The sequence below is a fragment of the Pedobacter steynii genome (assembly GCF_900103665.1).
Classification (GTDB): Bacteria; Bacteroidota; Bacteroidia; order Sphingobacteriales; family Sphingobacteriaceae; genus Pedobacter; species Pedobacter steynii.
The window spans coordinates 173,014-230,684 of the sequence record NZ_FNGY01000010.1 but is presented as its reverse complement, the minus strand read 5'-3'; the positions used below and the strand labels follow the sequence as shown (position 1 = coordinate 230,684).

General features: G+C 41.3%; 46 protein-coding genes and 1 pseudogene (2 of these 47 only partly in view). 11 read left to right on the top strand and 36 right to left on the bottom strand.

All coding sequences use genetic code 11. The features are described 5' to 3' along the window. The 4 genes from nrfD to BLQ87_RS25290 all read right to left on the bottom strand — a co-directional run. Positions 1–317 carry the beginning of an NrfD/PsrC family molybdoenzyme membrane anchor subunit gene (gene nrfD, locus BLQ87_RS25305; RefSeq protein WP_074611704.1) on the bottom strand. It extends 1,156 nt beyond the left edge of the window, so 317 of the gene's 1,473 nt are visible here — the first part of the coding sequence; its start codon is at positions 315–317; its stop codon lies off the left edge, out of view. Positions 318–340: 23 nt separating this feature from the next. After that, the gene (locus tag BLQ87_RS25300; RefSeq protein ID WP_074611703.1) at positions 341–3,418 is read right to left on the bottom strand and encodes a TAT-variant-translocated molybdopterin oxidoreductase; all 3,078 of its coding nucleotides are present in this window, start codon (positions 3,416–3,418) and stop codon (positions 341–343) included. Positions 3,419–3,466: 48 nt separating this feature from the next. After that, positions 3,467–4,762, bottom strand: a complete 1,296-nt coding sequence (locus BLQ87_RS25295) for a c-type cytochrome (protein ID WP_074611702.1) — start codon at positions 4,760–4,762, stop codon at positions 3,467–3,469. A gap of 252 nt (positions 4,763–5,014) precedes the next feature. Continuing rightward, positions 5,015–5,995, bottom strand: coding sequence for a deoxyhypusine synthase family protein (locus BLQ87_RS25290; protein WP_069379415.1), 981 nt, complete (start codon positions 5,993–5,995; stop codon positions 5,015–5,017). A gap of 201 nt (positions 5,996–6,196) precedes the next feature. Between BLQ87_RS25290 and BLQ87_RS25285 the strand changes: the two genes are divergently transcribed. After that, positions 6,197–7,330, top strand: coding sequence for a BamA/TamA family outer membrane protein (locus tag BLQ87_RS25285; protein WP_074611701.1), 1,134 nt, complete (start codon positions 6,197–6,199; stop codon positions 7,328–7,330). Here the strand turns inward: BLQ87_RS25285 and BLQ87_RS25280 are convergent. Further along, a complete protein-coding gene (locus BLQ87_RS25280; protein WP_074611700.1) occupies positions 7,327–8,109 on the bottom strand; it encodes an O-methyltransferase in 783 nt (260 codons plus the stop codon). The two genes, BLQ87_RS25285 and BLQ87_RS25280, sit on opposite strands and share 4 nt — an antisense overlap. A 44-nt stretch (positions 8,110–8,153) precedes the next feature. On the opposite strand from BLQ87_RS25280, the gene BLQ87_RS25275 reads away from it, so the two are divergent. Continuing rightward, the gene (locus BLQ87_RS25275) at positions 8,154–9,023 is read left to right on the top strand and encodes a transglutaminase-like domain-containing protein (protein WP_074611699.1); all 870 of its coding nucleotides are present in this window, start codon (positions 8,154–8,156) and stop codon (positions 9,021–9,023) included. On the opposite strand, the gene BLQ87_RS25270 is transcribed toward BLQ87_RS25275, so the two are convergent. From BLQ87_RS25270 to BLQ87_RS25255, 4 genes are all read right to left on the bottom strand, one after another. Continuing rightward, positions 9,020–9,937 (bottom strand): alpha/beta hydrolase, encoded by a 918-nt coding sequence (locus BLQ87_RS25270; protein WP_074611698.1) that lies wholly within the window; start codon positions 9,935–9,937, stop codon positions 9,020–9,022. The two genes, BLQ87_RS25275 and BLQ87_RS25270, sit on opposite strands and share 4 nt — an antisense overlap. A 2-nt stretch (positions 9,938–9,939) precedes the next feature. After that, a protein-coding gene (prfB, locus tag BLQ87_RS25265) for a peptide chain release factor 2 (protein ID WP_143010542.1) occupies positions 9,940–11,017 on the bottom strand; the annotation gives its coding sequence in 2 pieces (ribosomal slippage) (positions 9,940–10,956 and positions 10,958–11,017; 1,077 coding nt in all). 73 nt (positions 11,018–11,090) lie between these two features. After that, positions 11,091–11,603 carry a hypothetical protein gene (locus tag BLQ87_RS25260; RefSeq protein WP_074611697.1) on the bottom strand — a complete coding sequence of 171 codons (513 nt, stop codon included), beginning with the start codon at positions 11,601–11,603 and terminating at the stop codon, positions 11,091–11,093. Positions 11,604–11,684: 81 nt separating this feature from the next. Continuing rightward, positions 11,685–12,989 (bottom strand): amidohydrolase, encoded by a 1,305-nt coding sequence (locus BLQ87_RS25255; protein WP_074611696.1) that lies wholly within the window; start codon positions 12,987–12,989, stop codon positions 11,685–11,687. A gap of 120 nt (positions 12,990–13,109) precedes the next feature. Here BLQ87_RS25255 and pgi point away from each other — a divergent pair, with 120 nt between their 5' ends. Together pgi and BLQ87_RS25245 are read left to right on the top strand one after the other, a co-directional pair. Next, positions 13,110–14,756 (top strand): glucose-6-phosphate isomerase, encoded by a 1,647-nt coding sequence (gene pgi / locus BLQ87_RS25250; RefSeq protein WP_074611778.1) that lies wholly within the window; start codon positions 13,110–13,112, stop codon positions 14,754–14,756. Positions 14,757–14,843: 87 nt separating this feature from the next. After that, complete coding sequence (locus tag BLQ87_RS25245; protein ID WP_074611695.1) at positions 14,844–15,374, top strand: DUF4251 domain-containing protein; 531 nt, start codon at positions 14,844–14,846, stop codon at positions 15,372–15,374. 57 nt (positions 15,375–15,431) lie between these two features. Here BLQ87_RS25245 and BLQ87_RS25240 read toward each other — a convergent pair whose 3' ends face one another. The 11 genes from BLQ87_RS25240 to BLQ87_RS25190 all read right to left on the bottom strand — a co-directional run bounded on the left by BLQ87_RS25240 (position 15,432) and on the right by BLQ87_RS25190 (position 28,467). Next, a complete protein-coding gene (locus tag BLQ87_RS25240) occupies positions 15,432–16,535 on the bottom strand; it encodes a glutaminyl-peptide cyclotransferase (protein WP_074611694.1) in 1,104 nt (367 codons plus the stop codon). Further along, the gene (locus tag BLQ87_RS25235; RefSeq protein ID WP_074611693.1) at positions 16,516–16,878 is read right to left on the bottom strand and encodes a YraN family protein; all 363 of its coding nucleotides are present in this window, start codon (positions 16,876–16,878) and stop codon (positions 16,516–16,518) included. Before BLQ87_RS25235 ends, BLQ87_RS25240 begins: the two co-directional genes overlap by 20 nt. Next, entirely contained in the window at positions 16,879–18,876 is a 1,998-nt protein-coding gene (dnaG, locus tag BLQ87_RS25230; RefSeq protein ID WP_074611692.1) for a DNA primase, read from the bottom strand. A 73-nt stretch (positions 18,877–18,949) separates the two neighbouring features. Next, on the bottom strand, positions 18,950–19,615 hold the full coding sequence (locus BLQ87_RS25225; RefSeq protein WP_074611691.1) for an SGNH/GDSL hydrolase family protein: 666 nt from the start codon (positions 19,613–19,615) through the stop codon (positions 18,950–18,952). A gap of 5 nt (positions 19,616–19,620) precedes the next feature. Continuing rightward, a complete protein-coding gene (locus BLQ87_RS25220; protein ID WP_074611690.1) occupies positions 19,621–21,165 on the bottom strand; it encodes a serine hydrolase in 1,545 nt (514 codons plus the stop codon). A gap of 10 nt (positions 21,166–21,175) precedes the next feature. Then, the gene (locus BLQ87_RS25215; protein WP_074611777.1) at positions 21,176–22,120 is read right to left on the bottom strand and encodes a hypothetical protein; all 945 of its coding nucleotides are present in this window, start codon (positions 22,118–22,120) and stop codon (positions 21,176–21,178) included. Positions 22,121–22,130: 10 nt separating this feature from the next. Next, positions 22,131–23,318 (bottom strand): M20 metallopeptidase family protein, encoded by a 1,188-nt coding sequence (locus tag BLQ87_RS25210; protein ID WP_074611689.1) that lies wholly within the window; start codon positions 23,316–23,318, stop codon positions 22,131–22,133. Next, positions 23,308–23,754 carry an SPOR domain-containing protein gene (locus BLQ87_RS25205; protein WP_245723925.1) on the bottom strand — a complete coding sequence of 149 codons (447 nt, stop codon included), beginning with the start codon at positions 23,752–23,754 and terminating at the stop codon, positions 23,308–23,310. Before BLQ87_RS25205 ends, BLQ87_RS25210 begins: the two co-directional genes overlap by 11 nt. Positions 23,755–23,824: 70 nt before the next feature. Next, positions 23,825–27,139 (bottom strand): preprotein translocase subunit SecA, encoded by a 3,315-nt coding sequence (gene secA / locus BLQ87_RS25200; protein WP_074611687.1) that lies wholly within the window; start codon positions 27,137–27,139, stop codon positions 23,825–23,827. Between the two features lie 187 nt (positions 27,140–27,326). After that, the gene (locus BLQ87_RS25195) at positions 27,327–27,980 is read right to left on the bottom strand and encodes a hypothetical protein (RefSeq protein ID WP_074611686.1); all 654 of its coding nucleotides are present in this window, start codon (positions 27,978–27,980) and stop codon (positions 27,327–27,329) included. After that, a complete protein-coding gene (locus BLQ87_RS25190) occupies positions 27,967–28,467 on the bottom strand; it encodes an RNA polymerase sigma factor (RefSeq protein WP_074611685.1) in 501 nt (166 codons plus the stop codon). Before BLQ87_RS25190 ends, BLQ87_RS25195 begins: the two co-directional genes overlap by 14 nt. Positions 28,468–28,780: 313 nt before the next feature. Between BLQ87_RS25190 and purD the strand changes: the two genes are divergently transcribed. After that, complete coding sequence (gene purD / locus BLQ87_RS25185) at positions 28,781–30,052, top strand: phosphoribosylamine--glycine ligase (protein WP_074611684.1); 1,272 nt, start codon at positions 28,781–28,783, stop codon at positions 30,050–30,052. Between the two features lie 59 nt (positions 30,053–30,111). Here purD and BLQ87_RS25180 read toward each other — a convergent pair whose 3' ends face one another. The 11 genes and pseudogenes from BLQ87_RS25180 to BLQ87_RS25120 form a co-directional block, all read right to left on the bottom strand. Next, positions 30,112–30,363: an RHS repeat domain-containing protein gene (locus BLQ87_RS25180; RefSeq protein WP_074611683.1), complete on the bottom strand. Its 252-nt coding sequence runs from the start codon at positions 30,361–30,363 to the stop codon at positions 30,112–30,114. A gap of 18 nt (positions 30,364–30,381) precedes the next feature. Then, a complete protein-coding gene (locus BLQ87_RS25175; protein WP_074611682.1) occupies positions 30,382–30,873 on the bottom strand; it encodes a hypothetical protein in 492 nt (163 codons plus the stop codon). Positions 30,874–30,876: 3 nt separating this feature from the next. After that, positions 30,877–31,713, bottom strand: a complete 837-nt coding sequence (locus BLQ87_RS33255) for an RHS repeat-associated core domain-containing protein (RefSeq protein WP_216857862.1) — start codon at positions 31,711–31,713, stop codon at positions 30,877–30,879. A gap of 282 nt (positions 31,714–31,995) precedes the next feature. Continuing rightward, a complete protein-coding gene (locus tag BLQ87_RS25165; RefSeq protein ID WP_074611681.1) occupies positions 31,996–32,250 on the bottom strand; it encodes a hypothetical protein in 255 nt (84 codons plus the stop codon). 647 nt (positions 32,251–32,897) lie between these two features. Further along, positions 32,898–33,035, bottom strand: a pseudogene (locus tag BLQ87_RS34280) (RHS repeat-associated core domain-containing protein); the annotation flags it as partial. A gap of 485 nt (positions 33,036–33,520) precedes the next feature. Beyond that, positions 33,521–37,108: a DUF6443 domain-containing protein gene (locus BLQ87_RS25150; protein WP_074611679.1), complete on the bottom strand. Its 3,588-nt coding sequence runs from the start codon at positions 37,106–37,108 to the stop codon at positions 33,521–33,523. Positions 37,109–37,182: 74 nt separating this feature from the next. Beyond that, positions 37,183–41,367, bottom strand: coding sequence for a DUF5977 domain-containing protein (locus tag BLQ87_RS25145; RefSeq protein ID WP_143010541.1), 4,185 nt, complete (start codon positions 41,365–41,367; stop codon positions 37,183–37,185). Between the two features lie 659 nt (positions 41,368–42,026). Next, positions 42,027–43,037 carry a hypothetical protein gene (locus tag BLQ87_RS25135; protein ID WP_074611676.1) on the bottom strand — a complete coding sequence of 337 codons (1,011 nt, stop codon included), beginning with the start codon at positions 43,035–43,037 and terminating at the stop codon, positions 42,027–42,029. Positions 43,038–43,152: 115 nt separating this feature from the next. Further along, the gene (locus tag BLQ87_RS25130; RefSeq protein ID WP_074611675.1) at positions 43,153–43,974 is read right to left on the bottom strand and encodes a DUF6266 family protein; all 822 of its coding nucleotides are present in this window, start codon (positions 43,972–43,974) and stop codon (positions 43,153–43,155) included. A gap of 463 nt (positions 43,975–44,437) precedes the next feature. After that, a complete protein-coding gene (locus BLQ87_RS25125) occupies positions 44,438–45,586 on the bottom strand; it encodes a TlpA disulfide reductase family protein (RefSeq protein ID WP_074611674.1) in 1,149 nt (382 codons plus the stop codon). Positions 45,587–45,798: 212 nt separating this feature from the next. Beyond that, a complete protein-coding gene (locus BLQ87_RS25120; protein ID WP_074611673.1) occupies positions 45,799–46,980 on the bottom strand; it encodes a formimidoylglutamase in 1,182 nt (393 codons plus the stop codon). A gap of 35 nt (positions 46,981–47,015) precedes the next feature. On the opposite strand from BLQ87_RS25120, the gene BLQ87_RS25115 reads away from it, so the two are divergent. The 4 genes from BLQ87_RS25115 to BLQ87_RS25100 all read left to right on the top strand — a co-directional run bounded on the left by BLQ87_RS25115 (position 47,016) and on the right by BLQ87_RS25100 (position 52,564). Next, the gene (locus tag BLQ87_RS25115; RefSeq protein ID WP_317048294.1) at positions 47,016–48,032 is read left to right on the top strand and encodes an NAD-dependent epimerase/dehydratase family protein; all 1,017 of its coding nucleotides are present in this window, start codon (positions 47,016–47,018) and stop codon (positions 48,030–48,032) included. 4 nt (positions 48,033–48,036) lie between these two features. Beyond that, on the top strand, positions 48,037–49,335 hold the full coding sequence (locus tag BLQ87_RS25110) for an HAD-IB family phosphatase (RefSeq protein ID WP_074611672.1): 1,299 nt from the start codon (positions 48,037–48,039) through the stop codon (positions 49,333–49,335). Positions 49,336–49,345: 10 nt separating this feature from the next. Beyond that, positions 49,346–50,308 (top strand): tryptophan 2,3-dioxygenase family protein, encoded by a 963-nt coding sequence (locus BLQ87_RS25105; protein ID WP_074611671.1) that lies wholly within the window; start codon positions 49,346–49,348, stop codon positions 50,306–50,308. A gap of 147 nt (positions 50,309–50,455) precedes the next feature. Continuing rightward, positions 50,456–52,564: a PLL family lectin gene (locus BLQ87_RS25100; RefSeq protein WP_074611670.1), complete on the top strand. Its 2,109-nt coding sequence runs from the start codon at positions 50,456–50,458 to the stop codon at positions 52,562–52,564. A gap of 10 nt (positions 52,565–52,574) precedes the next feature. On the opposite strand, the gene BLQ87_RS25095 is transcribed toward BLQ87_RS25100, so the two are convergent. The 5 genes from BLQ87_RS25095 to BLQ87_RS25075 form a co-directional block, all read right to left on the bottom strand. Continuing rightward, positions 52,575–53,636, bottom strand: coding sequence for a sensor histidine kinase (locus BLQ87_RS25095; protein WP_074611669.1), 1,062 nt, complete (start codon positions 53,634–53,636; stop codon positions 52,575–52,577). A 7-nt stretch (positions 53,637–53,643) separates the two neighbouring features. Next, entirely contained in the window at positions 53,644–54,354 is a 711-nt protein-coding gene (locus BLQ87_RS25090) for a LytR/AlgR family response regulator transcription factor (protein WP_083362048.1), read from the bottom strand. 38 nt (positions 54,355–54,392) lie between these two features. Next, positions 54,393–55,211: an AraC family transcriptional regulator gene (locus tag BLQ87_RS25085; protein ID WP_074611667.1), complete on the bottom strand. Its 819-nt coding sequence runs from the start codon at positions 55,209–55,211 to the stop codon at positions 54,393–54,395. Between the two features lie 103 nt (positions 55,212–55,314). After that, positions 55,315–55,713, bottom strand: coding sequence for a hypothetical protein (locus tag BLQ87_RS25080; protein WP_143010540.1), 399 nt, complete (start codon positions 55,711–55,713; stop codon positions 55,315–55,317). Positions 55,714–55,715: 2 nt separating this feature from the next. Next, positions 55,716–56,264, bottom strand: a complete 549-nt coding sequence (locus tag BLQ87_RS25075; RefSeq protein ID WP_074611665.1) for a hypothetical protein — start codon at positions 56,262–56,264, stop codon at positions 55,716–55,718. 220 nt (positions 56,265–56,484) lie between these two features. Here BLQ87_RS25075 and BLQ87_RS25070 point away from each other — a divergent pair, with 220 nt between their 5' ends. Together BLQ87_RS25070 and BLQ87_RS25065 are read left to right on the top strand one after the other, a co-directional pair. Beyond that, on the top strand, positions 56,485–57,549 hold the full coding sequence (locus BLQ87_RS25070) for a branched-chain amino acid aminotransferase (RefSeq protein WP_074611664.1): 1,065 nt from the start codon (positions 56,485–56,487) through the stop codon (positions 57,547–57,549). 109 nt (positions 57,550–57,658) lie between these two features. Continuing rightward, positions 57,659–57,671, top strand: partial view of a hypothetical protein gene (locus BLQ87_RS25065; protein ID WP_074611663.1) — the start only. The gene runs 893 nt beyond the window's last position; 13 of the gene's 906 nt are visible here — the first part of the coding sequence; it begins with the start codon at positions 57,659–57,661; its stop codon lies off the right edge, out of view.

The window sequence follows — 57,671 nt, the reverse complement described above, 5'->3', positions numbered from 1 at the left end:
TGACGGAAGAGTAACAGTACCGCAGAGATTAGTGTTCCAGCGTGACCGATACCTACCCACCAAACGAATCCGGTGATGTCCCATGCCCATCCTACTGTTTTATTTAATCCCCAAGCACCGATACCAAACCAGAAGGTATACCCTACGGAAACCAACCAAAGTGTGGCGCCGCAAAGTGCTAGTATAAATCCTATCCACCATGCCTTATTAGGCTTATTCTCAACTGGCATTAAGATATCATTCGTAATTTTTGCATACGTGATATCATTGCCGGTGATTAATGGTTCTCTTAATATTGATTCCTTATGTCCTGACATAATTTATTTTCTTTAATATCAGCTTACGCTTGTACTGTTGTATCTGTGTTTCTAATTTTTGTCATATAACCTATACCCGGCTGTACGTTGATCTCTTCCAAAACATAGTAAATACGCTCACTACGTAATGCTTTAGATACTTCGGATTCAGGATCATTGGCGTCACCAAAAATGATGGCATTTGCAGAACATGCTTCCTGACAAGCCATTTTGATATCTCCGTCTTTTAATGGACGTTTCTCAATTTTAGCTTTTAGTTTTCCGCCCTGGATACGTTGGATACACATCGAACATTTCTCCATTACCCCTCTTGAACGGGTAGTTACATCAGGGTTAAGTACCAGCTGAGTAAATTCGTTGTTCAGGTAGTTGTCGAAACGTGAATCATTCCAGTAGTTAAACCAGTTGAAACGACGTACTTTATACGGACAGTTATTCGCGCAGTAACGGGTACCTACACAACGGTTATAAGCCATATGGTTCAAACCATCAGATGAGTGTACTGTTGCCAATACCGGACAAACTGTTTCGCAAGGAGCGTGATCACAATGCTGACAAAGCATCGGCTGGTGAACTACAGATACGTTATCAAGGTTGTCCAAATGAGCAATTTCTTTCTCTTTAGTCACCGCATTGATGCCATTTCCATGTGCGCCATGTGCTGCTTTCTCTCCATGAGCTTCGCCCTCTACATTAAAGCTGTAGTAACGGTCGATACGGATCCAGTGCATCTCTCTGCGCTTACGAACCTCTTCCTTACCTACAACAGGAATGTTATTCTCTACGTTACAGGCAACAATACAAGAACCGCAACCAGTACAAGCGTTCAAATCGATCGCCATAACCCAGTTGTTACCTGGTTTCTCATATTTATCCCACATATCGTAGGTTTTATGCTTAGCATGGTCATTACCTGAACCAGCTGCAGGATTCTTTTTGTATTCTGCAAACGTAGCTTCACGAATGATATTTCTACCCTCGAAAGAGTGGTGCGTTTGTGTTTGCGCCAATTCTTCTCTGCGACCAGTACCGGTTAACTGAACCGTTGTAGCATATTTAGAAGTACCATTGCTAAAGCTTACAAAAGGGAAAGCGTTTTGACCAACGTTATTTCCTGCCTTACCAACTTTCGTACGTCCATATCCTAAAGCGATCGAAGCAGTTCCCTGAGCTTGTCCCGGTTGAATCAACACAGGCAAGTCAACAGTATAACCGTTTGCTGCTTTCACAGATACGATATCGAATTCTTTATAACCTAATTTCTCAGCGAACTTAGGCGCGATAGCGATGTAATTGTCCCAGGTTACTTTCGAAACCGGATCAGGCAATTCCTGTAAAAATGCGTTGTTTGCATGTTTACCATCACGCATCGGTACACTTTCGTAAACCTGTAACTCGATGTCTTTTGCTAAAGATTTGCTGTTATTTAAAATAGTAGGAATCACTGCTGCTAATGACAAGCTGAAGTTATACGCTCCTGCTGCTTTCTCTGCAACTGTAAATACACCTGTTTGCAACACTTCTTTCCAGTTCTTTCCAAATAATGGAAGGATACTTTGTTCCCAGTTGTTGCGTACGTATTGATAGTAATCTTTAACCGCATTATCAGACCAGATCAATAAACTCTCTTCTGCCTGACGGGTATTGAATACCGGATTGATTGTTGGCTGTACAATAGAGTAAGATCCTTCGTAAGCGTTAGCATCACCCCATGACTCTAAATAGTTATGGTTAACGGCAATGACATCACATAAAGTGGAAGTCTCGTCCTTACGGTCAGAGAAAGACACTTTTAAAGCTACTTTCTGTAAAGCATCAGCGAATGCTTTCGCATTTGCCACATCATAACCAGGATTGGTATCTAAGAAGAATACTGCTGCAACTTCTCCCCTGCTCATTTCATTGATGAACTCTGCAAATTCTGCATCATTACCTGCGTAACGTTTGCAAGGATTGTCTAAGTCGATCGTTGTTCCGTAGCTACCGATTGCAGAGTTGATCGCATTTACCAGAATCTGAGTAGATACGTCATTTGAACCTGAAACCACTACTGATTTCCCTTTGTTTTGTAACAATTCTTTCGCTACTAACTTAATCGCTTTATCAGCTGTTACGTTATTAGGTAAAGCACCACCAGCTAAAGTATTTCCGGTAATGGTATTATATAAGGTAATTAATGCAGGTCCCTCTTCTGATAATTTCACAGGAACACGCGTATCTGCGTTAGTACCTGTTAAACTCATACCAGCTTCAAACTGGAAGTGACGTGACATTTTACCAGCCTTTAATGACTTGTGATTTCTGTTCGCAATATACTGGGCAGTAAATTCTTCACCGCTGATCCAGGTACCTAAAAAGTCTGCACCGAAACTTACGATCAGGTCAGCTTTATCGAATCTGTATTTTGGAACTACCGCTTTACCAAAGCTATTTTCATTTGCTTTGATGATACCAGTATAAGAAACTGCATCATATTGTACATGCTTCGTATTAGGATAAGCAGTAGCAAAGTCAGCAATTACATTTTTTGTAGAAGGACTGTTTACAGTAGAGGAAACCACGCGGATTTTCTTTCCTGAAGCCTGAGCCTTATTTAACTCTCCTTTTACAAACTCATCAATCTTAGCCCATGTTGCTTTCTCATCATCCTTTAATACAGGACCCTGTAATTTAGAAACATCATAAAGGTCTAAAACCGAAGCTTGTGCCTGTGAATCTGTACCGCAGTTGAATTCTCCTGCATTTGGATTGGCATCAATTTTAATAGGACGTCCCTCTCTGGTCTTCACCAAAATACTCTGACCATTGAAACTTGAAACATAGTAGTTAGGGATACCCGGAACTACCTCCTCAGGTTTAATGACATAAGGAATTGATTTATGAACCGGAGCTGATTGACAAGCTGCAAGCGTTACCGCCCCCAGGCCGAAGCCTAAAGCTTTTAAAAAGTCACGGCGCGGGGTTACCGTACTCAACCCTGCTTCATTTAAAACATCTTCTATTGGAAGGGGCTCAGCAAATTCGTTTTTGTTGTTTTCAACAAAATCGGGAGTGTTTTTATACTCCTCTAAGCCTTTCCAGTATTTTTTATTGCTTTCCATTTAAGCTATATTACTGTTTATCGAACGTTCTTTTATTAAACTCTACTATTAATAGTGGCACTTACCACACTCTAAACCACCCAATAATGCCGGTGTGATTTTCTCACCTTTCTTGATTTTCTCATGGGCTTCAATCACTTTCGTATAGAAAGCATTGTCTTTACCTGAAACCTCAGCGTCTTTATGGCAATTGATACACCATTTCATCGTTAGCGGAGAGAACTGATAGATTTCTTCCATCGTATCAACCGGACCATGACATGCGAAACATACCGGCTCGTTAGGTTTTAAACCTTTTTCTTTTCTGATCGCCTGCTCACCTACTACTACGTGTTGAGAGTGGTTGAAGTAAGCAAAGTCAGGAAGGTTGTGTACACGTACCCACTCTACTGGTTTTTCCTTGGTCTTGTCATAAGTCAAGGTTGCAGGATCATAACCAATGGCAGTATAGATCTTCTGAATCTCAGGAGAAATCTCACCGTTGTATTTTTCAGTTGCCTGTACCGATTTGTGACAGTTCATACAAACGTTCACAGATGGTATCGTTGAATTTTTAGATTTAAATGCTCCCGCATGGCAATACTGACAATCAATCTTGTTTGTACCAGCGTGCAACTCGTGAGAGAATTTAATCGGCTGTACCGGTTGGTAACCAGTGTGTACACCTGTATTCCACATGCCCATCCAGCCGAATGAACCTAAGCTCACTACTAAACATAGAATGAAGAAGAATACAAACTTCTTGTTTTTGAATAACCTGCGAACGCCTGTTGCCAGAGAAACGTTTTCTTCTTCTGCAAGAACAACACCTTGTCTCTGCAGAATCAAACGCTCTAACATTTTAATGGCACGTCCCAGTATAACTAATACCGCAATCGATATTAATATAATAGCAACGATACCGGCGATAGAGAAATCAGATACACCGGTTGATGCAGCTTCAGCACCGGCACCAGCTGCCGCTTCTTTCTTAGGTTCGCCTGCTTTCGCATATGCGATTACATTTTTAATTTGGTCGTCCGTCAGCTGTGGGAACGTAGTCATCTCCGACGGAGAAAACTTAGATGCTTCGATCGCCTGCTTATCACCGGCATCAACTAAAGCTTTCCAGTTCTTAACCCACTTGATGGTAAATGCTTCATCCAGCTCGTTAACTTTAGCAGTTAAAGCCGGACCTGTGCTGTTACGGTCTAATTGGTGACAAGAAGAACATTTATCTTTAAATATTTTTCTTCCCTCCACTACATCTTGCGCTTGTGTTGCAGAAACGATTAAAACAGATAGGGCCGTTAACATGACTGTTGACTTCCAAACTCTTCTAATGATCAATGAGATATCCCTCATAATGAGTATTTTATGCTATTTTTTAAAAAACTTGTAAACCGCATTTGATGTTCGAACTTAGGTTCTTCACCAAAACGTCCACAAAAGTAAAATTTATTAACTTACCAATGACAAATAAATGACAGTAAATACAATTTATAATCAATCTAAATAGTTCGTTTTTGGGGCTTTAAACGAGGAAAATCAGCAATTTTTAAAAAATTGCTGATTCCCGACAGCCAACTTCAAATTGGCAATATTTGTAAATTCAATTTACATTTTTAATATCCATGAAAAGATCAGTGGAGCAACGATTGTTGCATCTGATTCAACGATGAACTTAGGCGTGTTGATATCCAGTTTACCCCAGGTGATTTTTTCATTAGGCACAGCACCTGAATAAGAACCATAAGAAGTAGTAGAATCAGAGATCTGGCAGAAATAGCTCCAGAATGGAATATTCTCCATTTCCATATCCTGATAAAGCATCGGTACGACACAAATCGGGAAGTCACCGGCAATACCTCCACCAATCTGGAAGAATCCAATTCCTTTACCTGAACTGTTTTTAATGTACCAGTCTGCAAGATAACCCATATACTCAATTCCACCTTTCATCGTCGTTGCCGTCAATTCAGATTTCATCACATAAGAAGCGAAGATATTACCCATCGTAGAATCTTCCCATCCCGGTACTACAATCGGAAGATTTTTTTCTGCCGCTGCAAGCATCCATGAATTTTTAGGATCAATCTCGTAGTATTGCTCTAAATCTCCACTCAATAACATCTTGTACATAAACTCATGCGGGAAATAACGTTCCCCTGCTTTTTCTGCATCTGTCCAGATCTTATGAATGTGCTTCTGCAACCTGCGGAAAGCTTCTTCTTCAGGAATACAAGTATCTGTAACCCTGTTGTAATGGTTCTCCAAAAGATCCCACTCGTCCTGAGGGCTCAGGTCACGGTAATTAGGTACTCTTTTATAATGTGAATGCGCAACAAGGTTCATGATATCTTCCTCCAGGTTGGCACCGGTACAGGAAATGATCGAAACTTTATCCTGACGGATCATTTCGGCTAAGGAGATTCCCAGCTCTGCTGTACTCATCGCACCTGCAAGGGTAATCATCATCTTACCACCTTCATCTAAATGTGTTTCGTATCCTTTAGCCGCATCCATCATAGCTGCCGCATTAAAATGGAGATAATGCTTCTCCATGAATTGCGAGATAGGTCCTCTTGTTGTACTCATCTTTGATTAAATTTTGTTGTTGCCGCAAAAATAGGCAAATAATCGTAAAGGACTAATCATAACAACCGAACTGTTACCAAAAAGAATCTTTGCGCTAAAAACAATTCTTTAAAAATAAATCCGTTAGGAATAACTGGCCTCAATCTTGCTAATGGATCGCGGATAACAGGATAATTTAAATCTTTATACTATTTTAGGCCAATGAAGAAAATTTCGCTTTGCATCACTATACTTATTATTACCGCCGCAGACGTATCAGCGCAAAAGAAATTTATCAAAAGATACCTATCAGATAAAACAGACAGTTCCCGCAGGGCGAGTTTCATGCCGGTGCCTATATTCCGCTATTCCCAGGAAATTGGTGCCGAATTCGGACTGGGTGCACTCTACTCTACTTATGTCGATAGAAAAGACAGCACCAACCGGAGTTCCAATTTTTCAGGCGTAGCTACAATATCTACCAAAGGCCAGTACAACTTCTCTTTAAAGAGCGACATCTGGACTAAAGGCAACGATTACCATTTAATCACTGAATTCAGGTTTAAAAGAATGCCATTTAATTTCTATGGCCTGGGTAACGAAACACTCGAAGCCAATCTGGACCGCCTGATACAACGACAGTCCAGAGTGATGTTCGAAGCCGAAAAAAGATTATTACCGCATGCTTATACCGGTTTGTCCATAGGTTATGAAAACTACAACTATAAAGATGAAGTCGTTGGGGGAATATTCACAACCGACCAAAGCCTGATTCATAAAGGTGGTGGCAATGTAGCTTATATAGGAATATCTCAAAGCTATGACACCCGAAATTCCAACAACTATCCGACTAAAGGATTCCTGGGCCGGGTCACCTACCAATACGCACCAGACTTTTGGGGCGGAGAAAGTTTTACGGGAAGTGTGATCAAAGCAAACGTCCGTAATTTCTGGCCGCTCTCTAAAAAATTCGTTCTTGGTGTAAACGCTTTATTCCATAGTGTACAGGGAAAGAACACGCCATTCTACCTGTTGCCACAGATGGGCAACGACGAGATGATGAGGGGCTATTATACCGGACGCTACCGGGAACGAAATCTCCTCGCAGGACAGGCAGAATTACGCTACCGCTACAACAACCGTTTCGGAGCAGTTGTCTTTGCAGGAACCGGACAGGTTTTTGACAATGGTGATTTTTCCATGAAAAGCTTCAAACCTTCTTTTGGCGCAGGAGGAAGATATTTCTTCGATCCTGAAAAAGGACTGAGTGTCCGTATGGATTATGCAGTCGGTGAAAAGAGAACAAATGAAAAACGCCAAAGTGGATTCTACATTACCCTGGCGGAAGCATTTTAGAACTTAATCTTAAAATGCTCTTTCGCCTGTCCTTTTTTGAAGTAAACCAATCCGATCCAAAAAAGATCCACCGTTACCGTTACTTCCGGATGGCGCTTGATTTCTTCCCAGGCTTCTTTCATTCCTTCACTCCAATAAATATCATCAAAGATCAGTAAGGAGCCCTCATGCACTTTAGGCAAACACCAGTTAAAGTAATTGATCGTTGCTTCTTTTCTATGGTTCCCGTCAACATACACAAAATCCAATCGCGGCTCCTGTTCAATCACACCTGGAAGTAAGGTATCGAAATTCCCTACCCGCAGCTCTACATTATCCAGTTCCAGTTCCTGAAAATTGCGATAAGCAACTTTCGCAGTTTCGGGACATCCTTCAATCGTAATTACATCCGCATCCGGACAAGCTTTAGAAAGATAAGCACTGGTAATCCCTAAACAGGTTCCAAGCTCAATAATGCTTTTAGGCCCGTTGTCCTTTGCCAGACGATAGATTAGCTGTGCCAGTCTGGGATTCTTTAAGGCATTCTTAGCAATCTGTTTTACCTTTTTAGCCCTGTTCTTATTCAGATGGGAACCGGCTCCGAGATCAGTTACCTGGATTAAAGAATCGTCATTGAAAAGTTTTTTTCTTTGTGCCTCTATGCTTTTGTAGTCACTTTTAGCGTTAAAATCGTAAATTACCTCATCCGTAAGCTTATATACGAAGGGGGAGTGGGTGCCATGTCTGCTTTTAGAGGTAAAGCGATGCTTCAGATAGTCACTGATAAAATTGAAAACCATAGCTACAAAAATAAGCAATCATAAGATTCTAAGTTGCATGTTTAATGGAAAATAGTAAAGAAATAAGCGCATTGGTCAAATTGCTTGATGATCCAGATCCGGAAATCTATGAGCATATTGAAAAACGCCTGCTGGAGTATGGTTCAGAAGTGGTCCATTTTTTGGAAAACGCCTGGGAACAGTCATTGGATTCCCTGCTTCAGGAAAGAATCGAAAACATTGTCCACAAAATTCAATTTTCAAGTGTTAAGGAAGACCTTAACCTCTGGTATCAGAGCGGGGCATTCGACCTGCTTCAGGGAGCCTTAGTCGTCAACAGATATCAATACCCCGATCTTGATGAGCAAAAAATCATCCTGCAGATTGAAGAAATCAAAAGAGAAATATGGATGGGCCTCCAATATGAAATGAGCTCTATTGAAAAGATCAAACTCATCAATCATATATTTTATAACGTATACGGTTTTAGCGGAAATACCAAAAACCACCATGACCCGCAAAACTCCTATATCAATCAGGTCCTGGAAAGTAAAAAAGGGAACCAGATTTCCCTGGCCATCATTTATTCCACCATTGCCCAGAAACTGGACATTCCCGTATATGGGGTCAATCTCCCGCAGCATTTCATTTTAGGCTATATTGATGAAAGTAAAAGAGAAGAACATGAATTTGGCGTACTCTTTTATATCAACGCTTTTAATAAAGGAGCCATCTTCGGTAAACACGATGTGGATCAGTTTCTGAGACAATTAAATCTGGATCCCCTCCCCGGCTTTTATGCGCCATGCAGCAATGTGGAGATCATCAGAAGAATCATCAGAAACCTGATCTCTGCTTATGAGAACCTGGGTTCAAAAGAAAAAGTAGAAGAACTGAAGGAATTACAGGACATCCTGACCAATACCGATCTTTAAATAACCTTATTGGCTTTCATCCAGTTGACAAGACGATCGAACCACTGATCAGCAGTGGTTTTATTATTTAGACCAAAACCATGTCCGCCGCCCTGATAAAGGTGCATCTCAGATTTAACCCCCGCCTTTACCAGTGCCCGGTTAAAAACAACACTGTTCTCTACAGGAACGGTTTGGTCGTCGTTGGCATGCACTAAAAAAGTAACCGGTGTCCGGTCGTTCACATATTTCTCATTAGAGAAGTAATCTTTCTGATCCTCTGTTAAATTTGGCCCAGCCAGGTTCTTTGCCGAACCGGTATGCGGTGATTCCCTGAAAGAGATGACCGGATAGATCAGAACAGAAAAGTCCGGACGAAGATCCAGTTTTTCTTTATTCTCTATTTTAACATCCCCGTAATGAACCGTCAGGCTTGCCGCAAGATGCCCACCGGCAGAAAATCCCATCACCCCGATTTTCTCCGGATTAATATTCCATTTCAACGCATTTCTTCTCAGCTCATAAACCGCCTGCTGTGCATCCTGTAAAGGACCAAATGATTTATCGAGCATAATGGCATTATCCGGCAGGCGGTATTTAAGGACAAAGGCGGCCACACCAATTTCATTAAATTTCTTTGCCACATCATAACCTTCATGGCCAATGGCCAGAATGCCGTAGCCTCCCCCCGGACAAATGATCACTGCCGCACCTGTTGCCTTTTCCTTTACAGGCAAAAAGACACTTAAAGTAGGCTGAGAAACCTTACTGACCCTCAGGATTCCGTCTTTTCCATTTTCAATGATCTCTTTAAAATCAACAGGTGTTGGTTTTGATCCCGGAATTGCTCCGGGATATAAAAGTACATTTTCCTGTGCCCGAAGGCCAGCTACTGAAATAAGACTCGTCATGAATAGTGCAATAAGGTATTTCATCTTTAGAATTCCATTAAATATGCTTTCAAAAATTCGTTGAGTTCTCCATCCAATACACCCTGTGCATTAGAGGTTTCATAATTGGTCCGTAAATCTTTCACCAGCTTATATGGATGTAACACATAGTTCCTGATTTGTGATCCCCATTCGATCTTCTTCTTGGAACCTTCAATTACCGCTGTTGCTTCCATACGCTTACGCATTTCCGCCTCATACAATTGCGACTTCAACAAGCGCATTGCATTTTCCTTATTCTGTAGCTGGGAACGCGACTCCTGATTTTTGATCACAATGCCTGATGGCTTGTGGTACAACCTTACAGCAGTCTCCACTTTATTCACATTTTGTCCACCAGCACCACCGGAGCGGAAGGTCTCGAACTCAATTTCTGAAGCATTTACCTCAATCTCTATGGTATCATCCACTAAAGGATAAACGTAAACAGAAGCAAACGAAGTATGTCGTCTTGCATTGGAATCAAATGGAGAAATCCGGACCAACCGGTGTACGCCATTCTCCCCTTTCAGGTAACCATAAGAGAAATCGCCTGCAAACTGAAGGGTTACGGATTTAATTCCCGTTACCTCCCCTTCCTGAGAATCCTGTTCGGTCACTTTATAGCCGTTCTTTTCTCCCCACATGATGTACATCCGCATGAGCATTGCTGCCCAGTCGCAACTCTCCGTACCACCCGCACCTGCAGTAATTTGCATCACAGCCTGTAACTGATCCTCTTTACTGCTCAGCATGTTCTTTAACTCCAGCTCTTCGACCATGAGCAAACACTTATTGTATTGCTCCTGCATCTCTTCAGCTGTGGCATCACCTGCCTGTAAAAAATCAAAAAGGACTTCAGTGTCTTCCAGTTCATTACTAACCGCCTGCCATGCATCGGTCCAGACCTTTTTTGAATTGATTCCTGCAAGATGTTTCTCCGCTTTTTTGGGATCGTCCCAGAAATCAGTTTGCAGGGTAAGCTCCTGCTCTATATATATTTCATCTAAACGTGTTTCGACGTCAAAGATGCCTCCTCAGCGACGCTACTCTGTCCCTTAAATCCTGTATTTGTTCTTTTGTCATAATCACAAATATATAAAATACAAAAGGCTATTTAAACAATGTTTAAATAGCCTTTCAAAAATACCTGAAAGTATTAATTAAAAAGTCCTTTTAGCTTGTCTACAATTCCTCCCTCGCCTTCTTTTGCTTCTCCCGGGGCTCCTTCTTTATTTCCGCCGAACAGATCTGTTAAATCTGACAATTGAAACTTACCATCATCACCGGAGATTTTAGTCAGCACATCCTGAATGTTAAAAGAGCTGTCGTTAGGATCATTTGTCTTATTAATGAATTTACTTACAATTCCGGGAATAACAGATGCCGCAATTGCTTTGGCTGAGTCCAGATTAATCCCCATTCCCGCAAGTTTGTCTACAAATCCCGACGAAGCGTCCTGTACCACAGCACTTCCTTCTACGTTTCCACCTTTAAAAGCATCCACAAGACCTCCAATATTACCGGATGACAATTGTTGCTTTAGTGAATCAAAGATAGAACCTGAAGCAGCCTGAATAGCAGCCTCGTTCTGCTCATTAGGGATTGCACTATTATTTACAATCGCTTCCTGAGTACTTTCTTTTACCAATTCATTTAAATTTTCTAACATGGTTGTTGTTTTCTAGGTGACGTACTATTTCTTTAATTAAATATAATCAAATAAAATGATGCCAAAATCAAAAACGTGTTGTTATTTCTTTAAGTTCATGTAATCAAGTGCCAGATTACTAAGGGCATTCACACCCAGCGTAAAACCACTTTCATCGATAAAGAAATCAGGGGTATGGTGTGAAGGCGCTTTCAGCGGATCTCCTCCCTTTGGCATTCCTCCCAGAAAAATAAACAGGCCTGGTACCTTCTCCTGATAAAAGGAGAAATCTTCTGCACCCGTAACCGGAGGCTTCAACCTGACATGGTCTGCACCTGCACTAGCTTTCAGGCTGGGCAGCATTTTCTCTGTTAAAGGAATATCATTGAAAGTCACCGGATAATGATTGCTGTAAGGAATCTGAACCTCTGCCGTTCCACCACCTGCTTCTGCTGTTTTCATGGCAATCGTCTTTACCCTTTCAATAAACATCGCTTCATCTTCCTTCGTGAAGTTCCGGATCGTTCCCAGCATTTCTACCTTTTCCGGAATGATGTTAGACCGGACTCCGCCATTGATAGCGCCAATCGTAACTACCCCCGGGTTTTCCGTCACATTCAGGTTCCTGCTCACAATGGTCTGCAGGTTATTCACAATTTGTGCAGAAATCACAACCGGATCCACACTGCTCCATGGATAAGCACCATGCGCCTGTCTGCCTGTAACCGTAATTTTCAAATCATTTACGGCTGCCATCACACCACCCGGACGGTAGGTAATGTCGCCAACAGGAGTCTGTGAATTGATGTGTAAACCAAAGATCACTTCCACTTTAGGGTTTTCCAATACCCCTTCTTTTACCATCAGCTCTGCACCTCCTTCTTCTCCGTGCGGAGCACCTTCTTCAGCGGGTTGAAATATAAATTTTACCGTTCCAGGAATGTCTTTTCTGACCGAAGCCAATACCTCTGCTACCCCCATTAAAATGGCCACATGGGTATCATGCCCACAGGCATGCATCACCCCTACTTCCTGTCCGTTATACGTTGTTCTTACTTTAGAGGCAAAAGGCAGGCTCCCACGCTCCGTTACCGGAAGCCCATCCATATCCGCACGCAGGGCAACAACCGGCCCGGGTTTACCTCCTTTTAAGATCCCTACCACACCCGTCTTGGCTACGCCTGTCTGCACCTCAATGCCCAGAGATTCCAGATGTTTCGCTACAATGCCTGCTGTTCTGACTTCCCCATTTCCCAATTCAGGGTGTTCATGAAGGTCCCGGCGCCAATCGATCACCTTTTTTTCAATGCTTAGCGCTTTTTTTGAAACCTCTATTCTCAAATTCCCTTTTTGAGCGAGAACGTTTGACGAAATCATGACCAACAACACAAAGTAAAATCTTCTCATAAATATCATTTTTACGTTAAATATAAGATTATCAATGCAGAATCATTTCCATTGATAAATATTAATAATGACATTTCAGCAAATAAAATAAACCCCTACATTTACAAAAACACGAATATGATGCTACCAACGATAAACTTTACAGAAACTGAGGCCTACAAGTACCTTACCGATCATTTTATTGACATCAATGAGAAAAGTCTGAAAGATCTTTTTGCCGAAGATGAAACCCGTTTTGAGAAATTCTCCCTGCTATTTGAAGACATCCTTGTGGACTATTCAAAAAACAGGATTAACGACACCACAATGGCTTTATTGATTCAGCTGGCGAGGGAATGTAAATTGGATGAAGCGATTAAAGCCATGTTTAATGGGGATAAAATCAATCAGACCGAAGGCAGACAGGTATTACATACCGCTTTACGTAACCAGGGCAACAACCCGGTTCTCGTAGAGGGTAAAAATGTCATGGACGAAGTAAACCGTGTCCTGGCAAAAATGGAGAAATTCAGCACAGAGATCATTTCCGGATCATGGAAAGGCTATACCGGAAAAGCCATCACTGATGTAGTCAACATTGGTATCGGTGGTTCTGATTTAGGCCCCGTAATGGTGACCGAAGCTTTAAAAGCCTATAAAAATCATTTGAACATGCATTTCGTCTCTAATATCGACGGAACACATATTGCAGAAACTTTAAAAAACGTAGATCCGGAAACCACTTTATTCCTGATCGCTTCCAAAACATTTACCACCCAGGAGACCATGACCAATGCCAACAGCGCAAAGGATTGGTTCCTGAACAGTGGCGCAAAACAGGCAGATGTAGCCAAACATTTTGCCGCGCTTTCCACCAATGCAAAAGATGTTGCTGCTTTTGGCATCGACACCGAGAACATGTTCGAATTCTGGGACTGGGTAGGCGGAAGATACTCTTTATGGAGTGCCATCGGACTTCCTATTGCCCTGAGCATTGGTTACGACAACTTCAAACAATTACTTACAGGAGCACATGCTGCTGATGAGCACTTTGAAAATGCAGAATTTGAAATCAACGTTCCTGTAATCCTTGCCTTAATCGGCATCTGGTATATTAATTTCTTTGATGCAGAAACTCAGGCCATCTTGCCTTACGACCAATACATGCACCGCTTTGCTGCCTATTTCCAACAGGGAGATATGGAGAGTAACGGAAAACATGTTGACCGTAATGGAAATGACGTGACGTATGAAACAGGCCCGATCATCTGGGGAGAGCCGGGAACCAACGGACAACATGCTTTTTACCAGCTGATTCACCAGGGAACGCGCTTAATCCCATGCGATTTTATCGCTCCGGCACAAAGCTTAAATCCTTTAGGAAATCACCATCCTATCCTTTTGTCTAACTTCTTTGCGCAAACAGAAGCGCTGATGAATGGAAAAACCAAAGAACAGGTAACCGAAGAACTTAAAAAAGAAGGCAAAACTGCGGAAGAAATTGAAAAACTGGCCCCATTCAAAGTATTTGAAGGAAACAGACCAACGAACTCTATTCTTTTGAAAAAAGTAACTCCTTTCAGCCTGGGTAGCCTGATTGCCATCTACGAACATAAAATCTTTGTTCAGGGCATTATCTGGAACATCTTTAGTTTTGACCAGTGGGGTGTAGAACTGGGCAAGCAACTCGCCAAAAGTATCCTTCCGGAACTGGATGATGATAAAGAGGTATTGACACATGACGGATCTACGAACGGTCTGATCAATCAGTATAAGAGCTGGAGATAAAATCTCCATATCAATCCTTATTAAAATAGCGCTTGGAATTAAACCTTTTAAGCGCTATTTTGTTCTAATACAATTAAATACACAAATATGAAACCATTTAAAAAATTATTCACACTGCTAATTGTTTTCAGTACGGTGCAGGCAATGGCCCAGACAGACAAAGAAACCACTGCAAGACTGGTGGCAGATCAACATCTGGTATTCAATGCTACCTCAGCAATGCCTATGGCAAACGCGGACGTAAGTGCGGTATTGAATAAAATGCAAAATGGAAGCGGAGGAGGCATGATTCAGCTTTCCGGCTCTCAATACCAGCTGAAGATTAGTAAAGACAGTGTAGAGGCTTATTTGCCTTATTACGGGCGTGCTTATACCGCCTCTCTGAACCCGGACGATGCCGGCATCAAATTCAAGTCTAAAAAATTCAGCTATAAGACCACAAAAAAGAAAAAAGGAGGCTGGGTCATCAACATTGCACCTAAGGATGCCAAAGAAGTGCAAAACATGACTTTAAGTATATCTGAAAACGGCTATGCAGTACTTAATGTAAACAGTACCAACAGACAGGCCATCTCTTTCAATGGTGTCATTGCAGAACCCAAAGAAGACAAAAAATAACAAATAAAAAATCGTCATACTTTGCCAAACAAAGTATGACGATTCTAAACAAAAATCCTACTGCTTAGGACTGATTTTTACTTCAAACAGATGCGGCCATTTCTTGCCGGTCACGAATAATCTTTTTCCAGCTTTATCCCAGGCAATCCCATTCAGGACATTATTTGCCTGATCCACTTCATCCTTATAAAAACCTGCAGGTAAAAGCCCTGTAAAATCAATCTCCTGTTCTATCACACCAGATTTAGGATCAATCACCACAATCACGTTTTTGGTATATACGTTTGCGTAAATCTTTCCATCAATATATTCCAGCTCGTTTAACTTGTCTACAGGACCAATGTTGTTGTAAACCTCTATGGAACTTTCTTCTTTATAGTTGTCTTTATTCAGGAACCAGATCTTATTCGTTCCATCAGATTTGATCAGTTGTTTTCCGTCAAAGCACAAGCCCCATCCTTCCATACTTGACTGATAAGGAAAAGTAGAAAGTTGTTTAAATGAGGTGGCATCGAATACCAGCCCCAACCGGTTTTGCCAGGTCAGCATCACCACTTTGTTGTCAACCAGACTGGAACCTTCCCCAAAATACTGGTCGTCAATTTTAGTTTGCTGTAACACCTTTCCGGATTTAACATCTACCCATCTTACCGTAGAATGTTGCTCCTGTCCTGTGCTTTCCAGAAATTTTCCTCCATGATATTCCAGTCCCTGTGTATAGGCAGAGGTATCATGCGGAAAAGTATTCACGATCTTATACGTGTATTGAACTGGTTTTACCGAAGACTTTAACTCAATATTGATCGTCAGCGTATCTTTCTTCCCATCCGCTTCTATCACTGCCGTAATCAGCTTATAGCCCAAGCTAAGACCTGCGGTAGGTACCGCAACAGCTTCGCCATTATTTTTTGATCCCACAGGCTTCCCGTCCAGTGTATAAGCAGCCGAGGTAATGCTTTTCCCTGCAGGCACATCCAGTGCGATTTTAACTTCATCGCCAAGGCCAAATGATTGCCCCTGTTCCGGGAATTTAAATCCCACACTTGAGCCCGAAGAGCCGGTGTCTTTACAGGAAATGATCAGTGAAATGCCTGATAGTACCACTACCGCCAGGACTAACTTAGATAGGTTAATGATTTTTTTAACTTGGCCAGAATGCATCTTCAATATGATTAATTTTATAAAGGTCTTTATTTTCGAAAACAATTGCAATAATATCAAAACGAACCTCTCCCTGATGGTTCTTCATTTCTATGTAAGCCGCAGAAGCAAACTCGAGTTGCTTTTCTTTTTTCCGGTCTACAAAATCTTCCGGATGTCCGTAATCTATAGAAGTTCGCGTTTTTACTTCTACAAAGATCAGCTTTCCGCCCTGTTCAGCTATAACGTCAACTTCCGCCCTGGCGTATTTCCAGTTTACATTTAAAATGCGGTATCCTGCATCTTCCAGATATTCCCTGGCGATCCCTTCGCCACGCTTTCCGAGCTCGTTGTGTAATGCCATTTATTTTAAGATCACCGTCCCCAGAAACTTGGAGATCTCTTTTTCCACTCCCTTGATAAAGATAAATCTTTGCATCAGAATTTCCTGATTTACAGGGTCTGTTTCTGTTTTAAGTTCTTTAGCTATGTCCATTAACATCCTTGCCACCTTTCCTTTTTTCAAGTGATACAATCCGCCAAGAATCGTCGCTTTCAGGTTGATACTTTCGTCGCGAACATAGATGTTGTGTTTATTATACCAGTTCTCACTCAGGGAATAAGGTGAGGTAGAAAGGGTAATCGCAAGCTCTGCAATCTTCCGGTCTTCATTGTTAATAAACTGGCTTGCCACAGGCAAATGTCCATTCTCTATCTCATCCCGGTAAGTATCGATGACCTTTTTACAGAGCTCATCCTGAAAGCTTACATCTGCCAGGTTTTGCATGATAAAAGAACCGATATACATGTTATCGATCTTGTCCCAGCTCACCAGCTCATGTCCGTAAGCCAGTAAAAGCCTCACGATTTCCTGCTCCTGCAGCAGGTCATTTTCTTCTGCGACAGGCGCTTCAATAAATTCCGAAGCAGCATCCGGATTTTCAAACAGGTTATCAGGAGGTCCGTCAGGATAAGGCTGATATTGGTTTTGCCCCTGATGCTGTTGCTGAAAAGAAGAGGAGCCCTGCCCTTGTGAGCCAGCACCCGATTTCTTGAATTTAGCAACCCTGATCTTATTGAGTTCAGAGAGTAAAATCCTTTCTTCTACCTGTAATAACCCACTGCATTCCCGGATAAAAATCGACGCTTTAATGTCGTCCGGAATTTTAGCAATACTCTCTACGATATCCCTGATGATCCCTGCCCTTTTGATCGGATCAGTACCTGCTTCTTTCAGCAGGATACTGGCTTTATAAAGGATAAAATCTTTCCGGTTGTTCTCTATATATTTTTTGAACTCGCCTGAGCCCACATGGTGCATGTAGGAATCCGGATCATGTCCATCCGGAAACAACACCACCTTCACATTCAATCCTTCCTCCAGGATCATGTCCAGCCCGCGTAGCGAAGCCTTGATCCCCGCAGCATCCCCATCGTAAAGAATGGTCACATTCTGAGAGAAACGACCGATCAGACGGATCTGCTCTGTCGTTAATGAAGTACCCGAAGAGGCCACCACATTTTCAATCCCCGCCTGATGTACCGCGAGCACATCCGCATATCCTTCTACCAGATAACAGTTATCCGTGTCTCTGATTGCCTTTTTAGCGTGATATAAACCATAAAGCACATTCGACTTATGGTAGATGTCACTTTCAGGGGAGTTAACGTATTTGGGGACGTTTTTATCCGTTTTCAGGGTCCTTCCGCCAAAACCAATCACCCTTCCGGTAAAGTTATGGATCGGGAACATTACCCGCCCTCTGAACCTGTCGTACAGTTTGCCTTTATCATTTCTGATCGACAAGCCCGTTTTCTCCAGGTATTCTTCTTTATGTCCTGCCGCAACCGCACTTTGAATCAAGGCATCCCAGACATCAGGCGAATAACCCAGCTGGAATTTCTTAACGATATCTTCCCTGAATCCGCGTTCTTTAAAATAGCTTAAACCGATTGCCCGGCCCTGCTCTCCTACCCACATTTCATTGGCAAAATAATTTGCCGCATATTCTGAAACGATATAAAGACTTTCTCTTGCGTTCTGCGCCTCGATATTCTGGGGCGACTGCACCGTTTCCTCAACCTCGATATTGTATTTCTGAGCGAGGAACTTTAAAGCTTCCGGATAGGAATACTTTTCATGGTCCATAATAAAATGGACCGAATCACCACCTTTACCACAACCGAAACACTTATAAATCCCTTTGGCCACAGAAACGTGGAAAGAGGGGGTTTTCTCATTGTGAAAAGGGCAATTCCCAATCAAGCTGGTACCACGTTTTTTTAAAGACACAAAATCACCGACAACCTCCTCAATACGGACGGTTTCCATGATTTTGGTTATGGTATCGTGGTTAATCATTATCTATAGTTTTATTTTCTCTTTCTCTAATCGCCCTGATTAAGATCGTCCTGATCTATGCCAGATTACATTTTTATTTTACCAGTGGCAGTAATGCTTCTGCCAGGGTCTGGTTTCCCTTATCGTTCAAATGTACACCATCTGTCGTTAATATCCCTTTAGCCAGGCCTTCCGGATTGTGTTGCTCCCCATAAGTTTTAAACAACGTTCTAAGGTCACATAGCGGTAGTTTATTTTTAACAGCAAGCTCCCTTATCGCTCCCGAATATTTATCCAGGTCAGCATCCATTTCATTTGCCCCGCTTTTTTTCTCTCCGATTACTGCCGGTGTACATAAAACCACCTTTGCACCGTTGGCCTGAATTTTATTGATCAATGCCTGATAAAAAAGAATAAACTTATCGTAATCCGTTCCGGTATGCATCGATTGTTTGTGCCATACATCATTCACACCGATATAAATCACCACCAGGTCTGGCTTTTTAACCAGCACATCCTGTTCCATTCTCAAATAAAGGTCATAAACCTTATTCCCGCCAATTCCTGCGCCGATCACCTCATATTTTGAAGGGTCCAGTGCTTTACTGATCAGGTCTACATATCCACCGGGAGCAACCCCCATCTGGGTAATAGAATCACCAAAAAAAATAATCTTTTTAGGTTTGATATTCATTGAAGTAAATAAAATAAGCAGCGCAAAGGGCGCCAGCAAAAGGCTTAATTTTTTAACAGCTTTCATCGGTTTTATTTTTTAACAGACCTTATAAAATCAAGGTCTTGGAAATCGTAACTAAAATCTGTTGCAGGAGAAACGGCCTGCATTTTTATGCCCGAAGCTTTTCCATCTTTATCAAGAGAGAAAACTACAAAAGCATCTGCATGCATACTCCTGTCCGTCCATTTTGCCACAAAGGTATTCCCCTTATAAAAGGCCATTTGTCCGCCAAGTTTCGGAGAGTTTACAGACTGGAAGAAAAGCTTATTTCCCTGATTTTTAATCGTTACCTCACCAAACCATGGATCGGTAAAAGAACCTTCATAAACGCTCAGATCTACCTTCTGCGTATTCTTCTTCATTTCCGTTGCAATAGCTGCCCAGGTCTGATCCGTGATCTTTTTATCCTCCGCCTCATTCGCTACCACATTCGCTTTATAAGCTGCAATCCGGTCTTTTCCTTTGATTCCAAAATAACCATCTTTTATCGTATTCGTGATCGCTGTAAATGCGGCACCACTCTCCTGATTGGTCAGTACAATAATCCCAAGCTTCAATTCCGGGATTAAAGTCACCTGTGTGACAATCCCACTTAAACCTCCGGTATGTGAAACCTGAAGTTTCCCATTCACTGAATTCAAAAACCAGCCCAATCCATAGCTGCTAAAAGAAGATCCTGCAATAATCGTCTGCGGGCTCCACATTTCTTCATGAACTTCCGTACTGAATAGCTTTGTATTTAAATCCTGACCATATTTACCCCCATTCATCTGCATGATCGCCCATTTGCTCATCTCCGTCACGTTCGACCAGATTCCACCCGCAGCATTCGAAATCTCCGGAAAACCTTTGCTGATCACCGTCAACTTCCCGTCAATGGAAGTATGCGCATCAATAGAATTGTTTTTATCTTTCAATCTTGGATAATCAGCAGCGCTTTGACTCATCCCGATCGGGCGCATAATTTTAGTCTCTATAAAGTCTTCCCAGCTCATTCCCGATACCTTCGCCAGTACTTCTCCCGCAACAATATACAACAGGTTATCGTAATCAAATTTCGTTCTGAATCCGGAAACAGGTTTCAGGTAACGCATGTTGTGGATCAGTTCCGCTTTAGTCACACGGTTTGAATCCGGAAAAATCATCAGGTCTCCGGCACCCAGGCCCAATCCACTGCGATGAGTTAATAAATCCCTTACTGTGAACTCCTGTGTTACATAAGGATTATATAGCTTAAATCCCGGAATGATGTCCACCACTTTATCATCCCATTTCAGCTTTCCCTCATCCACCAATATGCCCAATCCTGCGGCGGTAAAAGCCTTGCTATTGGAAGCGATTCCAAAAAAAGTGTTTTCATTTACAGCCTCCTTTGTACGTAAAGAGCGCACACCATACCCTTTGGAATGGATTACCTTTCCATCTTTGACGATGGCTACGGCAATACCGGGAACATTAAAGGTTTTGAGTGTCTTTTCCACCAGGCTATCCACCTGTTTATCATTGAGGACTTGTGCCTTCACAGGAACTATCCCTACAATTAATATCGGAATCAGGAATCTGAGTTTATTCATGAAAATAAAGTTAACGTTTTTCGCCTTGATAGTCTTTATGAACGATTAAAAAGCTCGCCCTTTCCTCCTTTTTAAAAGGGTAATCCCAATTCCCCTGATAAGAGATTTTACTTGGTAATTTCTCCCCCTCAAAATAGCTCATTTCAATGTTCATCTGTACATCAAAATCAAACAGCATATTGCTGTATTTCATGTCCACATAGCGGCCCAGAATCTCAAAATTCCGCTTATCAAAAATGGTCGTCAGCTCCTTGATCATCAGGCCGTCCTTAGTCCCGTTACTGAGGTCAGGCTTCACCTTCACTTTAAACCAGTACACCGGAATAGAATCCAGATAAGTGCCGCTATAATAGCTGTAATCATAATACTGACGCATATTTGCCGTAAAAATCTGGGTTTTACTTCCTATAAAAGGCAAGCCTTTGATCGGTCTTCCAGGAGCAAAGATCAATGTCTTTAGCTTACTCTTATAACTCTCGTTACTTTCTCCGCCTTTGCCTGTAGTCATTGGCCCTTCGGCAACAAATTCCGAGTTGTAAGCATTCATAAAAATATAATCGAACATCTCTATGGTATACAACTGGTATTTGCCATTTTTCTTATACACCTTTCCCGTATCCTGTTTAACCAGGTATTCCATTTTAACAGGCCCGGAAGGGTGGTGTTTGATTTTCCGGTAAATCTTACCGTCTACCTTATTTTTCTTGTTATATGTGAAGATTCTGTTTTCAGCAATGAAACCATACTTTTTCATATTCCGGAAAGCCTGATAAAAGCTGTTATCCGTAATGATCGCATTGATGAAGGTCTCCACACCGAATTTCTGGGCAGTGATGTTCACTGCAGAATCCAGCTGGATCGTCTTGATCGTATCCGGATTAAAGCGGGCAATTTCCTGACCTGAGTTTTTTAAATAACAAAGGGCAAAAACAACCAGTAATCCTATTTTCTTTATTTGAAGCACCCTAATTTCCCAATTGTTTTAATGCGATATAAGCCATTAAGCCCGTCGACAGCTTTAAAGCATCTTCATCAACGTCAAAATTTGGCGTATGTACCGAATAACTCGTTCCTTTTTCTTTATTTCCTGTTCCCAACCTGTAGAAACAAGCATCTGTTACCTGAGAATAGTAAGCAAAATCTTCCGCCGCCATCCAGATGTCCAGGTCCAGTACATTTTCTTTACCTAGGTAATCTTCCGCATACAAACGGGCATTATCGCTTAGTTTTTCTTCATTAATCAGATAAGGATAACCATCCATGATATTGAAATCACAACTACCGCCCATGCTCTCTGCAATACCTTCCGCCATTTTCTTCATCAGCTTTTTCGCTTCCTTACGCCAATCCTCATTCAGTGTCCTGAAAGTACCTTCCATTTTCACTTCGTTAGGAATGATGTTTGTCGCACCGTTGGCCTGTACCTTTCCAAAAGAAAGTACCGAAGGCAAACGCGGATCTGCATTTCTGCTGACGATCTGTTGTAAAGCAACCACAATATGTGCCGCAATCAATACCGGATCAATATTCTGATGAGGCTGGGCACCATGGCCACCTTTACCATGTACCGTCACATATAATTCATCTGTAGAAGCCATATAAATGCCCGAGCGGAAGCCAACCTTCCCTGCATCGATCAATGGCATCACATGTTGTCCGATGATCGCCTGAGGCTTAGGATTCTCTAATACCCCCTCTTTAATCATGATACTTGCACCACCTGGCAATACTTCTTCTCCCGGCTGGAAAATCAGCTTGATCTTTCCTGCAAAATCCGCTTTCATGCTGTTCAGGATATAAGCAGTCCCCAATAAAGAAGAACTGTGTACATCATGTCCACAGGCATGCATCACCCCCACATTTTTAGACACATAGGGTTTCTCATTTGCTTCAATGATCGGAAGGGCATCCATATCCGCACGAAGTGCAACGATTTTATCAGAAGGAATACCTCCTTCAATCAGGCCTACCACACCGGTATTTGCCATTTCGGTATAAGGGATTCCCCATTCTTCCAAATGCTTTTTGATAAAAGCAGAAGTTTCAAATTCCTTAAAAGAAAGTTCAGGATTGGCATGAATGTGCTGACGGTAACCTCTTACCTGATCAAATATATCGGCCGAAAGGCTTTGGATCTTATCTTTAATTGTCATTGCTGTAATCTAAGTTAGGGGCATTGATTTTTTCCCTGAAAATAAATAAAGTCGGGAACATTGGTTTCAGTTCATTTAACAGGCGCTGGGCTTCCAGTCTGGTTCTAAAATCACCTACACGCAAATAATAATTGGGTTCTTTATAAGTAATATAAGTATTCAGTGAGGAGTAGCTGGATTTGAAGCGCGCCTGTTCATTAAACACTTTGCGTCTGTCGGAACCATAGAATACCTGCACCCGAAATCCCATTTGGGAAACGATGGCGGTGGATGGCTTTCCCGTCGCAACTACGGCGGTAGATTTCGTATTTAAAGCAATACGTTTGGCAATCAGGCTGTCGATCATCGGATCTTTAACAATATTCACATGACCTTTGTCCTGAGCAAACAGGGCAATAGAAAAACAACAAAATATACCGGTAATTAATATTTTCATGAAATGGCTTAAAAAAAAGAATGCCGAATTTTTTGTTACAAAAATCGGCATTCTATATGTGTATTACAAATTACAATCCCGCACCATGGCAGTTTTTGAATTTCTTACCACTTCCACAAGGGCATGGTTCGTTTCTTCCTGTTGTAACTTCTTTACGTATCGGTTGTTGTGGAGTAATCTCGCGGGTATCCTCCATTGGCATCCCATCGATACTTCCTTCTGAACCTACAAATTCCGGTTTTGACATTTTTAATCTACTGGGTGCCGGCCGGTGAGCCTGCGCCTCCCGCACATCATTTGGATCAGTTTGAACAGGAATTCCTCCTTTGTACAGGAAGCTTACTACTTCTTTATTCACCGCATTCAGCATGTTTTTAAACAAGTTGAAGGCTTCCATTTTATAAATGATCAATGGATCTTTCTGCTCATAAACTGCATTCTGAACCGATTGTTTCAATTCATCCATTTCACGTAAATGCTCTTTCCATGATTCATCGATCAAGGCAAGTACAATTGTTTTCTCAAAAGATTTAGTCACCTCACGGCCACCGTTATCAATTGCAGTTTTCAATCCTACCGGAACCTGGATGCTACGGATACCATCTGTAAAAGGAACGATGATCTGTTCGATATGCTCACCACGTTCTTCATATACCTGGTTCAATACCGGCATTGCCTGCGCAATGATCGCTTCTGATTTTCTTGCATAAAATGCAGTCACTTCCTCAAACAATTTATCCGTCAGGTGATGAATATTTCTGGAGCTGAATTCAGCCTCATCAATTGAAGTATCAGCAGAGAAGTTTTTGATCACTTCCAGTTTGAAACCTTCATAGTTTCCTTCTTCTTTATATTCCGTAACGATATCTTCCGCCACATCAAACGTCATGTTGTTCATGTCTACATCTAAACGCTCGCCAAACAAGGCATTTTTACGTTTAGCATAGATTACTGTACGTTGTGAGTTCATCACATCATCATACTCCAATAAACGCTTCCGGATACCGAAGTTATTTTCTTCTACTTTCTTCTGTGCACGCTCAATAGATTTGGTGATCATCGAATGCTGAATCACTTCACCATCTTCAATTCCCATTTTCACCATGATGTTGGAGATTCTTTCAGAACCGAACAACCTCATTAAGTTATCCTCAAGAGACACAAAGAACTGAGATGAACCCGGATCACCCTGACGACCTGCACGACCACGCAACTGTCTGTCTACGCGACGGGACTCATGACGCTCTGTACCTACAATCGCCAAACCTCCGGCTTCTTTAACACCTGCACCCAGTTTAATATCCGTACCACGACCCGCCATGTTGGTCGCGATCGTTACCTGTCCTGCCTGACCAGCTTCAGCAACAATGTCTGCCTCTTTCTGGTGCATTTTCGCGTTTAACACATTGTGCTTAATTCCGCGAAGTTTCAGCATACGGCTGAGTAACTCTGAAATCTCTACTGAGGTTGTACCCACCAATACCGGGCGGCCTGCCTCCGTTAATTTCACGATTTCTTCTGCTACTGCATTGTATTTTTCACGAACTGTACGGTATACGTAATCCTGATGATCTTTTCTCGAAATCACTCTGTTTGTAGGGATTTCCACTACATCCAGTTTATAGATCGACCAGAACTCACCAGCTTCCGTAGTCGCTGTACCCGTCATACCACAAAGTTTGTGATACATACGGAAGAAGTTTTGCAGGGTAACCGTTGCATAAGTCTGTGAAGCATCTTCTACTTTCACATTTTCCTTTGCTTCGATCGCCTGGTGTAAACCATCAGAATAACGACGGCCATCCATGATACGACCCGTCTGCTCATCTACGATTTTAATCTTTCCTTCATCGATGATGTATTCCACATCAATCTCAAACAAAGTATACGCTTTCAACAACTGATTTACCGAGTGGATTCTTTCTGCTTTGATGGAATAGTCACGCATCAACGCATCTTTCTGAGCAATTTTCTCTTCGCTGCTCAAAGTAGATTTCTCAATATCAGCAATCTCTGTACCTACATCAGGCAATACGAAGAAATGCGCATCTTCACCGGATTTGGTGATCAGCTCAATTCCTTTTTCAGTAAGTTCTACCTGGTTATTTTTCTCGTCGATATAGAAGAACAATTCCGAATCTACTTTCGGCATGTTCTTCGACTGATCCGCCATATAGTGGTTTTCAGTTTTCAATAAGGTTTGTTTTACACTACCCTCGCTTAAAAACTTGATCAGCGCTTTATTTTTAGGCAAACCACGGTGTGCACGTAAAAGTGCCAAACCACCTTCACCCTCTTCGGTTCCGGCTTTACCATCATTAATCATTTTCTTAGCTTCATTTAAAGCTTTGGTCACATATTCTCTTTGCGCAGCAACCAGTCTTTCGATCCTTGGTTTCAGTTCATGAAACTCATGCTGATCACCAAAAGGAACCGGACCGGAAATGATCAAAGGTGTACGGGCATCATCAATTAAAACTGAATCGACCTCATCCACCATTGCGAAATGCAATTTGCGTTGTACCAATTGATCCGGCGTTTGCGACATATTGTCACGCAGGTAATCAAAACCGAATTCATTGTTGGTACCATAAGTGATATCAGCAAGGTAAGCATCCCTGCGCTCCTGAGAGTTTGGCTCATGCTTATCGATACAATCTACCTTAATTCCGTGGAATTCAAATAAAGGACCATTCCACTCCGAGTCACGTCGTGCCAGGTAATCATTCACAGTTACAATGTGAACCCCTTTTCCAGCTAAAGCATTCAGGTAGGCTGGTAATGTACTTACCAAAGTCTTACCCTCACCCGTTGCCATCTCCGCAATTTTACCACTGTGTAAAACCATACCACCGATCAACTGTACATCGTAATGTACCATGTTCCACTTCACCTCAGTACCGGCAGCATCCCATGTATTTGCCCAGAAGGCTTTATCACCCTGAATTTTAACATTGCTTCTGCGTGCCGCATAATCTCTGTCATGCTGACTTGCAGTCACCTCCAGGCTTTCATTTTCAGAGAAACGTCTTGAAGTTTCTTTTACCACCGCAAATGCCTGTGGAAGAATGTCCAGTAATACGACCTCTAATTCCTTATCACGATCCTTGATCAACTCATCGATCTGATCATATAGTGCAGTTTTTGCAGCCAATGACAAATCCTGACCTTCTGCCTCAGTTTTTAAACCGCTGATCTTACCGTCAATCTCTGTTAAAGCCTGTGCAATAACATCTTTAAAGTAAACTGTTTTATTACGCAACTCATCATTGCTCAGTACAGAAAGCTTCGAATATTCTTCGTTTATTTTGATAACTATAGGCTGTAATGCCTTAATATCTCTTTCCGATTTGCTTCCAAATACCTTGGTTAAAAATCCTAACATCTTTTATGTTTGTGTTTATTATTTATTACTTATTGAAAAATGACTAAATTACAACAACCAAGCCATATCAAACAATAAGTCAGAATGGCAGTTGTCGGGTGCTAAAATTACAAAATATCCTGTACTTTGCTTTAGTATGCCAACTTTATTTAACAATCTTTATCATTTTATCAAAAGTATTTAGGGCTTAGCTGTTCTTTAATTCAGCGGCCATGGTTTTCAGCTCCTCCAATTCTTTAATGATCACCTTAAAACTCCACCAGGAACGTTCTCCAACTCCCTTTCTCTTTGCAATGACATTAGAAACAACATTGAAAACCACTAAGAAGATCAATAAGCCAAAGGTATCGATCAAGCCAAACCATAAGCCCGATTTAGCGATCTTTCTGGATAGAAATGTCAGCGGGACCAATACTGAAGCAGAAAACATAATCGTACAAACAAACCAAAATAGTAATTTCTGCGTTTTACGGTACTCCTTAATGACATTTTCCAGATAGGTTAATAACGATTGCCCCGGGATCTCCAGTTTTTTCATGGTATGACGCGCCACCAACAGGACAACAAGAATCAAAATCAGCGCCCCCAATATGGCATTAGTTGGGATTTGTTCAAAGTCATGGGTATAATCGAAAGGATCGCCTATGTTGATCAGCGCAAAGGCCAGGATATAGAAGCAACAGAAATAGATGCCATACAAATAACTTTTCTTTATCGTGGCAACAGTAGAAATGGATCTTTTTCTGATCATGCCAGCGATCACCTGATCTTCAATTTCCTTTGTAGATTTGAGCTGATCATCATATGCTGTCCAGGCTCCCTTTAATTCATCTAAGTTCATAACGATCTGATTTAATAATTTTTTCCAGCTTGATTTTTATCCTGTTGATTTTCACGCCCACATTTGTTCTCGTGATTCCGATGATCTCACTGATCTCTTCATAACTTTTCTCTTCGAGATAAAGCAGGATAATTGCCTTTTCGATTTGTGTCAAAGTGCTTATCGCCTGTTTTAACAGCCCCATCTGTTCGTGTTGATCTTCAAACGAATCCATGTCAGGGATTTCAAATTCCGCATCAGAGATGCTTCTCCGTTCCGGGGCCTTGCTTTCTTTTCTAAAAATGGTAATCGCTGTATTTAAGGCCACCCGGTACATCCAGGTGCTGCGTTGCGACTCATTTCTAAAAGAAGGAAAGGCCTTCCAAAGCTGCAGTACGATTTCCTGAAAGAGGTCTTTCTTATACTCCTTTTCCAGGCAGTACAGATTACAGACTTTGTAGATAATCCCCCGATGTTCGTTTATCATTTCGATAAATACTTTTTCCATCTTCTTTTATTTGCGGGGTAAGTCGTAAAGGTTGGACTAAAAATTACAAGTTCCTAAAATTAAACTTCAGATGAAGTAATACCGATCGTGATTTTGTATCTATAGAGCTATCCCACGACAGTCCCATGTCAACACAATGTTGGCATCTGTTTCCGAAAACAGGCCGCTTTTTTGCACCAACAAGGTCGTTCCTATAGCTTTATCTCTTAAATTCAAACTTAAACTGTGATAATTTAGCTAAAGCGGTATATTTGCCAATACGAACCGGATATGGTTCTCCATCAAAACAATTCAAACAACAAACCATACATAGATGAATATCTTACTATTAGGTTCTGGCGGCAGGGAAAGTGCTTTAGCCTGGAAAATGAGCCAATCTTCTGAATGTTCCCAATTATTTATTGCTCCGGGTAACGGTGGAACGGGTGCTTATGGTAAAAACATCAACCTAAACCCAAATGATTTTGAAGCGGTAAAAGCTTTTGCCTTAAAAGAAGCCATCGATCTGTTGGTAGTTGGGCCCGAAGAACCATTGGTAAACGGCATCCACGACTTTTTTGTCAATGATGAAGCCTTAGCTCATATTCCTGTAATCGGGCCTAAAAAAGAAGGCGCGATACTGGAAGGAAGTAAAGATTTTTCCAAGCAGTTTATGGCCCGTCATGGCATCCCCACTCCGGCATCAAGGTCTTTCACCAATGAGAGCCTGGAAGAAGGCTTAAAATACCTGGAAACACATGCGTTGCCTATCGTGCTAAAAGCAGATGGACTCGCAGCTGGTAAAGGCGTATTGATCCTGGATAATATTGCTGAAGCACAGGCAGAACTAAAACTGATGCTGGGTGGTAAATTCGGTAATGCGGGAAGTACAGTCGTAGTAGAAGCATTTTTAAATGGCATAGAACTTTCTGTATTTGTACTGACTGATGGGGAAAACTATGTGATCCTTCCGGAAGCAAAAGATTACAAAAAGATCGGACAGGCAGACACGGGTCTGAACACGGGCGGAATGGGTTCTGTATCTCCGGTTCCTTTTGCGGACGAGGCGTTCATGACTAAAGTAGAACAGCAGATCATTATCCCGACCATTAATGGCTTAAAGAAAGATAAAATTGACTATACCGGATTCATCTTCTTTGGCTTGTTCAAAGTTGGCGATGAACCCTTGATCATTGAATATAACTGCCGCATGGGCGACCCTGAGACAGAAAGCGTGATCCCACGTATAGAAAATGACCTGGTTGAACTTTTTGTAGCAACCACACAGAAAAAACTAAAAGATTATAAGTTAAAGATCAGTCCTAAAAATGCAGCAACGGTAATGATCGTTGCAGGTGGCTATCCCGGAGATTACGAAAAAGGGAAATCCATCACGGGGATTGATAATGTGCGTAACTCCCTGGTATTCCAAGCAGGCACGAATCTAGAAGGTGGTGTGGTAAAAACCAATGGCGGAAGAGTATTGGCAGTAACCAGTCTTCAGGACAACCAGTTTGATGCTTTACAATCCGCAACAGGAGACGCTGCACGCATTTATTTTGACGGGAAATATTTCAGGGAAGATATCGGGTTTGACCTGATGTAAACCTGGATCGTTATCCTAAAAAAGCTCCCTGCTCTGATTGAAGCAAGGAGCTTTTTGTTTTATAAGTTGAGATTATAGTTCAAAATTTCAACATATTTGTGATCTCCCGCAGCTTTAATTCGTATTTCCTTATTATCGGTTCCTCTAAACACAATATCATCAGCCATCATCCCATCAGAATCTACAAATCTGATAGGATTACCAAAGGTATAACTGTAAGGGCTAAACCTTCGAATCTTCTCAGAAAGCGGATCAGCAGTACTAAAACGTCCTATCACCGGATCATAAAACCTCGCCCTATAATCGTACATCTTCTCATCGAGCAGTCTTTACCGACAAATTTTCGCATTTTCTAATTCATTTGTAATAACAACCTTACTTCCAAACTTTTTATTTTGTTCGAGTTCAAATTGAGTGTTATCAAAAAGATAGCAAAGATTATTAAGGTCATTTGGAGCAGCATATTGATCCATTATTCTATTATATTCCGGCGATTCATATTCTTTAAAATAGATCTTATTCTTTCTACTTATCTGCTTAAATTTACCGCCACCACCACTCATTACCTGAACCTTCCCATCTTTATGAAAAATCAGGGAAGCCTGTAGATAATCATCGAATTGCCAATCAACTATCAGAGATACATTTTTTTTTATAGAAAGAACATTGTTACATTCTCCGTAATAAAGGTAAGTCCTTTTTTCGAGGTCGCACCGACTAACTTTTACACCTTCAAATTCATAATGTATTATTTTCTGAGCCTCCTCTTTACAAGACAAAAATATCAGCGAAAAAAAACAAATAAATGCAATATTTTTCATGACTTATCTAAATATTTTTTTACCGGCATTAATACCATCTCTTGTTAGCTTATCTTCTCCAGTAAACGCTGTCCTTAAAAACTGAAATAATCCAGCTTGAGGTGTCATTATAGTGGTAAAAATATCTCTTATCCCCATAAACACTGCGGCTTTTTCGTTATTGCCAGCTTGATTGTATACGCCGAAACCATAATCAATTCCAATTGTTGGAAAATTAGAACTCTCAGCAACGATCCCTGCCGCAATATTCCCCGCATCCTTTGCTGATGCAAACTTACCCCAGAGCAAAGAACCATAGGACGAATTCTTAAGGGGTGCATGGGCCTTAATATCCCAAGTTTGACCGCCTCCAGCCAACTTAGAATATTGATAGGCAGAGGGACTATCTTCTAAAACTTCTTTAACTCTATTCTGAGCCCAGGAAGAATTAAAATCTATCTTCGCTCTATCTGCGACTTTTACCGAACCGTATCTACCTACTCCATTCTTCTGAAAATAATCAAAATCTGCAAAACCAAAAGGAGTCCATGTTTCTCCCATTTTCTGTCCGCCTGCAGATGGTCCACTTATCGAATAATATTTTTTATCAACATCTTCTTTATTCCAGGCATTTTTATGTCTATAGACACCCAAATCGCCATCATTGTAAATTGCCAAAACGTTTCCGAACATGTCTGTATGTGTTGACTCTCCTTTCATTCCTGTCGGATCAACAAATCTCATCGGATTATCGAATACATACGCATAAGGGTTAGTCTTTCTGTCAAGCTCAGCCAGCGGATCCACTACATTCCACCTGCCTATCACCGGGTCATAGAACCTTGCCCCATAATCGTACAGCCTAATGCGTTTTCTTACCTACTATTAGTCTCGAACCATAAATCCTCTACAGAAAAACTTTCAAAGTTAATTCGACCATCAATCTCTTTATCTAAGTTTTTTTCGGCAATAGTAAACTCTGGCTTGTTAAAATTTCCAGACTCCACTATTACTATAAAGTTATAATCGTTTAAAAAAAACCGTAGATTATTTAAATAAGACGAATTAACAAATAACAATGGATATTGTTGCCATAAATATGCTACAATATTATTATATAATTTGTAACATCACCATTTTCTACTATAAATACTCTTCAAACATATCTTTTCCTTTATGATATATTATGTAGTTTGTATTGCGAGCATCCCATATTTGGATATAAATTGACCCATCATCATTCTTACCAACATTAATTAAAATGTTGTCCTCTTCTTCATTAGTTTCAACATCAATTATATCGCCCTCGCTAATAAACCCCTGTACTGCCTCTGGCTCCTTGGTTATTGACATAGAGCCATTGCTACAATTCCGAATTTGGATTTTAATTTTTTTCATTAGAAGTGTGTTTTTAAAATTTCTAAAACTTGCCGGGCCCATACGACAGATGCCGGATTCAATGCCCCTGAGCCGCCGTTTGTAAGCGTTTTTTCGCCTGCTTTTACAAGACCCGAATAAATATTGTGCAATACTTCTTTCGTATAACCAGCCTCTAACAATTGTTTTTTTGTAAAGTCACCTGCTGTTTTCCTTATTATAGTTTTATCGCCCCATCCCAAAAAAGCTGCGACCAATTTACTGCCGCCAGCTTCTGATAAAGCTTGACTAAGTTTAACTCCCGCCTCCGGAGCAAATGTAGCTGCTCCCTCTAAAGCACCTGCTCCCCTGAAAATGGCTGCCCCTCGACCAAAAAGCCCTGTGGTTAACCAGAAGTATCCTTGCACATCAACAGGCATACTCCCATGCAACTGTCTAACACCTGGAGTAGGGTGTCGTTTTTGACTACCTGCTCCTTCATCAGCCGCGACACCTGAAGTGTAGCCTGTTTGTACGTCAACAGTATAATTGGTTATTCCGCTTGTATGTGGAGCTGCATCTAAATTTACTACTGTTACGTAATCAGTAACATCACCACCCTTAGTTCCAGTCATAGTCGTGCTCTGCACTTGGCCACCTTGGACAACAACCTCATACTCGTTAAAAAACATTCCATCAGGATCAACGAATCTAATCGGATTATTCCCACAATAAACGTAAGGACTAAACCTTCTCATACCTTCCGCCAACGGATCAATAACATTCCATCTCCCAATCACCGGATCATAGAACCTGGCCCCATAATCTAACACGCTTACCTAACTTTTTTAGAATTCGCTGGATTCGTTGGCAGTTACATTCCGATGCTCCACCTTTATATTATTATTATTTGTTTTTGATTGAGGCCAGTATTTGCTTCTGATAGGTTTTGTTAGAAAAACAATAGCTGTGAAAAGGTAAAATAATATAGGGAGTACCGCTATCGCATTAATCACATACATATTAACCTTACTCAACAATGGTATATACATTGTATAAGTAAAATTGAAAATGGTAGGGGAACTGTACTTAGGTTGAATAAACATCAAGTTATATGCACCCAACAAACAAATAATTAAAACGAAGAACCAAGTTACCCTAGTTCTATAAAACATTGACATTAATAATGTCGCCAATAAAAATAGTTCATTTATGTGATAATATTTATTTGTTATTACCATCTGTAATAGTTCAAAAGAAATAACAACAACGATAATCAACGCCAAAATATAAATTGCTTTTTTCATTTCTTTTAATTAGTTTTTGGATTGTAAAATCTAATCTTATATGTATCATTATACACTTTTACTAAAGTACCAACTGTTTGGACTTTAGGGGTTACAGTAAATCCATTTTTACTCCACGTATATACAGTCCCATTTTTTGATGTACCTAAATAGGCTGCTGCATGAGTAGGTGTTTCATACGCCCCTTCAAATATGTTAAAATTTTTCTCATTAAAACTCAATATGGTTTTACCAAATGTTTTACTCGTAACCTGTTTAAAATCGGCTCCCATAATATCTTTAAAATCTTCATTTTCAGGGGCACGAGATCCAAGAAAACTAGGTGTTTCTCCTTTTGATGTCGAAATTGCACACTCATAACAATTATAATTTTGAGGGTTCGGCAAATACCAAGGAGTGCCATCCGCGTACGAATCAGGATTTTTATTAGCGTCACTAATTGCCGAATTAATAGAAGCAACACCAGGGATATTATCTGAAAGAGTTATTTTTCCTTTTTTCATATTTTTAAACTCTGCATCTGCTTGCTTTTGAGAAACACCTAAAAACTTCTTTAATGTCTGTGCATTATCTCCTTTTTCTGCAATTGCAGTCAATTTTCCGTTAATTATGCCTGGTATCCATTGCCCCTCCATACCATCAGGGTCGACAACGTTTATCGGATTGTTAAATCCATAAGCATAAGGGGTTGTCTTTCTATCTTTCTCCGCCAAAGGATCTACTACATTCCACCTACCAATCACCGGATCATAGAACCTTGCCCCGTAATCATACATCTTCTCTTGATCCTGCTTCTCTTTCCCATTATACTGGTACTTGTTCTCGATCCCAGAAAGTGTTCCTTGTATGCCCAGCCCAAAAGGATAGTAATCTGTCTGCTGAATTTTTCTTGCAACCCCAGCATTAATATCAAAATACAACCGTCCATTTCCTAGGTGATCACTAAGCGTATACTCATAGCTGTAATTTGTCGCACTATTGCGAACAACCCGCCCAGCTTCTGTACTCACAAATTTCATCACACCTTCTTCGTATTGGATACCACTAATATACTCATTAAATGAATTTACAGCGCCTGTAACCTGTTTCCTTAGTTTGCCCCCATTTGCATCATAACCATAGGCAATCAAGGCTCCATTGGCATTAACCGTTGCAGGAAGATTCAATATATTATAGGTAATTCCTGACAGATTATTTCCTGCATGGCTTACATTACTTCGGGAAATCATATTCCCATTTAAATCATAAGTATAGGAAGTAGCACCAGGTAGCTGGAAACTAACATCCGTATTGCTAGTATTCTCATCGGTAACCGTATTTAATTTATTTCCAGCGTAACTGTACGTCAACTGATCAATTAAGGTATTTGCTGAATGACGCTGCAGGCTCGTAATATTCCCCATCACGTCATATCCGATCTGCTCGTTATTATTGCCAGTACTAACCCCAGCGCTCAAGCGGTTCAATTTGTCGTAGGTGTAAGTATAAGCCTTGGATAGTCCGGTATTTACACCCCATTTCTGCATACTGATGTTTCCGTTATATTGCGGAATTAGTCCTACAGAGTCCTTCTCATATTTCAGTTCAGTTGCAAACAAAGGAGCAGACGCTCTTTCCATCCAGCCTCTTGGATTATAAGCATAATCTACTTTCTGAGCAAAACCAGCTCCATCATTGGTGCTATGGAGTTCTTTGCTAGTTACCTGACCGACTTCATTATAGTTAGTTCTGGACAGGACAACCAGTGGATTAGTCGTTGCTGAATTATCTCCGGTCTTTTGTTTAGTATCTGTTTTTCGTCCCTGATGATCATAGGCAAATTCATTATAGACATATAGTTTCTCTGCTCCTAAAACAAAATGCTTTCTGGTACTATTCACCAGTTCTCCAGGGAAACTGTAAGTATTGGTTACTTCATCATAATTATCAGCTCTAACTTCTCCTCCCTTATAATGCTGCTGAATTGTCTTCACTACCCGGCCTTCATCATCATAATATTGGACATTCCATAACATATCATTAGTGCCCAGAACATTGATACGACTTACAGTTGGAAGCCCCTTCAACATCTTACTGTAACTACCTGAAAGGTTATATGGTGGAATAGCCGGTAATCCTGGAACGGAATAGTCATTATAATAATTAATTGTTAATATCGTCGTAATAAAACTGTTGTTAGGGCTACTCAGTCCATTATAACCATTACCCGATTCAACACGCTCCTCCCAAAGCACAGTCTCTCTATCTAAGACAGACTGAAAGACTTCACGCTGAGAAACATTAGCTGTACTTCCAGGGGGACTACATATCCCTGTTAACACCACCCGCCCCAATGCATCATATTTAGTAAACGTATATTCCTGGGGTGCCTTCGCTCTCTGTAATGCATCCTGGGTCGCCACCACTTGATCCAGTTTATTGTACAATAGAAATTCCCAGCCTTTTACGGGCAACTTCTTTTCAATCAATCTTTTTCTGCCGTCATAACGATATTGATAGCAAAAATCATCCAAAACAGTCTGAGTCGGCACCACTACTGCATCCGGATTAGCCCCCGGAGGCAATACAAAACTGAGATTTCCAAAGTCGTCATAAACATAATAAGTAGACAACACCTCTGTTGTTGTTCCTGATTTATTGAACAACCTTTTCAATACCACTCGTCCCTCTTTATCCTTATACTCCTCTACCGTCCCTGCCTTTCCATCAGCGGAAGTCCAATTCTCGTCTTTGCTAATAGTCAGATAAAGCTGATTAGCCCCGTAATAACCGGTACCGGACAAGGTCCTCTTATAGGGCTCAGCCAAAACTGTTGTGGCATTATACAACCTTACCGCAAGGCCTGTTGTGGCATAGTCGGTCAAGCTGTTATTCGCTCCGTAGCTGAGCATAGCAGTTCTGCCTGTAGTGGTTCTGGTAGCCGCTGGCTGCCATGCAACACCTGGGGCTCCCTGTTCCAGCACCCGGTTTAAAGGTGAAGCTTCAAAGATTGTTTTAGAAAAGGCAGCATTAGGGATGGCGGTTACACCTGGGGCAGCCCAGCCAGTTGTTGTTCCCGGAGTTGTATAAAAGGAATTTTGTTCCGTCAATGCGGCAGGTTTATAACTTCCGTTACTTGTCGCCAGTGTTCCTGAGTAAGGTAAATATTTTTTCTCCTCCCGGCCAAAGGCATCGTATGCAACCGGCGTAATCAAGTCGCGAAAGGTTGGACTTCCATGAACATTGATCATTTGAACAGGCCTGCCGAGACCATCGAAATACTGGATCACCTGATTTTCTTCGCAGGTTTTGCGTATAACTCCAATATTCTCTGCAGTCACATTTGGAACTTTGAAAGTTCGGGTCAATATATAGTTTTGGTTAGCGCTTGGCTGAAAGATCTGATCGACACAATGCTGAAGCCCTCCATCGATAAAGATCCGGAGTGTATCTCCCGCAGGAACATGAAAACCGGTTTTAAGGGTTACACTTCTTGACGCACTAATTGTCTTCTGTTTAGTATAACTGCTTACTTCGATATCTGGCTGTTGTGCATAAACAGGTCCAACCACAAGTAAAAGCAGAAGTCCCGGTAGCGTTAATTTTATCTTCATTTATAGCATTCTTTTGTCTGAGTTCGGATATGGTATTGGTAATATTGATATGGTGTAATGTGAATCTCACCAACCTATGGCAATTCAGTTATTGGAATAATATTATAGTCTACACCTGAAACAATCAGCTGGTTATTGAAAGTATAATTTATGATCGTCCCGGGGGTAGTATAACCCATATTTGCAGTAGCGCTATTTAATGCAATTGCAGAGAATGGAGCACTGATTCCCAATGCTTTTATTTCTATCTTGTAATTGCCACCCGGTATAGAAATGTTCCTTTTAGCATTAACTCCTCCCCCTCCTTTGGCTGTCACTTCATAAACTTTTAAGGTTGAGATATTGGTAAATTTCACCGTTATCGTGCTATTGTTATCATTCACAAAATTTTCTACTTTAAAACTAGCGGTACAAACACCATTTTGATTAGCGAAAGCCTGCCCAAGTGTGCTGATGCTTTGTAACGCCTTGCTATCCGCATCTTGTTGGGATATTAGCGAACTATACTGCCCCGCCGGAATGGTATACTCCTCCTTGCTCCCGGTTCCTTCGGTACAATCATTCTTAGAAATAAGTTGTGTAAGCCTGGCATTAATAAATGGACATATCTCTCTGTCTGTAATGGTTACCGAGCGTAAAGTGTTGTAAGTGACTCCACTTCTAGGGTTAAAATTCTTTTGCGTTTTGGTGACCTGCCCTGTATTCACACCTGTTTGATCAATCAGACAATTACAGGCGACATCAACCCAATTCGGATTTGTGGAATAATTATAGTCATAGGTCTTGATGATATTTTGGTTTTGATCTTTTGTATTTTTTAATCTTCCAAATTCATCATAATTATAAAATGTAGTATAATTCCTTTCATCAGTCCTGGAAGTAATTCCAAATGAAGAGTCATAGGTATAAGTTGACAACCCGCTATTTTCAGGAAAAATTCTAATATCATCCAAAGTTCCAGTTAAAACCTGTCCACTATAGATCAAGTCCCCACTATGCTTCCAGGCCCCATTACTTACATACCAATAACTAATTAAGTATTTTCTTCCATTTTCGGGCTTGGTAAAAAAGCTCGCAGTATTGTACGAACCATTGAATGAAGCAACGCCTGTATGTGCATCGCTAACCACCCCATTATCTTCAAAAGACTCATAAAAAAACTCAGATTCTGTGGCATTGATACACTCTGCTATTGGAAAAGTTTTGGCCTTATTCCAACGATAGGCTTTTTTTACCCCTGCTGAATTGGAGACCTCCAGAACATTCGAATTCGCATCATACTTGTTGATGATAAACTCAGCATTAAACAGGTTTTTTGGCACATCCAATTTTAGCTTTTCAAACAAGAGCGGGCGGTCCGGATAATAAGTATTTTTTTCAAGAGATATTAAATTCCTGATGCTATTAGAGGTATTGTAAACCGATGATTCCACAACCTCACTGAGTATATGTTTAGCATCCAACTGATTTATCCTGGCATCTTTAGCGTACAAATAAACATGCTCTAAAGTATTTTCCTTACTCAGGATATCGGTTATTTTGTTAGCATCAATATCCTCTGCTGTATCATAATCAAACTTTTTAATCTGTTCAACAAATTTACTATCGTCATTCATGTCATATGTCCTGACCGTTGTTTGTGCTATTTTCTTATAGAACGGTGAAATATTATTCATTAAAATCTGAGAAGGATACCAATATCTCTTAGTAACCTTTGGGTCTGTAAGCATGAACATTTGGTCGTCGATAAGATCATTAAACCCTTGTGCCATTGGCGGAAGGTATACACTGCTTACGGACCAAAACCCCCTTGCTCCAAATTCCCCTGGAAAAGGCGGCGGTGTTGTCACAGAAACACCAGGATTATTTTTATCGGGGGCCATACTACTAAAACGAAGATCCCAGACCAGAGAACTCTTTCTATATACCGGAAGATCGCTATTCTCTTTAGTTGTTTGATCAGGGCCTCTGGATTCAGCATTTGTCAAATACTTATTCTCTTCCTCTAATACCTTCTTATACCCATCATTTGAATACCTAAACACCGTCTTTTTAAGCAAATTACCTAAAGAAGAGGAGTATTTTATTTGCGGAAAGTTAAATGATATAAAATTACCAAGTGGATAAGTCGATGGCATATCCTGTACAGGGGTACCGACCGAAAAACTTCTTATTAAATCTTCTTTCTCCTTAAAATCATTATCTGAAGTAGAAAATTGATAAGATGTTTTCCCTTTATTTACACTCCCCATTTCCGAAACCTCGATATTAGCATAAACAAATAAGTCACTTCCATAGCCCCCTAAATTTATACTGCGATAAGGTGCGGTCGAAAGGGTATGATTATAGGTGATTGCTCTTGCATTTATATTTGAAAGTGCATCTTTGTACTCCATGACTACCTTGAAGGCTTCTTGTTTATTAGTAAACTGATTAAACGTCAGTTGTGTTCCGTGGATATAGGAATACTCTTGTTTTAACAACAAAGAATCGCCCATTTTCAAGGTAGTTTCTTTCACCCTTAATCCAGCTCCTAAATCTCCGGTATCATACCTATTCGATTCATATTTATACTCCATATATCCACCCGTAGGATAAATGATCTTTTGTAAGATTCCAGCCTGGTTATTTTTAACATCTATATTATCTCTATACACATTATAAGGGGTATTTAAATAAGAAATATACCCGTAATTATCCTGATTATCCCCTCTTTGATCAGGCACTTTAAGAATATTATTGATTCCTCCATTATAGTTGGATTTGGAAGGAAGCGGACTATTATCATATAAGAAACTAAACTTATCTCCCAGACTGGCCTGCCCATTTATTGCACCTTTGTTTTCGATGCCACCTAATTTTAATCTCTTGTCTGTGTCTTTTAGTGATGGCGCTCTTAGTGCAAAATATTGATCATTATCAAAAAGGATTTGCTTAACCAGTTTTAAGCCTTGAGATGTTTTACTATAGATCTGAATTTCTGACAATCGTATTCCATTTGGAATATCCACTCTTGGCAATTTTATAAACTTTATAAGTTCTTTTCTGGATGTGATTGAATCCGGGTAAAATTCCTCGACACTACTTTGTTCTATTGTAGAAGTATAGATAATATCATCAGGCTTTGGAAACGCCTGCATCATTGCAGAGATCGCGTCGTTATAATAGGAATTGGGTAAACTTTCAGGAGGCAACGGTCCTCCAAGATCAAATTCACCACTCATCCATTCCTTGTTATGTATTATTGTTGGTGTATGATAATTGCTATACACCTTTTTAGAATAATAGATATTTATCTCTTCACCTGTCGGAGATATCATTTTATTTAAATACGCCGAAGAAATATTTGAATTATACTTGTAGGTGGAATCAGCGAGGCTATCAATTGACGTTCTGGTGCTTAACGCATAACCCGGAGTATAGGTAAAATAGGTTTTTGCCAACTTAGTGGTCTTTCCATAGTCGTTAAAATGGTATTGAATGCCTTTGGCATCTGTAATTTTCCATGCACTGGGTCCACCCTCAATTTTAAAATTGTTCGCCTTAATTTCATGAGGCTTATTATCCAGACCATACATCCAACTACCGCTCATTCCGTTTACATTACATAAATATAAATCCGGAGAAAAGTCATTTTTACCAAATGCTTTGATATCAATTAAGCTTGGAGTTGCTCGTAACGGATCGTTGCCGTAGAGATACAAACCTGTATTGCTTAGATATCGCATATTAATAAAATCCAAATCTTTATACCCTTCCATCAGGTCTGAATACTGGTATCTTGTCTTATTATATGGGCTAAACATGATGTTTCTTAGAAAATCTTTATCAGCCGACAAAAAACCTTTCAGCATTGTTCTCGATAGATTAACTTTGATTCGATTTGGTCCATGCCATGCCAAGTCCCCTCTCAACTCGAGTCCTGTTTGAGTATCTTCCTCTCCATTTACGACTTTATTAATCATCCCTCCGACGTTCAATGTCCAACCTAATCCTACCCAGGAAGCTTCATCTTTTACTTTAACACCCGAAGCATGATAAGACATCGTTATCGGTAGCTCCAATCCTCCTATTTGGAGTTTATACAGGGGAAGATTAATGTCCGGTGTTCCGGTATATCCCCCTACAGGAATATCCCAATACCTTCCAATAGAAGAAACTTGAGGACTTTCAGCGACAACTCTTGGTTGAGCAAAACTAGTTTTGGCAAAGAATAGTAAAGTAACAACAGTTACAATACGAGATAGGTTATGTATCATTTTGGTTTTATTGGTCGATTCTGGATTAGGTTTCAGGACATTATTACTCATCAACTCAAGACCGGGGAGTAATTATAAGTGACAAAGGAGATGTCAGTAAAGAAGTACAGGTATTTAAAGTAGTTTTCATAAGGCGATATCATACCGCTCTATTCAGGTAAACACTAATCCACAGCACACATTTCAATTACCCGGAGAGACGTTAGCAATGGGATTAATTTATTTCTGCTAAATATATGACAATAGCGGATATATATATATTCTTTTTTTTAGGAATTTTTTTCATGCATTTAAAACAAACAGATTCTAGTGATTTACCTCTATAATTATGCTTAAATGCCAAATTTTTAATGCATTAAAAGGGTCTGTAACCATTAGACTATGATTTAAGGGCTTTCCTTTAGGAGTAAGGCCCTCGTTAATTAACACCTGTGCTTCAACTTCTGTCAAAATCGATCCGTCTATAACAGTCGAATGATGAACTACTGAAATGTTATTAAACTTCTCATCGTCAATCACGTCCGCTATACCTAAATCCTTATATTTCTCTATCAGTTTAAAATCCACTGCCACCTTATTCCAGGGATCGTCCAGGTATTAACAATAATAAAATACTTTACAACAAAAAAGCGCTAAAATTTAGCGCTTTCCCTTTATCCTTATTTTCTTTTCAGCGATCTGCTTCCAAAAAGATTATACCTTAACCCGAAGGCCTGCTGGCTATCAATCACCCCATCAACAAAGTGAAAAGACAGCGCCAGTTTACCTTCCAGATTCTTATAAATAATCGGGCGCCAGGTCAGGTCCGTTCTGTTATACGTTTTAGAAGTATAAAACTTATCGCCCATGATCAAATGATGGCCTTCTCCTTTGTAAAAGAAATTGGTGATTCCAAACCTATGGTACTCCAGACTTAAGTCCACCACTAAGCCTTTTGGCGTTTGCCATCCCCCAACGGTACGGGTGCGCTCAAAGGACATCATTCCTCCTGCACTAATCGTCAGGGAATCCAAAAATGTTTTGTGGGAAAGGTCTACTCCAGCTTTAACCATTGCTGCACCATTATCCTGAATATGATCATCAGGGATAGGGATCCCCGGACCTGCATTATGCAGCATCATCGCATAGTGAGAAACAAAAAACGCATCTTTCTTATAACGTCCGGAAAATCCAAAAATAAAGTTCTCCCTCGCTGTTGCCGTTTGTCTGCTGGTCCAGTCGATAAAGATGACCTGTTTCCAGTTTTCATTTTCATACTTTACCAACATCCCCTCCACATTCGGACGGTAATAATTGAGTGTATCATTCAAAATTGCTCTTGGAAAATCAGAGATCAAACCCTCTCTCGGGAAAGCGCCCATATAGAAATTCCAGTTTTTCTTAAGGTATTGATAGTAAGCTACGATATCCGCTTTGTTGCTGAATTTCGGAGAGCCAAATTCGTGCATCACATTTACACCAAGCCTGATTCGATGTGCACTATCTATCAATAGTCCCACCGATGGAGTAACCCTCAATCCGAAAATGGTTTCTGAAAACCGGTTCGACCTTGCGTACTCCCTGTTGTCTGCGAATCCGTGAAAATTTAAATTTCCTTCCAGTTCCTGGGCATAAATGTTATTAAAGGCTGTACACAATACAGCAAAAGTCAAGAGTAAGCGAATCCGCATATATTCTATTTTTGGTTCAAACCGTTTTGATAAACGGCTGTCAAAAATAATAATATAATCCTTTAGCAGGATAATTAAATCATCATCCTTTTGTAGCCTTTTTTGCCCATAAAATCTAACCCGGCTTTCCCGGAAGATGCTCCAGTTTATTCTTTAACACCTCATACTCCCTTTCCAGGTTTCGGAATGCTTTGCTATCGACGGGATTCCCCCGGTTATCCTCCATCTGTTTTAAATAATCGGCCTCCACAGCATCAAAACGTTGCTTTACCAAAGCATATTTTTGCTTTTGCGCGATCTCCTCCTGACTTTCGACTGCTCCGTTCAGGTTGCCAATGTATTGACTATCGGAAATGGCCTTGCCGTTGGCTGCTCTGAAGCAGATATAAGCTTCTATTGGTTCTTCGACAAGTTCTGAATGTAAATCCACAAAATAGCTCCCTGCATCTCTGCGACACGCATTAATAACCGGCCTCGCCGTTTTTTTCAGGGGATGATAGAGCAGAATCATGACGATATCATTGTACCAGCCGCTGGGGTCCCAGCTCACTAAAACTCCTTTTTCGTTCTTCTCAATTTTCAGGTCATTTGCGCCGGGTAAAGTACCGTTGCTCAGGATCACCTTCGCATAATCCACAGAGAGATTGGGGTATTCGCCTTTTATCGCATGTTTTTTGATGTAAGAAGTAGCCAGATTATGTGCGTTTCTAACCGTTCCTTTTGCTTCCAGCTCAAAACTGACGTTTGTAAACTCAGAGATCATTCGTACCATATCCATCGTCACCGACATCGCCTGACGGTTAGCCAGCTGATTCCGGCTTGGTTTACCCGGATCGCCAATGGTACGAACGACTGGCTGTCCATTTAACATATAAAAAACCAGATTGCTTAATTTTCCATTTAAGGGGCCCAGAGGCCCATTTGGTGCTTTTGCCATATTTAATAGATTAATTACTCAATAATAAAAAGTTAATATTTTAAGCATCAACAACACTAATATAAGTAATAATTTCTATTAAAGTCAATACCAAACGTATAACATGCTGCCAATTACGTTTAGGTTACAGTTAAATTTCAGCATACAATAATCGAGGTTGACAGGGCTACAGACCCTATAAGGCCCTAGCAACCTCCTCTCAAAAAAGAAGCAAAATAACAGCAACTGGAAGCATGGTATAACCTTGCCCTAAGCGGGGATACTTGTTGTACCAAATGAGATGCAGATCAAGAAGCGTCCTGAAACAGGGCCGGTACGGATAAAAGAAAATGGCTGAATTCCCATTTGCTATGCAAATCAGGTATTCAGCCATTTAGCCAGGGGGTTGTACAACGGTCAGATCATCACTAAACCGGCTCCCTGATGATGTTTAAATAAAAATTTTGAATCTAAGAAAACAAGACTATTTAGATTGTCCTGCGCCTAAGATTTCTGCTAATTTCTTTTGTAATTCTTCACCTCTGATGTTTTTGGCAATAATTTTACCAGTTGGATCGATCAGGTAGTTTGCAGGGATAGACTGAATGCCATAAGCCTTTGCAGCGGCATTGTCCCAGAATTGCAGGTCAGAAACATGTGTCCATGTTAACCCATCTTTTTCTATCGCCTGTAACCAATCTGCTTTTTTACCCGGACGGTCCAAAGAAACACCAAGAACGGTGAAATTTTTGTCTTTAAAGTTTTTATAAGCCGTTACTACGTTAGGGTTTTCCTGACGACAAGGTCCACACCATGACGCCCAGAAATCAAGCAATACATATTTACCTTTGAAATCAGATAGTTTTACCGGCTTGTCATTCACATCATTTTGTGTGAAGTCCATCGCCATTTGGCCAACCTGAGTTTTCTTGGCAGCCGCAATCATATTGGCAATATTTTTACCAAGATCTGTTGCCCTTACTTCAGCAGAAAATTTGTTGAACTGAGGCTCTACTACATTCACATCAATCTCTCCCAAACCACCTCGAAAAGCGACTAAACTCACATAAGAATTAGGATTGGCTTCAATGAAAGTCTTATTGATGGCTTCCAGTTCTTTTTGGTTTTCATCATCACGGCTCATCACCGTTTTAATATAAGCTTCGTCTTTACGCTGCTCTTCCGTTTTACTGCGATACTCACGCATCAAGGCAGCTCCTTTTTCATTAACAACTTTAGTCAGCGATTTATACTTCTCGTTTTCCTCGTTTAATTTAGAGCCCTTTATGGTTGCATATTTTATAGAATCTTTAGGAGCAATCAGTTCAACAGCTTTAGGCTCAAGATAAAAACTGATCACATCTGCAGGAACACGTTTTGCCGGATCTGCTACCGCATTGTCATGTTTGATCCTGATTTGTGCCTGCGCAATTCCGCTAAGCGGACCTGAGAACGTAAATTTCCCGGCTACAATTGCTGTGGAATCGGTAATCTGGTTCTGGCCTACCCGATAAGCAATAAAAGCCTTTGCCGGCGCATTTAAGGTTCCTACTTTTCCATTAACGGTAAATTTACCTTGTGACATTGCTGCAACAGGCAATAGGCAGATTGCAGCGATTAATGTTTTTTTCATGAGTTTATATTGTTTTTTTATGGTTATGAAGCGATCCTGATCTTGTTATTCATTTTTTATTTGATCTGTAAGATCATGATGGCTTCATCGAATATTAGTTTATGTTAGTTTAGGATCTTCTCCTGCTTCATCAGCATCCTAAGGCCAATGTAAGCAATGTTTAAAGGGGGAACCGCATCTATCTCCTTTTAAACGTTATATTTTAAGTAAAATTACAATAGCTTTTGGTACGTCCTCCACCACAGATCCGGCATCTCTCCATTTACTGCCATCGTATAATCATCATAACGGCAAGGCACTAAATGGAAGCGTTCATTTTTAGTGATTCCTGAGGGGTAAGGCACCTGCATCCACCAGCGGTCGGACTTTTTACTCTTTACAAAAAGCATCTCTCCTGAACCATCGTTTAAACTCGCACGATACACCAGGTATTGCGATTTGGGAGTCAACGGAAAATCTTTCTTGCGGTTGTAAAAACCATCAACAAAATACCAGACCATTTGTGCCAGCAACATCGCTGTCTGACCGTTATTGTCGAATGCCGGATTAAACTCATAAAAGCCAATGGAAGTCAGCTTGTCGCTCATTCCCGCATAACGCGTAATCCTGCAGGCCTGTTCTCCGTAAAAACCATTTGGCCCTGCATTGGCATTAGCCCTGGCATCAGAAGAGCGGATGGCACCAATATCAAAACTGATCATATTCGCGTTCCGTACAATCGGTTCGGTGAGGGTAATGTCATCCATAAATTCACCCAGACGGTGAACATCAAAGTAAAGCTTATTCATTACTTTCAGGCTTTCCTGATTTACAAAATAGGTTTGATAACCGATATTGCTGAAGTTAAACAGGTAATTGGGCTGATGCAACAGAATTTTATTCAGATAGGTATCCGATTTTGCAGCCAGTCCTTCCTGATCTTCCTCATCGAGGTCAAATTTACTGTCCACCACCACCAGATCTACCTTTTGATCCAGGCTTTCATAAGCCAGGTATTGCGCATAGGTCAGGTCTTGTCCACCTCCCATAATGATCGGCAGGATGCCCAGCCGGATCAGCTCGGCCACGACCATCTTCACCGCCACATAGGTATCGGAAATAGAAGCTCCAGGTTTAATGTTTCCGAGATCGATGATTCTGCTGTTAAAAGCACCCTCATTTAAAGTATAAAATTGCGATCTGAAATAGTCCGGAGCGAGTGCACAACCTTCATTATTTACCGCAGCACGGTCGTCAAGCACGCCAAAAATGGCAATATCATATTGATTTCCCTCCAGTTCAGGAAATTTATCCGTGTAAAAACCTGCCTTTAAACCCAACTGGCTGGTATAGAATCCATGTTTTGGGGCAAATTTGTCAGGGTTGACCGGAGAAAAAAAATCTGATAAAGACATATTGTACTATAAATGTATCTGTCAAATATCTATTTTTGAGCGCATATTTTAATGAACATCCTAAAAAAAATGAAATGATATTGGTTACCGGTGCTACTGGATTTTTAGGAGCAGAATTAATACATCAGCTAACCGGAGGGGGAGCAAAGCTCAGGGCCTTAAAGCGTGAGCACTCCGTGATTCCTGATTTAATAAAAGACAATCCCCTGATAGAATGGGCGATTGCAGACATCAACGACCTTTCTACACTGGATACGGCATTTGAAGATATCCACCAGGTGTATCACTGTGCCGCAATGATTTCTTTTGACCCCAGAGACAAAGCAAAATTACTGAAAGTAAATATTGAAGGAACGAGCAATGTGGTGAATCTTTGCGTGGAAAACCAGGCGAGGTTGCTTCATGTCAGTTCTGTTGCCGCTTTGGGAAATGCAAAAAAAGGGCAGCTGATTACAGAAAAAGACTTCTGGGAATACGATTCCAAGGCACATTCCTATGCCATTTCCAAATATGAAGGCGAAATGGAAGTCTGGCGTGGTATTGCTGAAGGACTGGAAGCCGTAATTGTAAATCCATCAGTCATCATCGGTGGTACTGCCGGATTTCAGGGAAGCGGAGCGATTTTTAAACTCGTAAAAGAGGGTCTGTCTTTCTATACCAAAGGCGCAACCGGAATTGTAGATGTCCGGGATGTGGCCAAAAGCATGATTGCCCTGATGAACAGTACGATTACAGAACAGCGTTTTACCATCAGTGCAGAAAACTACAATTACCAACGCTTTTTTGGAGAGATCGCCAAAGGTTTTGGGGTCAAAGCACCTGCTAAAGAAGCGAAACCATGGATGCTTGGCATTGCCTGGAGAGCCGCGAAATTTGCGGCTTTATTTACCGGAAAACCAGCCGCTTTAACAAGTGATGCAGCCAGAAGCAGCCTGAACGAGAGTTTATACAGCAATAAAAAAATAATTGAGACCATTGGAATAACATTTAAGCCGCTGGATCAGACCATAGCAGAAACCTGTCAGGCCCTGAAACAGCTCCCACTTCCTTAAAATTATGAATCAGAAGAATATTTACATCATTGATTTCGACAGCACCTTTACCCAGGTAGAGGCATTGGATGAGCTGGCCCGTATTTCCCTCAAAAAGCATCCTGAGAAAGAAGCCATCTTCAAGAAAATTGAAGACTATACCAACCTGGCCATGGAAGGAAAGTTATCTTTCGGGGAGAGCCTTGCACAAAGGGTCAAACTTTTAGAAGCTTCAGAAGACCATTTAAAACAGCTGATCACCCGGTTAAAGAAAAAAGTATCTGCTTCTTTCTCCCGCAATGCAGCATTCTTTAAGAAACATGCGGATGAAGTATTGATCGTTTCAGGTGGATTTAAAGAGTTTATCACCCCTGTGGTGAGCCAATACCACATCAAAAAAGAAAACATTTACGCCAATACGTTTGTCACCACCGGCGATGGCAAAATTATAGATTACGACCATGCCAATCCTTTAAGTGAAGAAGGTGGTAAGGTGAAATTAATGCAGCAGCTGAACCTGGAAGGAAACCTTTATGGAATTGGTGATGGTTATTCTGATTTTCAACTTAGAGAAAGCGGGCTCATCAAAAAGTTCTATGCCTTTACAGAAAACATCTCCAGAGAAAGCATTGTAAAAAAAGCAGACCATGTGACCCCGAGCTTCGATGAGTTCCTGTATGTGAACAACCTGCCAAGGGCCATCTCTTATCCTAAGAACAGGATTTTATGCCTCGTGATCGGTGAAGTAGACCCGCAAAGCATTGCTCTATTGAAGAAAGATGGTTTTTCCATTCGCCATAAAACCTCCTTTGAGGAGAAATATGTCGCAGATGTACACATGATGTTACTTGCTGAAGGAGAAAAAATCGAACTTGAGCAGCTGAAAAGAGCGGTGAAATTAAAAACATTGGGCTATCTCGGGCAGGCAAAGAACAAGGTTGACATTGCCACCTGCACCGAACAGGGTGTAGTGGTTTTTGACGATTTAAAATCGAATCCGAGAAACCTGACCTTCATTCCGAAACGAATGATTGACTTTATGAATACCGGAACGACACACCTGAGCAATAACTTCCCGAATTTACAATTGCCAAGGATTGATAAATCTCACCGACTGATCCATATTCACAAGAATGTTCCCGGAATTATGGCTAAAATCAATACTGTTTTCGCAAAACACGACATCAACATTGTGGCGCAATTCCTGATGACCAATCAGAACATCGGATATGTGATTACCGACATCAATGCCGAATACGATAAGCAACTCTTCAAATCTTTAAAAAAGATTGAGCACACTATAAAATTCAGGGTACTGTACTAGCTTTCAAACCATGGAATTAACACCACAAATAAAAGACAAACTGGATAAGTTGCAGGAAAAATATACTGCAATGGGCCAGGATATGTCGGCTTATCTGGATGGCCTCCTGTATGCAGATTTTTTAACCTATTGGGATTACATTCATCTGGACACCCTGTTGAGCCTGCAGGCACCAAAGACATCCTTTCCTGATGAGGAAATTTTCATCATGTACCATCAGATCACGGAGCTTTATTTTAAGCTTTCCCTGCATGAGTTTAACCAGATTGCCGCCGCAAGGGAAACCTTAACCGCCGCTTTCTTTACAGACCGTGTAAAAAGGATCAACGCCTATTTTAGCGCGCTGGTTTCTTCTTTTGAAGTGATGGTCAACGGAATGGAGAAAGAGCAATTCCTGAAATTCAGGATGTCGCTACTGCCGGCAAGCGGCTTTCAATCCGGACAGTACCGAATGATTGAGATCAGTGCCACAGATTTTGGTCGCCTGGTAGACAAAGACAAAAGAGCAGCACTCGCCAATGCGCCTATTGAAGAACAGTTTGAACACATTTACTGGAAATCAGGCGCCACAGAACTGGCAACGGGGAAAGAAACACTTACCTTAAAACAGTTCATCAATAAATATGCAGCTCAGTTTTTACAATTGATCAAAGACAGGAAAGACAGTAATTTCTCCGCGCTTTACCACAAAGTAAAAGAAGAAGGACAAGATGTGACGGCCTTAACGGAAGAACTTAGGAAACTGGATTTATTTGTCAACGTAGAATGGCCGCTTTCGCATTATAAATCGGCAGTGCGGTATCTGGAAAGAGATCCGGTTGACATTGCCGCTACTGGTGGAACCAACTGGCAGAAATACCTGCCTCCACGTTTTCAGAAAAGAATTTTCTACCCTTTCCTCTGGACAGAAGAACAAATGGAAGAATGGGGAAAAGGATGGGTATTAAGTGTACTTAAAGACCTCAGAAGCTAAATACTTTACTATAAAATGGGAACCACATAAAAATCGGTTCCCATTTTTTTGTCTTTTCCCTTTATCGATTATATCCGGCCGTTCATCGATTATTTGTAACCGCAGGATGGCTATATTTTAAATTCGGTTAATCAACCAACGAAAAATATGGCTACGATAAGAGCAATATCTCCAACCGAACTCACAGATGGCAATTACAGGTCCATCGCAGAAGATGTTTCAGACAAAGTAATATTTGCAGCGCAACGGGCGCTGTTAAGCACAAGTAATCCTGGCATCAAGATGCCCGCTTCCAGCAATGCCATTGAGCATTTCTTTACGGGTTTTTACAAAACTATGCCGGCGGAAGACGTCCGGATTGCGACCCAGACACTTGCAGAAAAAGTGAAAAGGACTGGAGCTTTTACAGGTATATCTACTAGAAATGCGGCTTTATTTAAGAAAGTCGATTTAGTCAGCACCAAGTCTATAGCAGCTCAATTGTCTGGCCTTTCCCCCAATTTTAAAACATTTGGTCAGGAAGAAAAGGCAGGACAGCAAGTTTTAAATGCAAACTGGCCCGGCTTTGGCACGTCCTCACTCCGATGGCGGGTAACCAGATTGGACTGCCTGGAAGAGACAGGTCTTACCAGTCATGGAAGTGACCATGTCTATATGCAAGGCGTCATGATTGATGCCTACGGCAATACGACCAAAACAGACCTGGCAGATCTGGAAGGCGGCTGGGATACAAAGAACCACAAAGACTGGCCAGACCGGACATTCAGCATTGCAAATTTAGACTATGGTGTGGGCTGGCCGAGGCCTTGCACGCTCGTGGTTGCCATATCTGTATCAGCAACCAGTGAGTTGATGCAACTCATGGACAAAATCGTAGCTGAAGCAAAAGAACAGGCTCAGAAATATGCAATGGAAACCGGGCTTGCCATTGGCACAGCAATAGGAGGCCCCATCGGAGGCCTGATTGGCGCGGGTATCGGTGTGATTGTTGGTAAAATTGTGGCCTATGTCATCGACAAATTATGGGGATGGTTGAAGTCCATATTTACTAAGGCCAGATTATTTCCGCCCCTCACACTGGCGCTCGACGTTCCCTATCAGGGAGGCAAGTTTGGCAATAGCCTGACATCAGGTGCTTTCCAGGCCACCTGGACAGGTCACGGTGGAGCTTACATGGCAACTATGGATGCCGTTCTGCAATGGGGACCAGCAAGCGTGCTTTCTGCGCTTTCTATGTACAAAGGGGGAATATCTTTATTTAAAGTAAACCGGGAAAACAACATTGTAGGCCGTGAATGGAAAGTGAATACCTGGACCGCCTGGTCTGGTATTGCCGGTGGGCAAGCCAGTGTGGATTCGCCTGTGACTGCGGTTAAATATAGCAGCAACAAAATCTGTTTATTGGTAGTTGGCCTGGACGGTAAGGCCTGGACTTATACGACCGTAGTAATGGCTCCCGGAGGTCAGCCACCGATACATATCAAGCGGCCATGGCAACCCATTTTGAATGGGGTCTTTACGTTAGGTACCATGGTCGCAGGTATATCCAGAAACGCTGGCCTTGTAGATGTATTTGCAACAGGTCAGGATGGGCATATCTGGTCAGCAGCCACTGGCCCGCAGTCTAACAGCGACTGGAACGGATGGTGGCAACTTGGGCAGTTAAAAGTCCCTGCAGGTTCACCTGTTGGCGCAACCTCACGTTCAAAAGACATACTTGATATTTTCGTGACCGGGAATGATGGTCTCGTATACACCAACAGCTGGGGAGCCCATACCGGCAATGTATGGACGGATTGGTTTTATTTCAACAACCATAAGTTCATCCCAGGCATTGCCATCACCGCTGTTAGCCGTAAGGAAAATCAATTAGACTTATTTGGGATCGATGCGGATGGTCTGCCTTGCGCAGCAAGCTGGAGTCCTGCTACCGGCTGGCAAGGCTGGACGGTGATCCCGGGAGCAACATTTACGCCGGGCAGCACCGTTTCCGTGGCAAACCAAAGCCCCGAACACCTGGACATATTTGCGGTTGGCATAGATGGAAGGATCTGGACGGCTGCCTATGGTCCGCAGACCAATGGCAAATGGGCCGGATGGTGGCCTGTCGGGGATAAAGTTTTCCCGGTAGGATCAAGTGTAGCCGCGACTTCCGTACAGCCTGGAGCGTTGAATCTGTTTATTGACGATAAGGACGGAAATACCTGGTCTGCCGCCTATGGCGGAATGGGATGGACCTGGTATGGGAACTGGTAAATTTTAGAGATCAGGAAAAGACCACCTGCGTTGTAGTACCTTCTAAGGTACTACATATGTTGAACTCGGCCCCGATCATTGCACTTAGGTCTTTAACAATCAGCAAGCCGTAGCCAGACGACTTGCTGTTAATATCCACCTCATTGATCAATTTCTGAATTCTTTCTTCCGGGATCATTTCGCCACGGTTAATGATGGAAATGTATGGCTGCTGCAGTGCATTGACATTTGCACGGATCAGGATCACGGTTTCAGGAAAAGCATGTTTGACTGCATTTTGCAGCAAATTCCGAAGAATGGTAAACAACAGATTATAATCACTATTGACAAACTGATAGTCCGGTTTTTCGATTTCCAGTATTATGTTTTTATCCTTCGCCTCAGCTTGCAACAACCTTGTCAGCTCGGTCAGTAAATGCGAAATATCTACGTCCTCATTATACAAGGTAAAATGATCCATCTGACTTTTCGACCATAGTAGCAGGTCATCCATGGTCGCCAATAAATTAGCGGAAGACAACAGCAACTCTTGGTGATATTGATTTTTGCAGGCTTCAGTCAGCAGTCCCGGCCTGTTCTGTTGTAACCTCATAAAGGTAAACAACTGGCTCACCGGGCTTCTCAGATCATGGGAAATGATTCCTAATAACTTCGCCTTGGTTCGGTTTCCGGCCATCAGCTGTTCATTCAGGATGTCGAGTTGCCGGTTCTTTTTATCCAGTAATAAATTGGCTTTTTGTTTATTTCTAAAATTCAGGTAAACCAGTAAAATGGTGATCAGCAATAAGAAAGCGGCATCTATGAGCACCTGGCGGATAGTTTTTTCCTGTTGCAACTCCAGTTTTTTAGCCTTATTTTCTTTATTTAGTAAGCGAATGATCCGGTCAGCCTTCAGCGTCTGCCCATCCCCCTCCTCAAAATGGCCTTTTGCCTGTTTAAAAGTCAGCCTGTAATCACCTCCTGCTCCAGCGGTCTGATATTTATAGCGCCGATACTGTTGAGCAAAGGTTGCTGAGCAAGCCTGAGAAGAGGACAGCAGCAGCAGGAATAAGGTTAACGTTTTTGAGTACATTTCGTTTTTATTTAAACCTTTGTCTGGCTGCTTTCAAATGAGACTTACCGATTGGTAATATCCTGGTACCCACCTCTATATTTTTAACATTCAGGCGTTGCACCTTATGAACAGCCACAACATAGCTTCTGTGGATCCGCATAAACTTGCCTTCGGGCAGCGCATCGAGAAAATCTGACAATGTCTTTAGCGTCAGGTATCTCTTTTTTTCCGTCACAATTTTTGTGTAATCACCAAAAGCCTCCAGGTAGATGATCTCGTTGCTGTTGATTTTCATCGTATTTAAACCCTCTTTAAAAATGATTTCTTCCTGTTGAAAAAGCACATCATAAGCACTGGCCTTTTGTTTAAGCATACTGAAGTCCAGCAGTCTTTGTACGCTGAGCTGGAAACGATGACTATCGAGAGGTTTTAAGATGTAATCGAAGATTTTCAGTTCAAAACCCTGAACTGCATATTCGGGATAAGCGCTAATGATGATGCAGGCCGGTGCGTAACTGTCGACGCTATTGAACAATTGCAGGCCGGTTACGCCAGGCATATCTACGTCGAGAAATAAAACATCCGGTTGTCTTAGCCTGATCATTTCCATTGCTGCTATAGCATTGGAAAAACTTCCTAATAATTTTAATTGCTTCACATTTTCCAGCTCAGACTGAACTGTTATCCTGTCTAAATAACTATCATCAACGATAATGCAGCTCAAAGTATTTAACACGACAATTTTTTTTGTTTACACCAAGATAGTGTCCTGCCTTATTCCTGCATAGTAAAAATCGACGGACGGGCATGCCATTGGGAGGGCGTGCATCCATAAAAGTGTTTGAATTCTTTGATGAAATGATTTTGATCAAAAAAACCATGGGAATACACCAGTTCCTGCCAGTTCACATTGGTCTGTTGACTGATAAAAGTATTGATGTGATTAAAACGGACAATGCGGCTAAAGGTTTTGGGACTGAAACCTACCTTCTCCCTGAATTGGTCGCCGAGTGTGGTTGCAGACATTCCCAGATGGCGACAAAGCGCTTCGACTCGTAACAGTCCGCCGCTTTGCTGAATCTGTTCACAGGCATAAGCAATCCCGCTGACATCAGTTTTTGCAGCAGTATCCAGCCGGTTTAATAACCAGCGTTCCAGGATAGCAACCACTTTTTCCGCTGATCCGGATGCTTCTTTCAGCTGTTCAATTAAAATGGCTACCCCAGGAAACAGGAGCTGTATATCTGTAGCCAGGTTGGAAAAATGTCGTTGAGGAATACCAAACAACTTATAAGCACCATATGGTTTAAAGACCACCTGCACAAAGGTTTTTGGGAACACATCAAAACAGCGTCCCTGGTTTAGCATACCTACAAAACAAAGCGGATAACCGAAAAGGTCATCGGTGCCCTTTTCTCTAAAATAATGCTGCTCATCCAAAATGAACGACATTTCAGTATGATCTACCGGATAAATATCAATGGAATTGATCCCTTCCTGAATCACGCCCGGACCAACGTACTTATACTCCTGCACATAAGATTGAAGTGCCGGATGAGGAACAAATACACTGATGCCTAATTGCTTACCCATAAGAGTGTCAGAAATCAACTACTTAAAGATAGCATAATATCGGGCAGGTTATATCAAATGGGAACCAGTTTTTTCCTGGTTCCCATTATTTTCAGGGGTATTGTTATTTTAGTTTCGCCTTGTTATGCAGGGCTATCGCCTTTGCATAAGCCAGGTATTGACTGCGAACGGCTTTATCCTCCTGCACGAAGATGACGCGGTTACAGGTATTTTCAGATCCCGGATTGAAGTATATGGTCACACATTTATACTTTTCATTCAAATCATCAATGCCTGTCACATCCGCCCATTTTACCAGCAGCTTCTTCCCTCCCCCATAGGTAAAGGTCATTTCATCTGCGGCAACAGTTGTTGATGAGGACATAAAATTAAGCCGGTTGCATTGATTGACCATGGTCAAATCCGTTTTTTCATTTAGCCATGCGACCATGTTTTCGGTAGATTGTGCGTACGACAAAAATGTCAGGCAGCACAACACAGCAATTAAGGTTAGTCTGAGCATATCTATTTTTTATTTTCAACAGCCAGGGCAATGATGTCTGTTGCATAAGTCATCGCGACAAAGTCAAGTTTATCCATATTGATAATAGGTTTGCCATCTTTGAAGTCCAGAAAACCTTTATATACGACCCGGCATTGCCTTGTTTCATCTGCACTTATCCATAAATTGGCATAATTGGCAGGAAAACCGCCCATATATTGCATGTTTTGGTTCAGCTTATATCCATTGCTTTTCAATGAGGCTTCCATCGCAAGGGCATCTGGCTTTGTCAACTCGCTACAGATCAGGCCAACCACTTTATTTTCCAGGCAATACAAGGTTAAATCATAGGCTTCATACTCGTAATAGCGCATCAAAAATGGCCCCTTCTGTTCATCCAGTTCCTTGTCGTACACAAAAGGGCCTCCTTTCTTCATCACTTTCTTGAGGTCTGAAGTTTTGTGACCGAGGTAATAATTAAACTCTCCGATCGTTTTAGGCCAGCTTTGTGCCTGAACTGCAATACTGCTTAAGACCAAAAAGCAGAGTAAGACAGTGATTTTCTTTTTCATGTTTCAAATTTTAAAATGGAGGATGAGGATGATGATCAAATTTAGAGAAAGGCATTACGGCAGGAAATACCCACTAAGGAGTATTTTGAGCTGCCGGACAGATCGGAGCAAACCCTGATCTTAGTGTACAGGAGACACTTAACAATACTGTTCAAAATCAAAATAAAAAGAAATAAGCAGGGCAATTTTATTAAATTTGCAGGAAGAAATACGAATAGAAATGAACGATACACTGGATATAACCATCAAGAAAATTGAGCAGAGCAGACTAACAGTAACAGACTTTTCTCAACTTCCCTTCGGAAAGGTATTTTCCGATCATATGTTTATTGCCGAATACGAAGATGGCGCCTGGACAAATTTACAGGTATTACCTTACGGCCCGATTCCGATGAGCCCGGCAATTTCTGCCCTGCATTACGGACAGGCAATTTTTGAAGGCATGAAAGCTTACCGTCAGGCTGATGGTAACATCAGTGTGTTCAGAGCAGACAAAAACTTTGAGCGTTTTAACAAATCAGCACAACGCATGGCGATGCCTGCAATTCCTGAAGATATTTTCAGACAGGGAATCGCTGCATTAATTGATATTGACAAAAACTGGGTTCCGAATCAGGATGGTTATTCTTTATATATCCGCCCGGTGATGTTCGCTACAGATCCTTACCTGGGTGTAAGGGCATCTGATAAATATACCTTTGCTTTATTAACGACTCCTACAGGGCCGTATTACAGCAAAGCACTAAAAGTAAAAATTGAAACTGAATTTACACGTGCAGATGAAGGTGGTGTTGGCTATGCTAAAACCGCTGGAAATTACGCCCGTTCTTTACACCCTTTTGCCGAGGCATTAAAAGAAGGTTTTGACCAGTTGATCTGGACTGACGCCGTTTCTCATGAGTTTATCGAGGAAGCAGGAACAGCAAACTTAATCTTTGTCATCGACGGAAAACTGGTTACTCCTTCGATAAGAAGTACCGTTTTGGATGGGGTAACAAGAGACACCATTATTCAACTGGCTAAAAAAGCAGGGATTGAAGTGGAAGAAAGAAGGGTAAGTGTAAAAGAAGTGATCGAAGGTATCGAAAATGGTCAGTTAACAGATGCATTTGCAGCAGGTACTGCCGCTACTGTAACGCCAATTGGAGAAATCAGTTATGAAGGTAAGTTATATACTTTAACGGACCCTGCTACACGTACGATTTCTGCCGGTATCGCAAAAACACTAAATGACATCCGTTACGGACTTGCTCCTGACGAGTTCGGATGGAACTGGATCGTGTAAATTTACAGCTACATTGTAAATAATTCTTGTGAGGCGCCTTTGAACCAGGGCGCCTTTTTTATGATTTTAATTCTACATTCATAAACCATATGATTAAATAAATTACAATATGAAAAGGTACT

What these genes read in the sequence shown, in the direction of transcription:
- BLQ87_RS25300 (WP_074611703.1), bottom strand. Translation starts at nt 3,418, where the DNA reads ATGGAAAGCAATAAAAAATACTGGAAAGGCTTAGAGGAGTATAAAAAC.
- BLQ87_RS25295 (WP_074611702.1), bottom strand. Translation starts at nt 4,762, where the DNA reads ATGAGGGATATCTCATTGATCATTAGAAGAGTTTGGAAGTCAACAGTC.
- BLQ87_RS25290 (WP_069379415.1), bottom strand. Translation starts at nt 5,995, where the DNA reads ATGAGTACAACAAGAGGACCTATCTCGCAATTCATGGAGAAGCATTAT.
- BLQ87_RS25285 (WP_074611701.1), top strand. Translation starts at nt 6,197, where the DNA reads ATGAAGAAAATTTCGCTTTGCATCACTATACTTATTATTACCGCCGCA.
- BLQ87_RS25280 (WP_074611700.1), bottom strand. Translation starts at nt 8,109, where the DNA reads ATGGTTTTCAATTTTATCAGTGACTATCTGAAGCATCGCTTTACCTCT.
- BLQ87_RS25275 (WP_074611699.1), top strand. Translation starts at nt 8,154, where the DNA reads ATGGAAAATAGTAAAGAAATAAGCGCATTGGTCAAATTGCTTGATGAT.
- BLQ87_RS25270 (WP_074611698.1), bottom strand. Translation starts at nt 9,937, where the DNA reads ATGAAATACCTTATTGCACTATTCATGACGAGTCTTATTTCAGTAGCT.
- BLQ87_RS25260 (WP_074611697.1), bottom strand. Translation starts at nt 11,603, where the DNA reads ATGTTAGAAAATTTAAATGAATTGGTAAAAGAAAGTACTCAGGAAGCG.
- BLQ87_RS25255 (WP_074611696.1), bottom strand. Translation starts at nt 12,989, where the DNA reads ATGAGAAGATTTTACTTTGTGTTGTTGGTCATGATTTCGTCAAACGTT.
- pgi (WP_074611778.1), top strand. Translation starts at nt 13,110, where the DNA reads ATGCTACCAACGATAAACTTTACAGAAACTGAGGCCTACAAGTACCTT.
- BLQ87_RS25245 (WP_074611695.1), top strand. Translation starts at nt 14,844, where the DNA reads ATGAAACCATTTAAAAAATTATTCACACTGCTAATTGTTTTCAGTACG.
- BLQ87_RS25240 (WP_074611694.1), bottom strand. Translation starts at nt 16,535, where the DNA reads ATGCATTCTGGCCAAGTTAAAAAAATCATTAACCTATCTAAGTTAGTC.
- BLQ87_RS25235 (WP_074611693.1), bottom strand. Translation starts at nt 16,878, where the DNA reads ATGGCATTACACAACGAGCTCGGAAAGCGTGGCGAAGGGATCGCCAGG.
- dnaG (WP_074611692.1), bottom strand. Translation starts at nt 18,876, where the DNA reads ATGATTAACCACGATACCATAACCAAAATCATGGAAACCGTCCGTATT.
- BLQ87_RS25225 (WP_074611691.1), bottom strand. Translation starts at nt 19,615, where the DNA reads ATGAAAGCTGTTAAAAAATTAAGCCTTTTGCTGGCGCCCTTTGCGCTG.
- BLQ87_RS25220 (WP_074611690.1), bottom strand. Translation starts at nt 21,165, where the DNA reads ATGAATAAACTCAGATTCCTGATTCCGATATTAATTGTAGGGATAGTT.
- BLQ87_RS25210 (WP_074611689.1), bottom strand. Translation starts at nt 23,318, where the DNA reads ATGACAATTAAAGATAAGATCCAAAGCCTTTCGGCCGATATATTTGAT.
- BLQ87_RS25205 (WP_245723925.1), bottom strand. Translation starts at nt 23,754, where the DNA reads ATGAAAATATTAATTACCGGTATATTTTGTTGTTTTTCTATTGCCCTG.
- secA (WP_074611687.1), bottom strand. Translation starts at nt 27,139, where the DNA reads ATGTTAGGATTTTTAACCAAGGTATTTGGAAGCAAATCGGAAAGAGAT.
- BLQ87_RS25195 (WP_074611686.1), bottom strand. Translation starts at nt 27,980, where the DNA reads ATGAACTTAGATGAATTAAAGGGAGCCTGGACAGCATATGATGATCAG.
- BLQ87_RS25190 (WP_074611685.1), bottom strand. Translation starts at nt 28,467, where the DNA reads ATGGAAAAAGTATTTATCGAAATGATAAACGAACATCGGGGGATTATC.
- purD (WP_074611684.1), top strand. Translation starts at nt 28,781, where the DNA reads ATGAATATCTTACTATTAGGTTCTGGCGGCAGGGAAAGTGCTTTAGCC.
- BLQ87_RS25180 (WP_074611683.1), bottom strand. Translation starts at nt 30,363, where the DNA reads ATGTACGATTATAGGGCGAGGTTTTATGATCCGGTGATAGGACGTTTT.
- BLQ87_RS25175 (WP_074611682.1), bottom strand. Translation starts at nt 30,873, where the DNA reads ATGAAAAATATTGCATTTATTTGTTTTTTTTCGCTGATATTTTTGTCT.
- BLQ87_RS25165 (WP_074611681.1), bottom strand. Translation starts at nt 32,250, where the DNA reads ATGAAAAAAATTAAAATCCAAATTCGGAATTGTAGCAATGGCTCTATG.
- BLQ87_RS25150 (WP_074611679.1), bottom strand. Translation starts at nt 37,108, where the DNA reads ATGAAGATAAAATTAACGCTACCGGGACTTCTGCTTTTACTTGTGGTT.
- BLQ87_RS25145 (WP_143010541.1), bottom strand. Translation starts at nt 41,367, where the DNA reads ATGATACATAACCTATCTCGTATTGTAACTGTTGTTACTTTACTATTC.
- BLQ87_RS25135 (WP_074611676.1), bottom strand. Translation starts at nt 43,037, where the DNA reads ATGCGGATTCGCTTACTCTTGACTTTTGCTGTATTGTGTACAGCCTTT.
- BLQ87_RS25130 (WP_074611675.1), bottom strand. Translation starts at nt 43,974, where the DNA reads ATGGCAAAAGCACCAAATGGGCCTCTGGGCCCCTTAAATGGAAAATTA.
- BLQ87_RS25125 (WP_074611674.1), bottom strand. Translation starts at nt 45,586, where the DNA reads ATGAAAAAAACATTAATCGCTGCAATCTGCCTATTGCCTGTTGCAGCA.
- BLQ87_RS25120 (WP_074611673.1), bottom strand. Translation starts at nt 46,980, where the DNA reads ATGTCTTTATCAGATTTTTTTTCTCCGGTCAACCCTGACAAATTTGCC.
- BLQ87_RS25110 (WP_074611672.1), top strand. Translation starts at nt 48,037, where the DNA reads ATGAATCAGAAGAATATTTACATCATTGATTTCGACAGCACCTTTACC.
- BLQ87_RS25105 (WP_074611671.1), top strand. Translation starts at nt 49,346, where the DNA reads ATGGAATTAACACCACAAATAAAAGACAAACTGGATAAGTTGCAGGAA.
- BLQ87_RS25100 (WP_074611670.1), top strand. Translation starts at nt 50,456, where the DNA reads ATGGCTACGATAAGAGCAATATCTCCAACCGAACTCACAGATGGCAAT.
- BLQ87_RS25095 (WP_074611669.1), bottom strand. Translation starts at nt 53,636, where the DNA reads ATGTACTCAAAAACGTTAACCTTATTCCTGCTGCTGCTGTCCTCTTCT.
- BLQ87_RS25085 (WP_074611667.1), bottom strand. Translation starts at nt 55,211, where the DNA reads ATGGGTAAGCAATTAGGCATCAGTGTATTTGTTCCTCATCCGGCACTT.
- BLQ87_RS25080 (WP_143010540.1), bottom strand. Translation starts at nt 55,713, where the DNA reads ATGCTCAGACTAACCTTAATTGCTGTGTTGTGCTGCCTGACATTTTTG.
- BLQ87_RS25075 (WP_074611665.1), bottom strand. Translation starts at nt 56,264, where the DNA reads ATGAAAAAGAAAATCACTGTCTTACTCTGCTTTTTGGTCTTAAGCAGT.
- BLQ87_RS25070 (WP_074611664.1), top strand. Translation starts at nt 56,485, where the DNA reads ATGAACGATACACTGGATATAACCATCAAGAAAATTGAGCAGAGCAGA.